Here is a 56599-nt window from a genome sequence, read left to right on the forward strand (position 1 = left end):
AAGAGCTCGTCCTCTGCGAGATTCTGGATTGTGTACTTCAACTCATCGCGCAAAGCCGCAAGGCTCGCCTGTGCATCTTTGAGCACATGCACCGAAAGAGCATCGTCAGGTAGGTCGGCATAAATTTTCCGGATGGCATTAGCAAACGCGTCGCCATCAGCATGCGCAAAATCGACAAGGGGCAACGCGTCGCCATTTGAAGGCTTTCGATAGTTCTCAAGCGCCACGACAAAGGCGGTCACACGAGAAAAACTGCGCTTCGATGGAGCGGCTCCCTCTAACAATTCCGCACCAACACTTACTCGCTTAGCCATCGTTATCCTCATCAATAAATTTACGCTCAAACGGTCAGACTTCGGTGCGTAGGTGCGTAGGCAATCCGTCGTCACATCGACGTTCGAGATGTTGGAGAACTTCCTTAAATCGCCTCACTCACCATCAACAGGTCTCGTAGGGGTCAAGCATTAAGTGATTTAATGTTGTGACTCATCTACGGCCGGAAGATTACATTTATCATTAATTCTAGCTATTCGACGGTCAAATAATCGCCGGGATTATTTTTGACATCGCCCGGACGCGGCCTCCGCCCCAGGTATACAAACTCCATCAACGAGTTGAATTCTTTAACATCCTCAGACTCTCCCTCTACGAAACCGACCTGCCTATAAAGCCCAATAGCACTTTCGAAGTCATAATAAAGCGGGCCGTGTTGGGCGATGGCTTTAGCCACGGTCCTCACTCTTTTCGCGCATAGCTCGTACATATTCGGAGCATTTTCTACTAATTTTTTCGCTATAGCTTGGCCAAATTCCTCGGCCATATCACGCGCACCCTTCTCGGATATCGAGGGCAAGGCACTTAGCTGCTCTTTACGCTCATCAAGCCATGCTAGAGCAGTCTCCTCATCAAATGCTTTCAATGTCGCCAACGACAACTTGTCGATTGCTACCAAATTGGCAGGATCTTGACTGTAAAGTACGTTCAATGACAAATAACGTACCGTTGGAGGCAAAATGGAGAACACGGAAGTAATGCGCTCATTTTCGCCGAAAGCATGGCGTCGGAAATAATCAATAAATAAATACGCATACAGATCAAACAGGGCCAGCACCATTTCATGCACGTCCTGCTCGGATGCATTGCCTAGCGCTTCAGTATGCGTGAATTTACTGCCGACCGTATTAATCCTTTCAACAGATGAAATTAAAAAATTATCGTTATTGCTCTTTGCCGCAAGTGATTTTTTTGTCGTTGGTGAACCTAGATTAAGACGTTGGCCATCGGGCATGTCCAACAGTTTGCGAACAACGATCTCCGCATATTGTCTTATAGTGGATGCTTTTCCTCTAAGCGACCGGTCAGCGACATAGAAGGCATCGTTAAGAAGATCCTGCAACATCGCCTCATAGGCTTGGTTATTGAAATTCGGCATCTATGCCCTTTGAAGTAGTCAGAAAATTTGGGCTACGCAGCAATTTTTTATCCCATGCAGCCCCCCGTGATCCTAATCACCGGTCTCGCTCGACAGCGGTTGGCCGAATCGATCGCCCATTCGATCCGGAAGAATAGCGCTATCCATGGCATTTCTTGTATTTCTGACCGGAACCACAAGGGCAAGGATCATTGCGGCCGACCTTCGCCCGATGATTGCGGCGCTGTTCGACGGCCGGAAAATTTGCTCTAGACGGGAACACACGGCGCTGCTGCGGCCCGTTACCGGCGCGCAGGTCTGCTATGAGCGCCCGCTGACCATCTATCTCCTGCCGCTGCACAGCACTAAAACCACCGGCATAAGCCTCCAATCGCTGAATTTCCTGCTCGGCAGCCGAAAAGTCACGGCAGTAGCCCAGAACGACAGCGTACTGGCTGCGTATCGCGACGATACGGTCGAGCATACGGTAGTGCTCAGCGAACGGAAGCACATGCTGTTCAAGAATCTCACGTGCTCCGATGAAGTCATGTCGTGCAACAAAATCATCGGCGACATCTTGGCCAACTCGCACTGCCGAGTCCACGGCTCCCACGAGAGCATAGAACTTCATTGCGAAAAGGCGCCAAAGACCCGGGTCCACGCCGCGATCCTTCAGCAGAATCGAGCGAAGTTCAAGAGCATCGGCAAGATGCTTAACGTCATCGGTGCTGCTCGCACTGCGATCGAGTAGAGGGCGCAACTGTTGCTGAGACTTGCCGAAAATCCAAGCCTCGCTGATTCCAAGCTCATCGAGGTATCCCTGGATTACCTCTTCCACAAGGCGCTCCGCTTCTGCACCCTCCCCGAGCCGCCACAAGGCTGTGGCCGCGTTGTACTTGAATATGCGCTGATGCTGCTGCGAGTCGGGCAGGCTTTCGCCTAGTTCGGCAATGCTCGCCCGGACGCCCGGGAGGTCACGATGCTGCGCTTTCAACAGCATCCGCTTCATTCCAAGTGCCAGTTGAGTGGAGCGCGGCAATACATGCGCGCCGAGCAATTCCTCCATCCTTGCCAAGCGCTCTGGCAAAGATGTGAGATCGCCCGACTTGAGCTTCGCGAATACCAGTCCGTCCAGCGCCCAAAAACGTTGCTCGGGGTCGACTTCGATAGAGGCGGCTGCCGTTTCCAGGCTCGCAAGGAAGACATCCCCGATTCCCATCTCATGAAACATTTCGTCGCTCGCGAACTCGATGATAGTGTCGATTTCCTTGAGCGAAATCAGAGTTCTCACGTAGAGCGAGAAGCGCGAGGCATCTCTTTCTTTCGTGAGAGAGGCGGACAGCACGTCTCTCAAGGCGCGTCGCGCGCCAAGCGAATGCTCCGGTGACATGAGCTCCAAATGTCGCCTTCCAAGCAGGCTCACGGCGTCATGGATCTTCAGTTGCTTGCCACCGAAAATTTCGACAATCCCAAGGGAGCGAAGCATGCGAACGACTGAAGCAATTGCTGGTTCGCTTAGCCCCAGTGATGCCGATAGCATCTCATTGACCTCCTCCAGCTTCAAAACCACATCGGCCAGACTTAGCACCGCCACGACGTCCCGAGCGCCACTTGGAAGTCCGTCAAAGGTGCGCGAGAGGATGACTTCTTGCGACGTTTCGCCTATGTTCGTCCGGCTATCCAGCGCATCACAAAGTTGGGCCGCGTCGCCAGCGTAGTCCTGCACCGCAATTCGGGCTGCGCTCTGCACGAACAGCGGCATGCCCGCCGTCTGCTGACTGAGCCGCCCCATCGTTTCTGCACTGCCTCTCGCACCGATTGCGACAATCTCACTGGCCAGTGTGTCCATGTCCCAACCGCGAAGCGTTTCTCGGGTGATACCTAGGAGCGCTTCCAATTCCCGTGTCGAACCTGCCGGCTGACACAACAACAGGAAGCGCAAGTTGCCCGTTGCCCCGAGCGCCGCATGAATGTGGTCTGCAGGTACTTGGTGTGCGTTGTCGATCACGATGATGGGTGCGCGCCCCCGCTCTGCGAGATACACGTCCAGGCTGCGTAGTGAGTCAATGCCTGATACGCCTGGCAGTAAGACCTGCCGCAGGACATCAGGAGCTGCCCCCACAAGGCTGGCAGCCAGTTCTCGGACCAGTGAACTGGCCAATGCCGTTCCTGGCGTGTCACCGGCGTTGAAGTAGACGCAACTCTCCCTGGAGTGCGTTGCTGCCTGAGACGCCCACGACGTCTTACCTGCGCCGGAGAAGCCGCAGATGATCCGCAAGCGCGCGCTGTTGTCAATGTCAGGCTCGTCAATCTGGGGCCGATAGGAAACCAGCGGCGCAGGAAAATCTTGGAGCTGCACGAGCAACTGCTCGAACAGTTCCGGCAGTGTCTCCACCGCGAAGGCATGTCCGCCTCGCTGCATCTGACCTGTCGCGGCGGACATCACTAGCCCCGCCAGTTTCCAAACGAGCGAGTCGGGAACCAGCATTGCATGAGGTAGCGATGCTGCTTGGGCCGTACACCATTGAACGGCATCGCCAAGGTTTCGCCATGCCGGAGGCAGTGCGTCAAGATGTGCAGGAACAGGTTGACCTGGGCAGAGGAACTGGATATCGCCTTCGAGCGAGCCACTAGCAATCAATGCAGCCAAGGCGGGTCCGGGCGCCTGGTTGGCGACGATTGCGAAATGGGCAACACCTCCGCGGCGCCCGGCGACATGCTCCGCGCGAAGACGCGAAAACCGTTCAAGAGCGGAATCGATGTCGCTAGGAATGATGGGTTGCGAACGGCTCTTCACCTGCACGTAAATTCGGCGTGACGGCAGAACAATTTCAACGTCCTCATCGCGTTCAACGACCACCGAAGTCGCACCGGCCGCAGCAGCCCGGAATAAACAGCCTACCGTGTACAGATGCTGGTACAAAAAGCCGCGGTGCACGGCAGCTATGCGTACCTCCTGAGCGGGGTCCAGGGTGGGTAGAGGTAGCTCCATCACCATGCTATTCATTTCAAATTTTTCGGAAGTATGTAGATGACTCGCATTGCGGGCGAGCTCGCGGAGCTCCGAGTCTTTGACAATGGAATCGCGACATTCCGCTATCGGTAGCCCCGTGGCCTGATTACGCTCTCGACCACCGGCTCCATGAACCTTCGAGCGGGCGTCTCTTTTGCACCGCCCGAGCTTGCAAACTTGTTCTCTCTTGCCATTCCCCCTCCTACTTAGCCCAATATGGGGCTGGCGCTACACACAACCAGCTTCATCGATCCGCGGGTCATGGCCACATACAAGTGCTGCGCGCTCATGCCCTCCGTATTCAGCACGACCGCCACTTCCGCCTCCAGCCCTTTGAGCAGCAGCGTGCTGCCGACTGCACGCTTGGGCAACGGGCGGCCCAACAATCGGTTCTCGTCGCGCACGCGCCTGGCAGCCTCCGCAAGCGGGACGTTTCCTGCCGAAGCTCCACGCAGCGCCTTGAGCACGCCGTAAAGAATGGCGGGCCGATGCACGCGCACATTCGGCATCTCACGCAGCTCTGATAGCAGTGTTGCGGCTGCGGCGATGGACGGGGCGCGCTGGAACGCCAAGGCACAGCTCTCCGCTACGGACGGCGGATTCCTCGCGGTACCTCGGGCCAACGACTCCAGACGTCGTGTCAGCTCTGCGACACCCACGTTGGTCATGACGCTTTGCGCCAGCGCCAGCAACTGACCCAAGGCCCCCGCAGACGCAACATCGAAACCATTGCCAAAGGCGATGAGGTCTTGCAAATCGACTGCCTCGACGGTCGAGGCCCCTGGCGTCTGGCTTGCAAAGTTCTGCTGGCTCGACCGATTACGGCTGTCCGCGATGATCAGCACACGCCCGTCGGCGGTGGGCGGCAGCGTCCGCGCGGCAGCCAGTCGCTGCGGGTGGTCGTTGGGCGGGATGGTCTGAACCCACGTCACATGTGCCGGTGGCCCTGTGCGCAGATCCACCGACTGACCAGCCACCAACAGGCGGCGAGCCTCCAGCAGCCATTGTCCGAGTGCTTCCGCACCGGCATTGCGCCACCGCCACGGCGTGGCCAGTTCCGCCACGACCGGGAAATGCGCACACACTTGCTGCTCCCAATTGGCCAAGGCGTTGCCACCGAACCCGAAGATGCCCTGCATCGGATCGCCAAGCACGCAGGCCGGCAGAATCAGCGAGAGAAAGTAGACGAGATAGTGCTGAGGCACCGAACAATCTTGGTACTCGTCAACAATGAGGTGCGAGTAGGACGCTTTCAGGACCTCGCTGACGTGCCCGAACCAGGAGACACACCTGGTTTTCGCGCCGGACGAACAGGTGGTCGGCGTCTATCTGTCTGACACGGGAAAACGGTGGCTGAACCATACCGCACTCACCAAACGCGATGTGTTCATCGAAGCACGTTTGCCGGGACTGGACAACGCCGCCACGATCATCACGTCACGTCGCCGTTATGAACTGGAGCTGCGGTCCTCCGATGGCGGCGAGGTCTATCACCGGGTGTCCTGGCATTACTTCGACACCGACGCGCAGATGACCGCCGGGCAGTCTTCGTCATTCGGTGTCGAATACCCGGCAAATGTTCCGTCGACAGACGCCGCCGGGAGCGCCGCCGTCGGCACACCCGACCGATCGCCGGCACCGGGGTCCGTTGGGCGCGCCGGCAGTCCCCGGATCGATCTCGATCATGCGAATTTCGACTATCGCGTCGAGGGCACCGCGCCATTCGCACCCGTCATCGTGTTTGATGACGGGCGCTTCACCTATCTGCAGTTTCCGCATCGTGCGGAACTGCCCGCAATTCTCGTGATGGACGAAAAGGGCGAGGCCGAAATCGCCAGCTTCGTGCCACTTGGCAACGATTTCTTTGAAGTGCAGCAGACCGCCGCATATGGGTTGCTGCTTAAGCGCGGCAAACAGGAAGTGAAGGTTTTTAACGGCAAAGGCAATGGATGCGACCTCTTCGGCTGCGACGCCGCCCGCATGAAAAACGTCTACGGGAAGTCGTGATCATGACCACCCCGGATAGCAACGGCCCATCGCTCACGCCCGAACCGCCGCGCCTGACCCGCATACGCCGTAATCTCGCCAGAACCTTGCTGGTTGCACTGTGCTCCGCACTACTCGCAATCGTGCTGGTTCACGCCCGCTCTCACCCGCATGAGACGGCCGCTGAACGGCGACAACGCGAACAGATCGAGGCCGATGCGCGGCAGCCCAAGGCATCACCAGACGCCCTGCGCAAGCGGCTCGAGGACCAGCGTAACCTTGCGCTCTCCCGTGCGGGCAGCGATGCCTCTCCCGCGAGTGCACCACTCGGCGGGACGCCACTTGACGGCATTCCAAAAGGAATGCCGGGTGACGACGCCGGTCCGTTGCCGTCCGGCTATCGCGTGCCCGGGCGCGATTCCGCAACCAGCGACTCCGACCGCCTCGCGTTGCAGCGGCAGATTGAAGCGATGCAGAGCCAGTCGCTTGTCGCATACGAAGACACGGGCACCGATGCCGGCAGCTCGCCTAGGCACGAATCGAACGGGATGTCGCTTGACACGCTTGCCGGCGGCCTCGCCAGAGTGTCCGCCCAACGCGCCGCCACTCCCTCAGACGCTGCAGACGACCCCGGCACCTCCACGTCCGGACCGGCACCGGTGAGCGCAGCCGGTATCACGGGCCGGCGCAACGCCGACTGGCTCAGACAGCAGGGTCAGGGAAGCGAAGACGAAAAGCCACTCGTTCCAGTGCCTATCGATTCTCCGTTTATGGTGATGGGCGGCACCCCCATTCCGACCGTGATCCTGCAGGGTGCCAAGAGCGACATGCCTGGCACCTTCCGGGCCATGATCGATCGCGACATCTACGACACCATCGATGGCGCCTGCAAACTCATTCCGAAGGGTGCCCGTATCCTGGGACGAACCAGCAACGATGTGGCAGTCGGCCAGGATCTCATGCTGATGGCGGCCACGCGCATGATCTTCCGGCACGCCACGATGCGCCTGGACGGACTGGCGGGCAACGACCCGGATGGGGAGGCCGGCGTAAGCGCCGACGTCAACAACCACTTCTTCAAGATTTTCGGTTCAACGTTCCTGATCGCGGGCGTCGCGGCCTGGATCGGCCATAACCAGAATCAGCAGAGCGGAACAACGATCAATATCAACGGTGGTGTTTCATCCGATCTCTCTGAGGCGGCCGCCCAGTCGCTGTCGCAGACCACCCAGACGATTCTCCAGCGCAACATGAACATCCAGCCCACGCTGATGCTTGAACCGGGTCAACGTATCACGTTCATCACGCAGCGGGACATGATGCTGCCGCCCAATGTCACCGACGGGAGTTGCAACCGATGAAACATTTCACCTCCACCCTGTTGTCTGCCCTACTGCTCGTTGCCGGCTGCATGTTGCAGTCGGCCTGCGCCGAGCCGCCGGCAACCACAGGACCCGTCTATGACTTCGACTGGCATCTGGGCGGCGCCGCCGATGTCCAGCCTTACCAGGTGTTTGACGATGGTCAGAAGCTCTATCTGCAGTTCGACGATCCCAAACACGTGCCCGTCATTTTCGCCGACACAGCGGGCGGCCTTGTGCTCCTGCGCTGGCGTCCCGACCCGCCTTATATTGTCGTCGACCGGATGGAACCCGCGCTGGTATTCCGCACCGGCTCTTCAGAAGCTCGTGCGGTGCGCGCCTCGCCGGGCGAACCGCCACGTAGCGCACATTTTGGCATTGCCGCACCCGCGCGAACAACGCGCACAGGTACGCCCGCACCATAACTTTCGGCGTGGCCGATGCTGTCCAGCACGGAACGCGGTGTCGCTGACTTCACCCTTGCGCGCGCGGCACGCCGCTTAAGTCTCTCCACGAGCGCGCTTTAACTCAAGGTATGTCCTGTTTGCCTCGGCATCGTCCGCCCGGTACGCGATGTTCTCAGCGCTGTCCCTGTCCTCTCCATTCAGACCAGGCAATGACATCAGGTGGTCGCGGAGATCACCCCTGGCAATGGGAGAGACCATCAATGGGAGCAGATACGCGTCCAGGTGCTTGCCCTGTGGATTTTCCAGTTCCCGGGTGAGTGATTCCAGGTAATCGTCTTTCCGGGATGCATTCCAGTTAATGGCGAAACCTGCACGGTGGCAAAGTTCCGCATGGACGAGCAGCATCGTGCGACCGTTGCCGTCCAGAAAAGGATGACCCCAAGCAAAAGCGCCCATGACCATCCCCGGTTTTTCCCGAATCGCCTTTGGACTGTTGCCAGCCGACAGTCCCCATTCAATGGCACGCTGGCATAACTCCGAAGCTTCGAACTGTATTCGCTGTCCTTTCCCGACCAGTCGTCCAACGCCGAGAGCATGGCGATCCTGACCCGCCCACGGGTAAAACTCACTGAACAGGATCCGGTGAACCTCAAGGAAGTGCACGTACGTAATCGAACCCTCGATGGCGTGAAGATACGCCAATGCCGCCTCGAGGTTCGACTCAAAGAATCCGTGTTCTATGTACCTGAGTTCATCCAGATCCTTGATGCCGTCAACGTTACGCAGGTAACCCCTGGTTTCGTAGTCCCCGAACGGGTCGAACACGCTTGATCTCCCTTATGTGGTTCGCCATCAGTCGGGCAAACTGCCGGCCGCTAATCCGATCGTGCTTCTTGAGTGCAACCAGCAGCTTACCTGTGAGATCGAGCTTGACATCGTCACCCGCCGCTCGCGTCACTGCCTCGGCGAAATCATCTAGGCCTGAGCGCCGGTATTGAATGCCGTAGGCTTGCGCGAGCTGCTCAACAAACTTCCCGACGTTTTGGGTTGGCAGCTTGTCGACATCTGCAGCCAGGCTGGCGGCTGCGCCCGTTTGTGGTTTTTCGTGTGGACCGACATACCGCACCCGGATGTTGCCCCAGCCGAGCTTGCGAGAAATCCGGCTCGTCCCTGTGTCGACGAGGCAGACTGAGCGACCGTTTTCGTGCTGGATCGTCACATCAAGGACCGCGACGCCCAGTTTCCCGAGTGCCTCGCGCAACAGCATGTCACAACCAACGGCAAATTGCGCCTTGCCTTCCGGATCCGGACTGGTCTTGGCATAAACACCGGCTCCAAGTCGAACGAGGCGTCCATCGGCAACGAGATGCTGAAGCGCAGTGCTAAGGTGCGACGAACTCCCCAACCCAGCCAATTCACGTCGAAGCACGACATTACCCGACCGCTTCTTCAGCGACATCAAAAGCTTACTGTCCAGGTTCATCGGTCACCTCCAGATCTGGTGTACGAGGTTCCATTATAACCCACCTGAAACTCCTTATCTAACAATGGGTTATCGATACAAACCTTGCCAGAGAGGCAGCATACTTCGTCGGCCGGACGGCGCCTGCAGGGGTTTCGCGCAGAAGGCTTGGCGGTTGCGGTGGCCGACCACCGCAGGTCGCTCAACCCAGCGCCGCACGGTGCAATCCCGAGCGCATTACCGGCTGGTATTGACGGGAGCTCCGACGCCAACGCGTCGCTGTTCCGGGTGAGGATTCTGACAGCCTCGACCGAGGCCGTCCAAATTTACCGTCCTGTCACGTTCCGTGAACAACAGAAACTGTTGTACCGCCATGCGCCGGCCCGACGCCCGCTTCACAAAAACCGTCAAGATCAGTTTCACTCCGGACAACTGTGGGACAGTGACGCGCGCCGGATCTTATACGTGGCACTGGCGGTGAGGCGTACCCCGCCGACCGAAGCCCCCTGGGGGTCACGCGGACGCGTCCCGTGCCGCCCGGGCCTGGAGCCCGGTAAGCTGCGCCAACGCATCGGCCGCACGCTCGAAAGGCACAAAAATGTGATCGTGAAAGGCCGCAGCAACGACGTTGCAACTGATGCTGGCCTTCGTCAGCGCCTCAGCCACCGCGGCAGTGAGTCCCACCGCCTGCAGATCGGAATGAACAGTCAACGTGATCCACGCTGCCCGGTAAAGCACAGGCAACTCCTCGCGCAGTGCAGTCGGCTCATCGATGATGAGGGTCATCCCTTCGCGCTCACGAAACGTCGCCAAAGGCGCGAGCCGCGACACATCCCGGTCCGCCGGAACGGATGAGAAGACATAGGCTCCTTCGTTGAGCTTTGGCTGCATTGACGCGAGCAGCTGTTCGAGATCCGAAACGGGTTGGCTCACTGTGCTCCCTGTACAAGAAGAGGATAAATTGGGCTAGGTATACCGGCCGCGCCATCGCAAGCCGTAGCCACGTTGCATATCGAATCTATAGTGACCGGATCCAGCGAACAAGACGCTATTGAAGGGGCACGTCCCAGACGTCGTTGAGTTGATCGTGTCCCCCAAGGCCCCAACCCTCAGATAATGGGCCACCTTCGCAGGCAAAATCCAATGTTCAAAGGCGAATTGCCCCTCCTCGCCGCCCCGCCATGCGGTCGTAGGATTGCCGGTGCGACGGAACGCAAGACCTGTGCGACAGAACACATGCAAATTGGTCAGAACATAACGTATTACACATATTTTTAAATTTCAAGTCCTTCTTTGCTTTCCACCCTCACCGCACACTTGGCGCATTTGAGGGCGGGAGCAGCGGTGACACGGCAGCAAGACGAGCACGAACATCTGGTACGGGCAATCGGGAAGACCATTGCGCGTCGGCGCAAGGCGCTCGGCCTGACCCAGGAACAGCTATCTGAAACCGCAGGTCTCGCCCAGGCGTCGCTCTCCCACATTGAACGCGGCGTCACCTCGCCCAGCATCGAGCGCCTCGCGCAGCTCGCAGGCATTCTTGAATGCCGTCTTTCAGACTTTCTCGGTGAGACCGGCACAGGTCCGGCCGACCGTGCGAGCCGTATCCATCAGAAGCTCTCGGGCCTCAGCCCGATACAGCAGGATGCGTTGGAACGCCTGATGGATGAGGCCATCGCTCTGGCAACAAACGCACGCCCCGCCGCCAAACGCCGCTTGCGCAAACAGAGCCCCTGACTGCGTGACCGGGCTGCACGGCATTGTCCCCGAATGGCTGCTGACTGCCATTGGGTCTTCTTTCTATATGTGGCGTCAACCGGCCTCCTCTGCCGGTTCGCGGGTACGTAATGCAGTATTCCAATGCAGACCGGGCCATGCCTGAAAGTTGGGCTTGACTGGCTCCCGGTCCGCTTTTAACGCCTGCTATCCGCATTCGCCGGAAATGATCCGGCAGACACGAGGCATTCCCTACCGGATTCCTGACCAACACTCACCAGTCGTGACCGGCCGTGAGATTGAATCGCATGCCGTTATATCACTAAGATGTGCGAATTAAATATCGAGCAGAATTGCTTGAATTTCCCATGTCGCCGGCTATGATTCGCAATTGAAGTTGCCCGCTGGAGCCCATCCAGCATTCTTCGCAGTACCGTCGCTTATGCGACACCTTTCGCGGCTCTGCTTCGTCCCACTGTCTGGACCACCGCGGGTCTTTTGACCAGAAGCTTCCTTGTTTGCCCGTCTGGGGAATTGTCACTTCCCGGCACGGGACATGGCGATTCCCCTTTTTTTGTTCTGGAGAATCGTCATGAATCAGTCTGTCGAACCCCGCAAGTATTTCGACCTTCACCTGCGCGGCCTCGGGTATGTGTCCCGCGTCCGCGATGTTACGACCAAAGGCAATGGCCGCAGCAAGGCCAAACCCTTCCTCGCCTGCGCCATCTCCGCATTTCACGGAGACCCAAACGTCGAGAACGGCATCGTCTATCTTCCTCTCGACCTGATCGTCTCTGGCGAAAAGGCAAAAGAAGCAGTCCGTGCCGTGATGGATGACGCGAACGACCGCGACACGAAGGTGCTCGTCAGCTTCCGTTCCGGCGATCACTACATCCATACTTTCGAACGCACCGGAAACCGCGCTGGCGAAACCGGGGCTGTACTCAAGGGCCGCCTGCTCAAGCTCTTCTGGATCAAGGTCAACGGCGAGGAAGTCTACCGTGATGAAGGCGACGAAAGCGACGACGCCGAAGCTGGCGCCGATCGCTCGCGCGAGATCGTCAACGGCGATGAACCGTCGGCGGAACATCGTGATGACCGTGACGTGCCTCGCGTCGAACAGCCGACCAACGGTCGGGAGACCGAAGTGTCCGGCGAAGAGCCATCAGCAGTCGAACGCGCCGAACCGCGCACCAACCGCTATCCGCCGCTGCGCCGTCAGGCCAGCGGTAATGCCCGCCGGACTTCCGCCGGCGACCGGTAAGCGATCCCCTCCCGGTCCCCCGCTTCGCGCGGGGGACCCACTCACGCGCCCGGCCGTCCGCCGGCTTTCCGGAGCACTACCACGCGTACTGCTCCGGAAAGCCGGCATCGTCCGTCAGGTCGTCACCCGGGTCCACGGTGGCCCCATCACGCCGCGCCGTTTGCGCCGGACTCTACCGGCCCAGACACAGGCCTGGCAGTCACGATCTGCCAGGCGTTATCCGTCATTCGCCCTGCAGGCCAATGACGGATGACCGTTTCACTGCCGGCCCGCCAGTTGCAGGCCCGCCCGCCGCCGCGTCAGGCGACACGTTTGCAGCCATCTTCCGGTGCCATCGTCTGCACGGCTGCCCCAGGGTTCAAGCGACCCATGGTCCGGAATAACTTCCTTCCCCGTCGGGGCGTCAGCACGCCCGACCAGCCCGGATGTTGCTTGCTCTCGAGGGAGCTTCCGATGCTGACCGTGCAATCTCCCTGCCCTTGTACCGCCGTCACTGTTACCTCTCGTGCTTGATGACTGCGGATACACATCTGCGTCGCCGGGCACTGACGTTGTTCAACCCACGCGGGGAATGCGCTTCCCCGCCCGGGAAATCGTCCTCCGCACTTTCTGGAGGATGTCATGAACCATACGACTGAAACGCGCCCCATCGTGGCCACCCCTGTACCCGAGGAGCGGCGCATGGATATCCTGTCGCGCTACTTCGGCCGGCATATGATCCGCGCCGAGGTCACCGTCTACACCGCAATGGAATCGCTGTGCGAGACCTATCGCGGTGGATTCTGGGACTACGTCGAACTCTCGAACGGTGCGTTCTACATGGCGCCTCGCCTCGATGGGCCGTTGCCGGTCAGTTGTGACGGCAACGGCTATTCGGGTGAGATGAGCGCCGACGCCGCCGGTATTGTCGCATGCCTGTTTGCGCTGAATGCGATGGCATGGTCGACAGAAGACCCCCTTTTCGCGCAGCTCTACGACCGCCTGCTCACCTTCGCAGACCAGCACGCGGAAGCGGGTGCGATCTACGCGGCCATCGACTGACGACTTGCCTCTGTACAACCCTTGCGGGACGCGACCCGTGAGGACGCGTCTCCGTATCTCTCCAGGAGACAGCCATGTCACTTTCCATCCAGTCGCCGTCATCGCGCGGGCACCGTGCAATTCCCCCCTCTCATTCGTTTCATGCAATCGACACGCCAGCAAATTCCGGCTCAACCGGCCAGCCAGTATTCACGTGCAACGACGGCCGCGTGCTGCCGCTCTATACCGACCTAACGGCCGGACTTCCCGACGGGCTCTACCTGGGTCTCTTCAACGGTCGCGACAATCCCTTTATGGCAGCGGCCGATCCCGGATTCGACGGCCCACTGATCGGCCGGCTGCATTACTGCCACACGGTCGAGGCGCGCGAGGTCCGGCTGGAATTTGTCGACCCCTTCGAGGGCAGGCGGTTCTTCCCCGACATGGAAATCGTGGCTGGACCGTCCGGCCATGTTCCGCCCGGACGGATCAGTATGCCGGTCCAACTGGGCCTGAACTCCGGTGCGATCGTTTTCGATGGCCGCTATTTCGCCGACTGGACCGCCTTCATCATCTCGTCCGTGCGCACCGTCATCGGTCGCGACCTGACTTCGCAGCGACGTATCTGAAGCGCTCCCACCACGTCTGACTTCCTTCAATCTGTGCTGCGTTTCCAGCACATCCTCCGCAGGGCACCGTTCCCCGCGTCGGGAAATGTGTCCCGCTTCATCCACACTTTATCCGCACATTACCCAGCGAGGACATCATGGGATGGCTCTTTGGACATGGGCAGACCCGTTCACAGCTGATCGAACGCCTGACCCGCGATGAAGAACACAACGGCACGACGCGGCATTGCCTGCGCCACTACGCAAGCGGCAACGTGCTCTGGACGGTTTGGGAAATTCACCGCCCCACCGATCCACCGTTTCGCTATATCGGCTGCGATCTGATGGCATACGACAGAAGCTGTGCCGGGTGGGGTTACAAGGACCTCTGCGAGGAAATGGAGCCGCTCTACTACTCCTGTCCCCTCGCCTACCTCGACATGGTGCCGCCTGCGTCCGCCGCCTGGCGGGAGCAGGTCCGGACCTGGCATGCGGCGCGCTCACGCGTGCTCACCATCGGCGATACGCTCACGTTCAGCGGGCTGTCGATCACGCAGGCCGTGGTCGTCGGCAAACGCAGACGGACCTGGGTCGTCGAATGCAATGGCCACCGCTACGCGTTACCCCCGCGGATGCTGCGGCATATCGTCGAACAGGTTCCGGGAACCGGCCCACAGCATCCAGCATCAGGCTGATACACGCCACCTGTGCGCCTGGCCATCGGTCCAGGCGTCATCCCGAAGCGCCGCTTCCCATGCGCCGCTTCGGGATGGTTTCCCCGCCGGTCTGCCGGATGCAGACCCGACCGTCGCCGCGCAAGTGCGACGCCCCTGCAGCTTCTTTCCGGCGCCTTCGTCTGCGCGGCTGCATGTCCGGCACCGGACATCCGGAATCTGTTCCATTCCCAACCGGCGGGTTGCCATGCCCGTCGGGGCAGGACCTGCCCCCTTCCGTGGAGGCATCATGATCGCGATTCCCGGCACGCTCGACGTGCGCACCATCAAGGGCAGCAACGGTCCGTTCCAGGTCGGTGAGCTGACGACGTCCGTCGGCGACTTCAAGGTCAAGGACAAGCTGCTCGAACAGTTCGAACCGGGCGCCTACACCGGCATCTTCCTGATCGACCGGATCTACCCGCACAGTTACGTCTGGTACGGCAAGGTCACCGTCGAAATCCGCGCCCGCCTGGCGGACGTCCAGCTCGACAACGACGAACCGCTCGGCGACGCCGACACCCCACCGCCTTCGATCGAACCCGATCCGGCTGACGAGGAACGTCGGGCCGCTGTGACACCCGACGCGCTGCCTGCCGAAGAAGTCGCCTCTGAGCCCGCATCAGCAAACTCCGGTGAGCTGTATCTGCCCGATCTCTTCGGCATCGAACTGGCCGACGCCATCCTGGCCGGCGCGCCCGTCAAGCTCGATTCGACCGTCGAGCGCGGCCTGCTGCGCCGCCAGCGTGACGAGCTCGACGCCTTCGGCTACACGTTCCAGGCCTCGACCCAGACGTGGTTCAAGTCCTGATCCGATCCATCACGGGGGATGCACCTGTCGTTACGCACATCCCCCGTTTTTCCAGGAGGCTTCGATGGCCCTGATCTTCCCCCGTCTCGCGAGAAATTTTGTGAAGAACGGATATTTTCCGACTGATGCCGTGACACTTGAACGGATCGCCGGCGCGCTTGCCCCGGCCGACCCTGACAAACCTGCACGGCTCCTCGATCCATGCTGCGGTGAAGGCGCGGCACTGCACGATCTGAAACAGACACTGTGTGTGCACGACGCGTCAGCGGAGACCGTGCGCGCATACGGCGTGGAGTACGACCGTGAACGTGCATGGCATGCGAAGTCGGTGCTCGACACGGTCGCGCACTCCGACGTGCACGACATGTTCATCACTGCCCGCAGCATGGGTCTGCTTTTTCTCAATCCACCCTATGGCGATGTCGTATCGGACAAGGCGCAGACGGGCGAGCGGCAGCTGAACCGTCTCGAGAAGGTCTTTTACCAGAAGACCGTTCCGTGGCTCGCGTTCGGCGGCGTGCTGGTCCTGATCGTGCCGTACTACGTGATCGACCGCGAGTTCGCGACGATGATCGCGCGCAACTTCTCGCGCGTCGAGGCGTTTCTCGCCCCGGACCAGACGTTCAAACAGCTCGTGCTGTTCGGCATCAAACGCCGTGCCGACGGCGTCGACAGCATGGTCGCGGCCCGGCTCGCACGTATCACCGACGGTGAGTTGCCATCGGAACTTCCGCAATCCTGGTCCGACAGCCCCTATGCCATCCCCTGCGCGACGGGCGAATGCGCATTCGTTGCCACACGCATCGACGCCCTGCAGCTCGAGCAGGAACTCGATCGCATGCAGCACTCCACGCTCTGGCCGCAGTTCGCGTCGATGTTTACCGCGGAGCCGGTCGCACCACGCCGGCCGCTGCGCGACCTGTCGGACTGGCATCTCGCGCTCGCACTCGCGGCCGGCCAGATCACCGGTGTGGTGACCGGTCAGGACGGCACGCAGTTGCTCATCCGCGGCGACACGATCAAGCGCAAGGAGCAGGAAGTGCAGATCGAGGAAACGGACAAGGGCGACATCCGCACCACGATCCTGATGCGTGACCGGTTCGTGCCGACCATTGCCGGCATCGACTTTACCCCCGGCCCGAACCTGGGCCGCATCGTGACGATCCGCTAGCGCGACATCGTCTTCCTTCACCCTGCGGGGCTTTGCCCCGCGAGGAGCAGGCTTCGCCTTCCACAGGAGAACAGCATGAGTACGCTGCCTGTCAGTACGCCACCTATCAGTACGCGGCCCGACGGCGCCGGGGCGAACCTGGGTGCATTCATGGTCGGCTATACGCTGGATTACGCCCATCGGGTCGTGGTCGGCGTTCGTGCGGCGAGCGCCGAAGCGGCCTGCGCCATCGTGCGTACAGCATTCGACGCCGGTACGTTGTGGGATGACACGCCCGACATGCCACTGCTTTACGACGACTACGAGGAACTCGACGGACAGGTTCTCGATTTCGATGCCACCGCGGTCCCGGCCTGGGCCGCCGCCCATGCCTCGGTGCGGCAGGTTAGACTGCATGCGGCCGCAGAGCGCCTGCTGGCGTTCGCACGACTCGTCGATAACCGTGCGTTGTCCGCCAGCGTGATCGGGTCGTGGCATCCCGACGTGCTGGTCGGCCTTTCACTCACCGCCGGCCAGCTCCGGGAGCTGCGCACCCTGCTTGCGACGTTGGCCGATCGTTGATGCGAACCTTCTGACAATCCCGCACATGCACCCCCTGACGGGGTGCTTTCCTGGTTCACCGCCCCAGACATGCCGGTGAGACCAGGACAGCGCCTTACCGGAACAGATCGAGGTTTTCCCGCTGGTTTGCCGGCAGCAAACCCGCCGTCGCACGTCACGCGACACTTTTAGCAGTGCATCAGCAGCTTCTTCCGGCGCCTCCGTCCGCGCGGCTGCGGTCCATCCGGACATGGAATTTCATTCACCCTTTCCGGGACAGCGCCCGGCGGGTGCACCCGGATCTCTCCGAGGAGCCCGCCATGCTCTATCCCATCCTGGAACTGCAGGATATCTTCGTCGATGCCTGTGTCCGCGCCCCGACGGGCGAACTCATGTTCCTCTCGACCTACGGTCGCGACGGCTCACTCCAGCAACTCTACGCCGCGCTACACCTGGGCGTACAGGAAGGCGGTATCCGCCAGGTCACGATACTCGATCCGGCAAGCCGCCAGCCCCTCGCTGCTGTTCCTGTCGGGGACCCAAAGCGTTTCGACAAGTTCAGCGGCCGGCTGCCAAAGGACAACCTATTCGGCAGCCTCGTGCATACGTGGATCTTCGACCCATGCCTGATGACACCGGCCAGAGCCACCGCCACCGCGTGGCTGCTCGTCGACCGGCATACGCAGCACGATGACACTGCGTCGATCACCTCACGCGCGTGGTCGCTCATCGTCCAGCTGAGTCCTGTTCCCCTGCTGCCGCACTGGCGCGAGCGCGTCCTCAGCGCACTGGGCAAGGAAATCGTTACCGACCTTGCGGAGACCGCTTCCGCGCCAGTCGGCCGGCTCCACGCGTCGCTGATCGTGCTGCCCGAAGCGTTCCGCGAAACCCTTTCCACGCTCGTGCACGATGGCAAACTCACCCTCGAGGGCGACACCGGTACGCGCTGACACCTTCAGTTCTCTGTTAAGCCACCTGCGCGAGGCACTGATTGCGGGTGACCTTGACACCACCGCGGCCATGCTCGCCACGATGGTGAGACGGACGCTCGCCGGGATCAGCGATCACCGTGCGCGCGACACGCTCGCCATGCAGCTGGCGACGCTGCTTCAGCAGACGGGTGGCGCCTGACTGTCACCTGCACCAGGCCGGACTATCGCCCCTCTTTTTTCCCAACCCACGCGGGGATACATCGTCCCCGTCCCGGGCTTCGGTGTTTTCCCGCGTCTGTCCTTCAGATGAGGAGTACACCATGGAAACACTTCAGTTATCCCAGGAATCGGCCGACGTTGCCGGATCTGACGATGCAGCGACGGATGACGATACATCGGTCATCGCGCTGCCCGAATTCATCGCGAACTTCGGCGCAGGCCTGCTCGAAGCCGTACGGGAGCAGAACCCATCCGTCTACGATGGCCAGCGCGACGCGCGCTGGGACGCCCTGCTCGATAACCTTTCGCGCAAGCCCTTCCCGGCGCAGCGCGAGGTGATTCACGCCATCACCACCCTGCTCACGCAGCACGCGCCGGGTGGCATCATCAATGCGGAAATGGGGACCGGAAAAACGCTGATGGGTATCGGCGTCGCGGTCCTGTTGCACCACTGCGGCTTTCCCCGCACGCTCGTCATTGCCCCACCCCACCTCGTCTACAAGTGGCGGCGGGAGATCAAGACGACAGTTCCCGGTGCACGGGTCTGGATTCTCAATGGTCCCGACACGCTACGCAAGCTGCTGCAGTTGCGCTCGATGCGCACGCGACCCGCGGTACCGGAGTTTTTCATCCTCGGGCGGGTTCGCATGCGCATGGGTTTCGACTGGAAGCCAGCCTTCGCACGGCGGGTTGCTACCCTCGACATGGAGACCGACGCGATCACGCGTGTCTTCGCCTGCTGCCCATCCTGTGGCGAGTTTGTCTGCGACGAGGACGGCAATCCATTCACACCAACCCAGGCCCGCTCAGCACTCAACGAGAAGCGTCGCGCGTGCAGTTGCGGCGAACGGCTATGGACTCTCGCGCCGAGAGCACAAGGCACGCGGTCCATGCGCGAACTGGTGAAATCTGCGCTGCTGCAGATGCCCACCGTCGGCGAGAAGACCGCCGACCGCCTCCTCTCCCGCTTCGGCGAATCGCTGCTCGCCGACATGCTGCAGGACAACCTCTACGAGTTCATCAACCTGATGGACGACAGGGGTGAGCTCGTGTTCTCGGACCGCCAGGCAAAGCGCATGGAGCGTGCCCTGGCACACACCGAAATCTCGTTTGGACAGGGAGGCTATCAGGCATCCGAATTCGTCAAGCGCTACCTTCCCCAAGGCTACTTCGGCCTGCTCATCGCAGACGAGGGCCACGAATACAAGAACGAGAACTCCGCCCAGGGACAGGCCATGGGCGTACTCGCCCGCAAGGCGTCACGTACCCTGTTGCTGACCGGCACGCTGATGGGTGGCTACGCGGACGACCTCTACCATCTGCTCTATCGTCTCAATCCGTCGATGCTGATCGAGGATGGATTCAACTACGGCCCGAAAGGCTCGATGGGTAGTGCGACGATGGCCTTCATGCGCGAGCATGGTGTGCTGATCGACATCCACAAGCAGACCGACGAAGGCTCGCATCGGACAGCCAGGGGTGAGAAGCGGACCGTCTCGACGGTCAAGGGCCCGGGCTTTGGTCCGAAGGGCATTATGCGGTACGTGGTGCCGTATACCGCGTTCCTGAAGCTCTCGCAGATCGGGTAGAGTGTCCTGCCGCCCTACGACGAATCGCTGCTCCCGGTCACGATGTTGGAAGACATGGCGAGTGCCTATCGGACGCTCGAATCCAATCTGACGTCGGAGTTGCGCGCGGCGCTGCACCGTGGCGACAAAAGCCTGCTCGGTGTCGTGCTCAATGCGCTGCTGGCATGGCCGGAGTGCTGTTTCCGTCCGGAGATCGTGCGCCACCCGCGCACGAAGCAGATCCTCGCATCGGTTCCGGCATTGCTGCGGGACGATGAACCCGGCCCGAAGGAGGCGGCCCTGCTCAGTCTGGTCAGCGGCGAACTGCTCAATCGCCGTCGCACCCTCGTCTATACCACGTACACCGGCACGCGCGACACCTCGGTGCGACTTCGCAATCTCTTCGATGCCGTCGGCGTGAAGGCCTCGGTACTGCGCGCTAGTGTCGCCGCCGAAAAGCGGGAAGACTGGGTTGCCGACCAGCTCGAACGGGGGGCGGAAGTCATCATCACGAACCCTGAACTGGTCAAGACCGGCCTCGATCTGCTCGAATTCCCGACGATTGCGTTTCTCCAGTCGGGCTACAACACGTACACGCTCCAGCAGGCCGCTCGCCGAAGCTGGCGCATTGGTCAGACGCTCGACGTCACAGTGCGGTTTTTCGCCTACGAGGCTACAGCCCAGATGCGGTGCCTGAAGCTGATGGGCCAGAAGATCGCCGTCTCCCAGTCGACCTCCGGCGACATGCCGGAGTCCGGTCTCGACATTCTCAATCAGGGCGGCGAAAGCATCGAGGTCGCGCTCGCGCGGCAGTTGGTCAATCAGGAATGAAGTCCTGACAAATCATCCGATTTCAATCCAGGCTACTTTTACTTCTCATGGAGAATTCATCATGATTCACTTTCTTGCCGCAGACCTCCGCCCTGTCATCGATGAGGCCCGCACACAGCACTGCCGCATCGCGCTGGTCAAGGACCACGGCGTCTACATGCTGTCGGAGAAAGGCGAAATGGAAAACGGTCAGCGCAGGATCATCGCGTGGGCCGTTGAATGCAATCCCGACACGGCGCCGTTCGACGACTGGTGGGAACGTGCCAGGACGGAATTCGGCGGCGACGACTTTGTCGAGCACTTCGATCACGACGATGCCGTCTTTGACCGCGTGATTAACGATGGCTTCGATATCCAGATCCAGGCAGATGCCCGCTACCTCTACATCGATGCTGTCGCACCGCGGTCCTGACCGCTTCTGCTACCCGTATCAACCCTCTTGTGTCGAAAACACGCGCCTGGTCCATCACGTGGGCCAGGCGCTTTTTTTTCCTATTGCCGGTAGCGCCCGGACAGAACGTGCCCTATGCTCGGTACAGCAGCGCGTGCAGAGTGGGGAAGCACTGGCCGGCGTGAGCCGGTCCGACGGATCCAGTTTCCCGGTGAACGCCATGTTTTCGCTGCTCCCGTCTCTGCCACCCGCACCGCCGAATTCCCGGCATGTTTCGCCGTGGCCCGCATGCGCGGCATCGATGGCTATCGGGGTACTTGTGGCACTTGCCGCATGGTACCCGGGCCACTGGCAGGCGCTCCTGCTGCTCCAGCCTGCCGGATGGTCACGCGTACGAGGCCGTGCCACGGCGTTCGCGCTCTGGGCCGGCTATTACCTCGCCGGGGCACGGGACATCCCTCTCGTGAGCATGCGCTTCTTTTCTGGTTATGGAGAGTTCACGAAGCCGGAGGCACTCTTGCTCGGCGTCACGTTCTGGATCGGGCAGGCGCTGCTGCTTTCAACGCCGTGGGCCTTGCTCAAACCAGCCGCGCATGCGTCCGCTGCAAGCCATGCTGCACGCGCGGTGATCGCGACGCTGTTTGTGACCGTACCCCCGCTCGGGATCATTGGCTGGCTCTCGCCCGTGTATGTCGCGAGCGCCCTGTTTCCTGGCTGGAAGCTGCCGGGCCTGATACTTGGCGTGGTCGTTCTCGCCTGCGCCGCTTCTGTCTCACGCTGCCGCCTCGCGCGATACGTCACAACCCTACTGTTCACGCTGTCCATCGTCGCCAACAGTTCGGCGACCGTGCCCCCTGCACCCTCCAGATGGGTCTCACTCGACACACGCCTCGGTAGGCTCGACCAGTCGAACTATGCCCAGCTCTACGCGAGAACACAACACGTCCAGCTCCTGGCAGAGCATGCGTTTGCCGCAGGGGCAGCCGTTGTCATCCTTCCGGAAGAAATCGTGGGATTGTGGCGTCCCGCGATGGGCTACTGGTGGCATGACGACGTTCAGGCATTCGCCGCAGCGAGGCAGACATTGATCTTCGGTACAGACCTGACCGTATCCAGCCCACAGTTCCGGTATACCGATAGCGCCGTCATCGTCGGGGGAAACTACGGGCGTGTGGACAGCCGCCAGCCGGTGCCTGCTGCACTATGGCGGCCAGGTGCGGCCGTCAGCGCGATCCGTGGAAGCCTGACGCAGCGGTACGCCGTCGTCTCAGGCAAGAGCGTTGCATTCTCCATGTGCTACGAAGACCTGTTGTGGTGGCCGCACTGGCACCTGCTCCTGCACCCGCCCAATGCGCTCATCAGTCTGTCCAACAGCTGGTTCGATTCCGACCTCGCACTCGCACCCATCCAGCAGCAGGCTATCGCCGCGATCGCCCGACTGTCGGGCGTATCGCTACTGCGTGCGATGAACCGGTAGACACGACGGTCGAAGACCTGCGTGGGATAGTCGGCCATGAGGCGTCATTCGACAAAACTGCGCATGGACATTGGCGCGACTGCTTCGCTCGTAAGCGGCCGGTTGAGCGCCAGTGATGTGCGTCGCATCGGCCATTGCCGACATTGGGGCAGGCTGGGTTCTAGGTCAGCAATGTGACGGATTGCTGACGGTGGGCGGCATTGAGCAGCCGAATGGCGATTTCCTCTTTGATGCCGCCAACGAGCCGCAGGATGAAGCGCTCTTGGTGCCACGACGGACTACCAGCCTCTGCATTGCGGAGCAGTCGTCCGCGGCGTAGCAGCCGCCGCAAGGCTTCGTTGGCATCAGCGGCAGCGTATCCACCATCCAGCCCACCAAAGGCTGAACCGATTTTGTTTTCGGCTGGCTCGCGCTGCGTCACGCGCCGTTGGCTGATGAGATGCATCTCTGGCCACGGTTCAGCTACCCTGCCTTGAAGATGAACACCGGTATCGAACGGAATGGCTCTCGCCACCGCTCAAGCCACAAGCGCCCGAACTCCTGCTTGTGACTCGGGATATAATGTTCGATGACCACACGATACGTGCGCATCGCAAGATTTGTGATCTGCATGATAAGTTCATTGGAACCGTGCAAGCTTCGAAGCTTCTTCAGGCGCAGACCTGATCTCAGAAACTCGATATGGTCGAAATGTGAGCCCGCGTGAATGACGTTCGACCCTTTGGAGTAGAAGATGGCGTACTCATGCGCCCGCCCAACATCGGAAGCAATCTTGGCAATCGGAAATTTTCAAGGTAGTTGTCGCCTCAACGTTTAGATTTCAGGCGGCCTTTCGTTCCTGGTTATCGCACGGCGTAGTGCCTGCCAGGGTGTCGGTTCGATCCGGGTTCAGATGCACAGCACTTACGCGCTGCCAGTTGCGCGTCCGGCCTTTCCATCGGAGCGGATTGCGTTGCCGGGCAGTCTCGTAGAGCGCCGCGCGTCGATCCAGAATGTCCTGGTCGAGGTTGGCATGACGCTGCGCCGGTGTCACGAACCGGATCGCGCCGTGACGATGTTCATCGTTGTACCAGCGCACCAATGCGCCCACCCAGGCGCGCGCGGCGAACAGGGTATCGAACGGCTTGAGCGGATAGGCCGGCCGATACTTCAGTGTCTTGAACAGCGACTCTGAAAACGGGATATGTGATCAATCACATATGGCAGAGGATTTTTTGGTTAGCGATCGCGGCCGCGGAGGCATAACGGAGCCGATCAGGATCAGCCCGCGAGCGGTAACCAAAAAACCATTTGTGCTAAGCCGCTCCGCAGGCGGTGACCGCTATGGGCGTTGAATGACCACCGCGGTAATTTCTGCGGTCCAGTACGGGCGGCCGCAACCGGACTTCCAGCGATCGCGGAAAGCTTCGCACGCGAAAGTCTTTGGAAAGTAAGCGTCAACAGGCCAGTGACCCGCAGTTTTGGCATATTTTGACGCGATCGCGGATCGATGGCGCAAGTCCGGCTGCGTTAGCCTCGTCGGGAAAGGCAAACGTGTGCGGAAACAGGTGCGGTAGCAACTAGCGCGCATGGTCAGGAGCTGGCGGGGCGCGTGGAAGGCTGCCGGGCATATCTTCAATGCGAAGCATGTGGCCCTTGCCGCACACGGGGCATTCCCGCAGCGACCTGCCGGTCAGGCGTTGGTAGCGCTCACGGTAGTCTTCGGCCGGTTGGACCGACGCAGCGGCGGGCGGCTCGACGCCGAGCAGCCGCCGGCAGGTGGCAAGTCGGTCTGCCCGGTGACAGTTGGCGAGCCAGCCGTAGCTGCGGATGCGCTTGAAGCCGTCGGGCAGCACATGCAGCAGGAAGCGGCGGATGAACTCGTCGGCCGTGAGCGTCATGGTGCTGTGCCGGGCGTCGTGCCGGTAGTCCTTCCAGCGGAACTGCACGGCGTGTCCGTCGAAGCCCAGCAGCCGGTTATTGGAAATGGCGACGCGATGGGTATAGCGGCCCAGGTAATCGAGCACGTGTTTCGCACCGCCAAAGGGTGGCTTGGCGTAGACGACCCACTCCGACCTGGCAGCGGGCGCAAGCCAGGCAGCGAACCCGCGGGCATCATGCAGCGGTTCGAGCTGGCCGTGTAGGCGAAGCATGCCGGCGTCGAACGCGCAGCGCAGCTGGTCGAGGAACAGTCGTCGAAAGAGCCGTGAGAGCACCCGCACGGGCAGGAAGAAGCCGGGGCGGCAGGCGATCCAGCGCTCGCCGTCCGGGGAGATGCCACCACCGGGCACGACACAATGCACGTGCGGGTGGTGCAGCAGATTCTGCCCCCACGTGTGCAGGATCATGATGAAACCGATCTCGGCGCCCAGGTGCTTCGGATCGGCGGCGATCGTACGCAGCGTCCCGGCGCTGGCGCGAAACAGCATGTCATAGAGAATGCGTTTGTTCTGGTGCGCGAGAGCCGCGATGGGTTCAGGAAGTGTGAAGACGACATGGAAGTACCCCACCTGTGGAAGCAGCTCGGCCTGCCGGCGCTCGAGCCATTGCGCGCGGGCGAGCGACTGGCACTTTGGGCAATGTCTATTGCGGCACGAGTCGTAGGCGATGCGCTGATGGCCGCACGCGTCGCACCGCTCGACATGTCCTCCGAGCGCGGCGGTACGACACAGTTCGATGGCGCTCATCACACGCCGCTGGACACGACTGAGCCCGTCGGCATGGATTTGCCGGTACTGCGGGCCGCAGCGGCGAAGGATGTCCGCCACCTCGAGCGCCGGACGCATGGGTGCGCTCAGAAATACTCGGGCGCAGGAGGCGGAGATGGAATGGGTTCGGGATGCGGGAGCAGGTCGAAGGGACTGGTGGTAGCGCACACGGTGCTGGTCGCGATTCGTAAGTAGCGCGAGGTAGTCGAAAGGTAAGCCGTCAATTAACGACGCCCTTCCAATGGGAGACGTAGGGGCAGATGCTAGGTGTCCGCGTGGACACATGCACACCTACCTCAATGACAGAGAAACAAGACCTTCGAAACAGACTGGTGGCCGGTCGCAAACGGGATGGCCGGCGGGAATTTAACGAAGATGCGGTGCAGGAACTGGTCGTGATGTGCCTGAGGCCGGGCGTGTCCATCGCACGAGCGGCCATGGACCACGACGTCAATCCGAACCAGTTGCGTCGATGGATCACACGCTATCAGCAGCGTCAAAGTTTGCCGATGTCAGGAGGCGAGGACCCGATGGTCATCGATGATGTTCCCATCGAGGTTCCCGCACCGACGTCCATGAGTCCCATGACTGCTGGCATAACACCGGCGTTTGTGCCGGTTGTTTCTGCGCCATCAACAGTATCGCTGGTGGATCGGCGAGGTTCGTCCCCAGTATCAGCGATGGCGCTTGCGTTACACGTACGGCTACCGAACGGAGTGGAGTTCGACTTCGGCGATGCAAGTCTCGACGAACTGACGACGATCATCCAGATGCTCGGGAGGATGCCGTGTTCCGGTTCGACGAAAGCCTGAAGGTGTATCTGCATCGCGAGCCCGTGGACTTCCGCATGGGGATCAATGGCCTGTCGATTCTCGTCGAGCAGGCGATGTCCCTGAACCCGATGGCCCGGGCTCTTTACGTGTTCGCCAACCGCCGGCGTGACCGGATCAAGATTCTTTGCTGGGACGGCAACGGGTTCTGGCTGTTACTCAAGCGTCTTGAAGCGAACGACCGCTTTGTCTGGCCCGCTGCTGTCGAGATTGCCATGCTCAGCGTTGAGCAGCTTCACTGGTTGCTACAGGGCATCGACGTTACTGCCATCAAGAAACACCCGCAACGACATTACGCGCGCGTGAGTTGAACAGGAAGACGGTGTGCAGGTCTAACCTGGCATGCCGATCAACGTCACGATCACCGCCGAGGAACTCAAGGAGCTACTCGCCGCGCGCGCTGAGCTCGATATCGCCCAGCAAGAACGTGATGAATTGCGCAGCACACTGCGACTCGTGACTGCTGAGCGGGACCTGGCCGAGGAACGGCTGCGGGCTTACAAGCGTGAGCTCTTTGGTGCGTCGAGCGAAGCGCGGGAATCCGGCCAGTTCGGCCTGTTCAACGAAGCCGAAGCGTTGGCGAGTGTCGGCGCCCAGCCTGCGCAAGAGGACACGCCGACAACAACGGTAGCCACCCATGCTCGTAAGAAGCGCGGCCGCAAGCCGCTCGATCCGGCACTGCCGCGCAAGATCGTCCGGCATGAACTGCCTGAGTCGGAGCGCTTCTGCGCTAACGATGGTCACGCACTGGTCGAAATCGGCGCTGAAACCAGCGAGCAGCTCGATGTTATCCCGGAACAGATTCGCGTCGTTCAGCACCAGCGCATCAAATACGCATGCCCGTGTTGTGATCTGGGAATCAAGGTAACGCCGGCGCCACCACGGATTATTCCGCGCGGACTGCTTACCGAATCGGCGCTGGCGTGGGTTATCACCGGCAAGTACCAGTTTGGCATGCCGATCTACCGTCAGGCAGGACTGCTACGTCGCTTCGGCGGCGACATCTCGTCAAACACGATCGCCGTCAGCGTCGTGCGCGCAGGGCTGGCAGTTCAGCCGGTGATCAACCTGATGCGCGATGTACTGCTTGAGTCCGACCTGATCTATGGCGACGAAACCACCTTCCAGGTGCTCAAGGAGCCCGGGCGACGGCCACAAACCAAAAGCTATATCTGGGCTCAGATGAATGGTTCAGGGCCGCCTATGCGGCTGTTCACCTACACGCCTGGGCGCGGGGCGAAACACGCAGCGCAGCTTTATGCCGATATCAAACCCGGCGCCGCATTGATGACCGACGGGTACGAGTTATACAGCGGCATCGCGCGCGATCATCGACTCGTCCATCTTGGATGTTGGGCACACGCGAGGCGCGCGCTCGTCAAGGCCGAGGACACGGTTCCCAAAGCGGCCCGCACGCCAAACCTGTTGGCGACGCGCTTCATCCATCTGATCGGAAGGCTGTTCGCTGCCGAGGCGCGTAGCACAGAGTGGACAGCAGATCGGCGCAAGCGACTACGACGCCGATACAGCGTACGCGTGCTCGCTATCATCAAGCAGATGCTGATCGAGCATCTGCCCACCGTCGTTCCCGGCAGCATGCTGGGCAAAGCATTGCAGTATCTAAATGGGCAATGGCCGAAGCTGAGCCGCTACGTCGAAAACGGCGACTGGCCTATCTCGAACAACCCCTGCGAAAATGAAATCAGGCCGTTCGTCGTCGCGCGCAAGAGCTTCCTGTTTGCCGATACCGTTGCCGGCGCACATGCCAGCGCAAACCTCTATTCTTTGGTCCAAACCTGCAAGGCCGGCGGCATCGATCCATATCGATACCTCACCTGGCTGTTCCAGCGCCTTCCTCTCGCGCAGACCGCCGACGACTACGCCGCGCTAATGCCCTCGAACATGCCCGCTGGACCACGTTAAGTTGGTCGCTTCTCTCTCCACACTCTCTGACCGGCGTCGTTAATTGACGGCTTACGTCGAAAGGGACCTGTGACCCATGAGCAGCTGGATCCTTCGTACGTCAGCACCCGTTTCCAGCAGGTGCGTGGCGAACGCGTGCCTCAAGGAATGCGGCGTGATGGGCTTCTTGATGCCGCTGCGCTCCCGTGCCCTGTTGCATGCCTGCCGGATCGCGTCAGCGGAGATCGGGTGTCCGGGGATGTCACCGGGAAAAAGCCAGTCGCGAGGATGAGCGTCGTGCCAGTACGCTCGCAGGATCTCGAGCAGGCGCGGGGATAGCATTACATAGCGATCCTTACGGTTCTTGCCCTGGTTCACGCGGATGACCATGCGCTGACTGTCGATGTCGATGGCCTTCAGGTGCGCAACTTCTGAAATTCGCAGACCGGCGGCATAAGCGGTCATCAGCATGGCCCGGTGTTTCAGGCCGGGAATGGCATCGAAGAAGGCTTTAACCTCGTCGAAACTGAGGATGACCGGTAGCCTCACCGGCTTCTTCGGCAGGGGAAAGTCCTCGTCACTCCAGTCGCGTTTGAGCGTCACGCGGTACAGAAACCGCAGGGCGCCGATCGTTGCGCCGAGACTGGCGGGTGCCAGCCTGCGCTCTTCGCGCAGGTAGACGAGCCAGGCCCGGATCTCCTCGGGACCCAGCAGTTCGGGCGAGCGGCGGAAGTGCCGGGCGAAACTGCGTACCTGAATCAGATAGGATGTCTGGGTATTATCCGCAAGGTTGCGGATCTGCATGTCATGCAGCATGCGTTGGCGCAGTGGTGTCATGGCGAGCCTCCTGGAAACAGCGGGTGGAATGCCCAACCGGGCGTTCACATACTGCTCCTGGCGACACCGCTCACCACCTCGCTGGGTTTCAGCGTCAGACAACCCTCGTCATCAAACGTCAGCCATAGACCTGTGTCCACCTCCCCCTCCCGCGTCAGCGGGTTAGTACATCCCTTAATATGTTGCGGTCGAAGATATGTAGCGCGAGGCGCAGAACGCCGGGATCCACCGAGGAGATCCCGACGCGCAGACGGCACATATTTTTTGAAGATTCTGGCTATATTTCCCGGAGAAACGTCATCAATGACGGCAAGTCACGTTGTCGCAAGGGTTCCGCCGATTGCCCGGAGACATCAACGCTGGCTAGCGCTTTTGCCTTCATTTCCAAATCAACCTCAGCGTAGATATTCGTTGTGTCCAACGAGACATGCCCCAGCCACGCCCGGATTGTATTGATGTCGACGCCGCTACGCAGCATATGGACGGCAGTCGTGTGCCGACAATGTCTCTAACGACATTGACGTCACTATGTGCCCTTCCTGACTATGTCGGGTAACGTGGATGGGCTTCCTCGATCACCTTTGGTACTGTGGGTTGCGCAGCGATGTACCCGGCTAGTCACCCGACATAGTTTTCCGGTACTACAAGCTATTCAGGAAATCCAGTAGCTGGTCTGCCGGTCGGTAGCGTCCTGGCTTGCCGCGGGGCGGAGATGTCTTCGCAAGAGCTTCCTCCTTCATCGCGAGTGTCGCTTCGACATAGATCTGCGTGGTTTCCACCGATTCATGTCCGAGCCACAGCGCAATCACAGAACGACGAACGCCCGCTTGCAGAAGGTCCATGGCCATCGTGTGTCTCAAACGGTGAACGGTGACCCGTTTCTGCTTCAGCGACGGGCAAACTCTGGACGCCGCTTCGCGATGCCTGTTTAGCAGATATTGCACGCCATGGACAGTGAGGCGTTCTCCCCTTGCGCTGGGAAACAGCAGATCACCGTCACCGCGTTGCGGTTCTCGCAGCCACGCTTTCAATACGGCCAGTGTAGATTTGGCGATCGGTGTACAGCGCTCTTTGCGCCCTTTGCCGATCACGCGTACGTGCGCGCCAACGCCGAGAATAAGGTCATCGCGTTTGAGCCCGGTCATCTCGGAGAGGCGCAGGCCTGTCTGCACGGCGACCAGCATGAAGGCGTGATCACGTCGGCCAGACCAGGAGCGCTGATCCGGCGCAGCCAGCAAGGCATCGACTTCGGGACGTGTCAGGAAGTGCACCAGGGTGCGGGTAAAACGCTTGCTGGGGATGGCGAGTACCCGCTGGATCTGCGCGGAATGCGCTGGTGTCTCGAGCGCCGCGTAACGAAAGAAGGAGTGAATCGCTGTGAGGCGCAGATTACGGCTGCGAACGCTCAAGCCATGACGCTTCTCCAGGTCGTCCAGAAATGCAACGATCAAAGGGGCATCGATTTCCTCGAAATTCATACGTGAGGGCTGCTTGTGCAGCCGTTGTTGCGCGAACTTCAGAAATTGACGAAAGGTATCGCGATAGGAGGCGATCGTGTGAGGACTCGCCTGGCGCTGCTGCATCAGACGCTGTGTAAAGAAGCGCTCCAGCATCGGGGCAAAGGTGGCCGACGCGTTCATGACCGACTCTCCCAGTGCTGCTCGAGTCGGCGCATCGCCTCGCGCATCAGTTCCGGCGAGGCGCTCAGATACCATTGCGTATCAGCGACGTGGACATGACCGAGGTAGGCTGACAGGATGGGTAGGCGGCGCTCGGGGTCCTGTCCTGAACGGTACCAGCGTACAAGCGTATTCGTTGCAAACACGTGCCTCATGTCGTGCAGACGTGGGCCATGACTGTCCGCTGGACCCCGCAAGCCGATCTGCCGGGACAACGCATAGAAGTGGCGATGAATCTCGCCGCCGTCCAGACGATTGCCCTGGTTGGAAACGAACAGATAGGACGACACCGGTCGATTCGCCCAATGGCGTTTGCGGCGAGCAATGTAGTCGGCAATTACCTTGCAGGTCGAGGCGTGCAGGGGGATGAGTCTGTCCTTGCCAAACTTGGCACCGCGAATGGTCAATACTCCCGCTACCAGATCGACGTCCTGAAGCTCAAGATTGCGCGCTTCACCCAGACGCATGCCCGATACGCTCAACAAGCCAAACAGGCAATGGTAGGTCCATGGTTGCAGTTCGTCGCGTTGGTAGCGGCAACGTATTTGGAGCGCGGCATGGAGTAATCTGCGAATCTCGTCGTCCGAGTACAGATAGGGTCGAGCCCGTTTCGGCGCGAACGGCAGCAGGCCAGGTGCAGGAATCTGCGTGCGTGGATCGGTCGCACTATGATGACGTGCGAACTGGCGCACGAAACTTAGTCGTCGCGCCCAGTTTGCAGGTTGGACGTTTGAAGGTTGCTGGGCCCACCTAAGAGCCAATGCCTGGGTGATGCAGGAAGCGCGGTGCCGTTCCATGAACGTGACGAAATCAGGCAAGACCTTGCCAGCCTCTTCAAGCTTGAATCCCAGGCTTCTCCTCAGGCTGAGATACTCCTGAACGGCCTGCCGGAGCGTGTTCACCGTACACCTCCCGGCCACGGCAGGGCCAACGTACGCAGCGCCTTGATGTCGACCTTCGTATAGATCTTCGTGGTTTGGGGATGACGGTGTCCCAACAGTTCGCCTATCTCGCCGAGCGACGCACCGTGACGCAGCATCTCGCTGGCCAGTCCATGGCGAAACTGGTGTGCCCCCATGGTTGGGGAATCGATGCCTGCGCGCTGGAGCGAATGCCGAACGATGGAGCCCACCCCACTTGCATCATGGAAGCCAGTGACAGGCGCCTTGGAACGCAAAAATACACGGCGACTGGCGCTACGCGATCGACCGTAACGAAGGTATGCAGCGATCGCCTTGCCGACATCGGTGGGTAAAGGCAGTCCAGTGTGTTGTCCACTCTTGCCGTGTACGCTTAGATGGCCAGTGTTCCAGTCAATATCTTCGAGCTCGAGAAATGCGACTTCCCCTGAACGCAATCCCAGGCGAGCGAGCAGCAGCAGGATGGCGTAGTCACGACGACCGACGGAGGTCTGTCGATCGATACTAGCCAGCAGTTTCCGTGTCTGCTCTGCTGGAATCGCACGGGGGATTGACGGCATCGACCAGTTGGCCACGACCGGAACGGCAGCGGCCAGATCGAGCGTTATGTCGCCCCGATAACACGCGTAGCGTAGAAAGGATCGCAGCGCGGTGGTCATGAGCTTGGCCCGCTTCAAATGCAGCCGTGCCGCCTGACGTTGCACGAATCTCACTACGTCGCACGCACGCAAATGCGAGAGCCTGACTCGTCCGTCGCCAAAGCAGTCTTCGAGAAAATCCTTGATGAACGGCACGTAGTTGACGATCGTTGCTTCGGCCAGGGCCCGTGCCTCGCGCAGGTACTCCTCGTATGCTTGTACGCAGGACTCGACAGGGGTTGGCCGTCGCGCCGGTATCTTCTGCCTGGAAATCAAACCCTCACGATCAAGAAAGTCAATGAGGTGTCTGAGCGCGGCACGATCCCCCGGACAAGGCCGTACGCGCCGAGCACGATAGCGCAAATATCGCACCGCGTGATCAGGGCAGACGCTGCGCAAATTGATTCCTGTTCGTTCAAGCCAGCGGCTAAAAGCGGCAGCGAGCCGAACCTTGTACTGCAGTGACTGCACACTGTACCCCTGCTCGGCTATCGAATTCGCAAAGGCGACGATATGGACCGCGACCGGCCCCTCTGGCGGGCGAGATAAAACGATATGGTCACGAATCGTGCACTTCATGATGGACTCCTTCCCGGACGCCGGGGGCTGATGGAAGGAATCAAGACTATCTCTATCTCACAACACGTATTTACCCAAAAAATACGGGCTATTGTTCAATTACAAGACATAGTCAGGAAGGGCACATAGTGCCGAATGTTGTGCGGGCTGACCCGCTTGGCCTGCATGGATGGCATTTCATCGCTTGCCATCTCGGCGTAGTGGGTGACGAGACGGTGGATGCCGAATCGCGTCATCGGCCTGTTCGCTCGACCAAGGAAGACGACCTGATCAGTGCCTCGTCCGTTGATCAGCTTTTCAAGCAAAGGCGGCATCATCGGCCAAAGTGGACACATCCGTATCTTGTTGCCTTTCCCACGTATCCGCACCGACGGTGGATCGTTGAGACGAAGATGGTCGATGGTCAGGCGTGCGGCTTCGTCAGCCCGGGCGCCGCTGTTGTACAGAAACAAGAGCAAGCAATAGTCGCGTAAGCCGAGTGCGGTACGCCGGTCTGGCTGGCGCAGCAGTGCATCCATCTCAACCTTTTCAAGGTAGGTGACGAGGGTCTTGTCCGTCTTCTTGAATGGCACCATGCGAACCTCAGTGCACCAGGACAGATGCACAGGTGAGCGCATGCCGATAAAACGGGCCAGCGAATGGATGGTCCCAAGGCGCTGGTTGCGCGTCACGCCGGTACAATGCCGTTCCCGCTCCAGATAGTCTAGGAACTGCCGCACGACCGAAGGCGATAGATCGTCGACAGTCATCTTGTCGATGGCGACGCCGGTACGCTTGCTTGCAAATGGCAAGAGCAGTGTCAGCGTGTCGCGGTAGCTCGCCTGCGTGTTGCGAGACAGATTGCGTTCACCGACCAGATATTCGAGGAGGAAACGGCGAATCCATGTGCCAAGTAGATTCTTGTCAATCATGATGGCCTCCGCAGGCTGCGTACCTGGCGAAGAGCCGGCTGGCTTCTTGAAGCAACTCCGGAGTCATTTGCAGATAATGCTGGGTCGAGCTAATCTCGACGTGTCCGAGGTACGTTGACAGTTGCGGCAACAGACGTTGCACATCCTGGCCGGACCGGTACCAGGCAATCACTCTGTGGACGGCTGCCGTATGACGCAGATCATGCATTCGTGGCGGACGCAGCTCGCCCGGTGGGCATTCAATGCCTGCGACGCGTCGTACGCGCTGAAACAGCGTGATGACGCGCGGATAGTTCCAGAGCGCTCCGGTACGAGACGCAAAGAAACGCGAATCTTCGCCGTCTGGCATGTTAAGTCTACGGCGACGATCGGCAAGCGTTGCCAATGCCACAGTCAGTTTCGGGCCGATCGGCACCAGCCGCGTTTTGCTGAATTTGGTGTCGCGGACAGTAATGATTCTCTGTTCGAGGTCGATATCGCGCATGGTTAGTCCCAGCGCTTCGCTGACTCGCAGCCCGCTGCCATACAACAGTAGGATCAGGGTCCGGAACATCGGCGCTTGTAGCTGACTCTGGGCGCTCTCCAGCACGGACGCAGCGTCGAGCAATCGCTGCAGCTCCGACGTCGAATAGATATAAGGCGTTTGTTGCAAGGGGAACTTGGGCAGTACCGCCGGCAATGGCGATACTGTGACGTGCCCTCGGCTGATGGCGTACCGATAAAGGCCGGCCAGTAATCGGTACTTGGTCCGCCATGTTGAGCTAAGTGGGCCTGCGCCTTGCAGGAACTTCAGGACAGCTCCTGATTGAACGTCGGCAATATGCACATGACCCATCTGACGTTCGAATCGACGTAGCGTGCGCCGGGCAGTCTTTGAGCGCAAGCCGAGTGACTGTTGCAAGACGATATAGGCCTCGATGACAGTGGCGAGTTTCATAGCAGTTCTCCCAGATCGAAGTCGCCCACCTCGCGAAGCGCGGTAAAGTCCACCTTGGCATACGTGCGCGTTGCTTCTGTACTGCGATGTCCGAGGTGATCGCCGATCTCCTTGAGCGTCAAGCCGTCTGCAACAAGCCGCGTCGCGCACGCATGTCGAAGCGCGTGCGGGCCTCGATGGACAACTTTGATGCCGAGCTCCAGAAACTTCGAACTGACGATCTTGTAGATGGCCGCCCGCGTCAATGGACGCCGAGGCGAGTGCAGTCCGATAAATATCTCAGGGTAAGGTGTTGACGGACGCACGATGTCGATATAGCGGGCCAACGCTTCTGCCACGGACGGCAACAACGGATAGACCTGGGGTTGCCGTCGCTTTAGCCGGAATATCCGGATGACATGTTGTTGCCAGTCCACCTGGTCAAGCCGCAGTGTTGCAACCTCGGTAGCACGCATGCCATAGATGGACAACAGCATGAGGATCGCGCGGGCCCGTATATCCTGAGGTGCGTCGAACACGGTGCACGCCAATAGCTTTTGCACATCGCGCCAATCCGGAGCGTAAGGCAACGACCCTTGTGCATATATGCGCGGGCCACGTATTGCATCGGCAAGTTGAGAATGGCACCAGCTCTGCGACGCAGCAAAGCGCAGGAAGTTCTTCAATAACGCTGCGACGGTTGCGACTGTCCGTCGGCCCCAAGGATGAGCGAGGTCATCGATAAAGTAGGCATCGATGTCGCTAGGCTGAAGAAGTTGCAATTCACGATTGCCTGCGTCGCACCAGATCAGGAAATCCCGGACACGGCATCGCCATCCGACAATGGTGGAATTTGTAAATCCGCGCTCGTCACGCATCCATAAGCAGTACAGATCGAGCTTATCCTGAAATTTACATGGAACGGCTGGCTCATTCCACCACCCGAGAAACCGAAGCCATGGACGAGTGATGTTGATAAACCTTCGCCTAGTCGTGCCAGCATTCTGGAAAGCCACTCTCCGGTCGGCAAGCGCCTCAAGACCATCCATGTCGAGGCCGTTTCTAGCATCCCCGTCAAGCAGCCGGGCGGCCCATAGCAATTCATTGCATTTGATCCGCATCGACCAATACGTGGCACCGGTATCAGAGCAGTGCTGGAGATAGCGCTCACGCTCGGCGGCAAGCGGCGCGTCTTGATGGCGGCGCAAAGCCGTCGCGGACGACAGCAGTTTCTCAAACATGGCGAACCTCCAGTTGATGGATGGATCACCAGATCACGCTAATTAATATGTGACGTCAAGATTGCTGAATCCTGCCTACTTACAACTCAACCGTTAAGTGGTACAACATATCTTCGACCGCAACATATTAAGGATTGTCGTTGCTCACGCCCGGGCGACTCAACGACGGCATGACACCTAACTCCTGAAGGGTGGCGAGCATCGTCGCGCCTTTCATTGGGCCGCCGTTATCCGAATGCAGGATCACCTGATCGGGCTGTAACGCTTCACGTGCGCAAAGGTCCCGGAGGACTTCGCTGGCCAGGACGCTGCTTTCCTCGGCATAGACCTGCCATCCGACAATCTTGCGGCTGATATGACTTCCCGTGTCAAGAGAGATCGGTTTTCGGTTTTTCAGGACGCTAAATTTCCTGAGGGCGACGTAGCAGTAAGTCTCGACGGTGGATCACCCTGATATCCGCGGGTTGGTTACCGCATTACAGTGTTCCGCCCAATGAGCCTGCCGCTATCTGAAGCCGCAAATCGGATGACATCCGCTGCATAGCCGGAGCGCGGGTTACTCGTGTGCCGGGCTACGCCGCCTTCAGGAAACTCCTTCAGATTGCTGCTTTTCAGTGGCCGGCAGGATGAAGCTGGTGTGTTGGCTGTGCACGGCCCGGTACAGCCAGGGACATTGACAGCCGGCCAATGTCCCAGAGAAATCCCGCGAGTTCACGGGCCACGGCAACCACAGCGATGTTCGCATTCTTGCCGCGCTCTGCCAGTTTGCGATATCGACGGCACAGCCGCAGCTGTGCGTCCCAGGCTCGATCGGTAATGGGCTTGGGAATGCCTTCTTGCCGTATGCGGCTCGTCGGGGCCGTTCCCCGCTTCACGAAAGACAGCTTCATGATGTGAGCTGATTCGTGAACCAGGAGGGTTTGCCGAGATGTCGGAGAGCGCAGCGAAAGATGGCCACCCCAAGCAGGGGCATCGTGTATATCCGCGGGAATTCAAGCAGCAAGTCATCAAGGAAACGCTGGAGCCCGGCGCATCGGTCTCGATCGTGGCGCGACGCCATGACATGAACGCCAACGTGGTCTTCGAGTGGCGCAAGCAATATCGGGAAGGCAAACTCGTGCTGCCCGACTCGAACGAGGTGCCTCTGCCCCGCGTGGGCGCCGCGCAGTTGTTTGCCGTCGATGTGATTGATATGCCCATGCCGACACCGCGGGCGTTGCCAGGAGCGGCGAGCGCGCCGTCGAAGACGGTGGACAGCGTATCGTCGCCGCCGCCGGTATGCGAGATCGAAATCGAGATTGGCAAGCGCCGCGTCCGGATTCGTGGGCTGTCGGCCGAGCGCGCCGAGATGTTCCTGCGGGAATGTCTGAAGTGATCACGCTGCCGGCGGGCACGCGCATCTGGCTTGCCGCAGGCGTTACCGACATGCGCTGCGGATTCCAGGGGCTGGCTGCGAAAGTGCAAACGGCACTTGAGGAGAATGCGCTGGGCGGCAACCTGTACATCTTTCGTGGCCGCCGCGGCGATCTCGTGAAAATCCTGTGGGCGAGCGACGACGGTGTCTGGCTGCTCGCCAACTAACTGGATTCATACTGCAACTCCTATTCGCGGATCAGAGGGTTTTGGATGCTACGCTCGCTCGCGCCACTTTCGCGCGGTCGGTGAGTCGATCCCATCGACTGCTGTGCTTTATTGGCAGGTCGGAATCCGGGACTTCATAGAGAAACGCGTAGTCGTTATAGGCGTGTCGTTTAACAAGGCCGTATTCGACCCACCTGACGAGGGTTGCTTCGTGAATGCCGAGTCGAGCCGCAGCCTCCAGTTTTGTGAGCATGCCGCGGTCGCGCAGTCTTTCGCGGCGGGATCGAAGTCCGTTTCGCTGTGCGATGTATGAGACGCGCAGAGCGTCGAACCGAATGTTGCTCTTACCTGGACGGACGCAACCGCCGGGACGGATGCCCCGATCATTAAGGAGCTGCGCAATCTGAGAGCATGTATGGTCATCGAGAAGCTTGTCGATGAGCTCGAGGACCTCTGGCTGAGTCTTGACCTGTTGCGCAGACGTTTTTGGATTCTGCGCCGTGAGCGTTTCAGTCTTGCCGGCCTTGAAGCGAACGTGAATCCGGGTTGTTCCTTCGCCTGGCAGTTTGACCAGTGTGACGTCCTCGACGATATAGGCTAGCAGCCGCTTTCGCTCTCGATTCGCCAACGATGAATCACGCCACAGTGTTTTGAAGTCCGCTGTCATTGCGATGAGCCGGTCGCGGATCGCATCGTCGAGTATGAGACGCTCCTGCTGCTGGCTACGGTCCCTTTGTTCTCTCGCGTCGGCCAACATGCGCAGCTTGTCGTTCCATTCTTGCTCGAGTGTGTCGGCGACCAGTCGGTTGCTTGGGTCGACCAGCATGAAGCGTCGTTGCGCAAGATCTGCATCGAACCGGGCGCGTTCGATAGCGCGCAGGCGTAACCGGTCGGCTTCATCGTGACGCGCTTCGATTTCCCTGCGTATCTCCCATGCCAACTCAACGGCAGCCGGAGTCATCGACGCGACGATCAATGCGCCAACTGCTTCATCAATCGGCGCTCCGGCAATTGACTGACAGGTAGGTTCGCCACGAGCGCCCTGTGCTCGGTCGCAGATATACCAGGCTTCCTGTCGTCCGCGTCGCGTAGCATATCGGAGCCGGAGATACCGGCCACAACGTCCGCAAACGGCGCGGCCCTGCAGCAGAGCAGCTCCCTCGCGTGGTGGCGACGATCGCGCAACTTTGTACCCGCGACCATTCGTCTCCAGAACTGTAAGGTTCTGCTGAAACTGCTCCCAGGTAATGTATCCTGGATGGGCGTCCGGAATGCAAGCAAGCCAGTCATTGCGATCACGCTTTCTCGGCACTTTCCGCCCGTCTGCGAGCTTGCGATAGTGCCGCCGACCGTAGGCGTAAGCACCTGCGTAGCGCGGATTGTTCAACATCCGAAGTGCCGTCGATGCGGTTACCACGACGCGCATGGAGCAGTTGCCGGTGGTGCTTTGCATTGCCGATACGACAGAGCTGAACTTTAACGGTCAGGACGTCGATGGGGCCGGCCCGCTCAGTTATGAAGCACAGGTGGGCATGTATCTTCACGCGACCTATGCGGTGACACCGGATCGGGAGCCGCTGGGTGTGATGAACGCATGGACGTGGGCGCGCGAGCCACGCGATGCAAACGGCAGGCGTGGCGGTGTCAGGGAAAGTGTGCGGTGGATCGAAAGCTATGAGATCGTGGCCGAACAGGCACGGGCCCTGCCTGACACGCGACTGGTGTATGTGGCCGATCGTGAAGGTGACATCGCCGCGCTCATGCAGCGTGCGCAGGAACTGGGTGAACCGGCGGACTGGCTGATCCGGTCCCAGCACAATCGTGCCCTGAGGGACGAAGAAAAGCTGTGGGAAAAGGTCCATGCGAGTAACGTGCTCGGCCATATCAGCTTCGTACTGCCCGGGCGCAGTGGCCAGAAGGCGCGTGAAGTGAGGCAGGAACTGCGTAGCCAGCGCGTCACGCTGCCCGGGCGCGCCGGTGTCGCGCTCACCTGCGTCGAGGCGTATGAAGTGGATGCGCCAGCGGGTGTGAAGCCCGTCATCTGGCGTCTTGTGACCAACCGCGAAGCGGGCGATGCGCATGCGCTCATCGAACTCGTTGACTGGTACCGCGCGAGATGGGAAATAGAAATGTTCTTCAATGTCCTGAAGAACGCCTGCCGGGTTGAGGCGCTGCAACTCTCACAGATGGAGCGCGTGGAGAAGGCGCTCGCGCTGTACATGGTCGTATCGTGGCGTATCGCGCGGCTCATGCGTGTCGGCAGGACGTGTCCGGAGCTGGACGCGTCGCTATTCTTCGCGGCTGACGAGATACACGGCGCTCACGTGCTCTGTAAGAAGGCGCGTCCGAAAAAACCACCGACGCTCAACCAGGTGATACGGATGGTCGCGTCACTGGGCGGATTCCTCGGGCGCAAGAGCGACGGCGAACCGGGCGCGAAGACGCTGTGGATTGGCATGCAGCGAGTCATGGATGCTGTGATCACCATTCAGATCTTGCGCGACGGCTACGACACTTCTGTATAACGAAATGCCCTAAGCGGCCTCACCAACGGCGACCCGTGAACGTCAGCAATGGCCGACATGCCGCCCTATGGGCTAGAAAAATAAATGGCCGTAGTACCTTGCGGCACCGGCGCCCTGCCATCTGCCGACTCCACCCCTCCCGATGCCGCAGACCGACCGGAGACACAAGCGACCCGTGTGCCCGTCGATCGGTGCGCTGATGCGCTACCGAGACCGGATGGTACGCTTGGTTGCCGAGGCCAGCGGCCGGCGCGCCATCAAGTCCGTCCTTGAAGACGGCAGCCCGTTGAGAAGCACGGTGAAGTGGGTTAACCTCGTGAGTCCTGCGACCAGCTCTTCTGAGTCCAACCCATGCAACTCGATATTTTTGACGACAGCCGTGATGTGATGCTGCGCAACGATGTCCTGTCGGCATTGCAGCGACACGATGCACCCGGCGCCCGCAGCGCGCTGCAGATCCTTACGCAAGAATATCCTGACGACGAGGCTTTAATGGCATTCGACACACTCGTGACTGCCCTCGAAGCGCGTTGTCGCGTACCGTTCGCGACTCAAGACACCGCATTTGAGGTACGGGAGACGGTACTGGCCAGCGTCCGGCCATCGGCGATCCGCCTGATGGGCGAGCGGACTGCCCTTATTTGGCTCGCGCCGTTCTGGGACGAGCTCGCACAGCGCGCCACCAGTCTGCCATTCCGTGCAGCCCAACCCAACGCCCATGCCGCTTCGCTCTATCTGCAAGCGGGCAACTGGAAAGCGGCTGAATCTGCCGTCACGCGCATCGAATCCTGGCGACGTATTCCGGCGCCGCTGATGTGGATGGCCGAATGCCGGTACCGGCTCGATGGTCTTGAGGCCGCCTTGCCGCTCCTTGCCGAACTCGCATGGCTTTCTCCCACCCGGCTCGATGACCTACTTCGGCAGCTCGAAGACAATTCGCTGAACGCGCTGCGCCGGGCATTCGATGCTTCGTTTGAAGGAACGGGCGATATCGCAGATCTCGCCTGGTTTCCCGCCTGGGCGCTGATCCAGAAAACCGGACTGGCACCACTGCTGAAGCAGACGGAACCCTGTCGTGACACCGGGCCTGAGCGCGCAGCAAGACTGGTACTGCGACTGCTCGCGCTCGAGCGCGAAGGCCGTCACCACGAACTGATGGACAGCCGCCGCGACCTGCGTGACCTTCACGAGTCGCTCTACCGGCAGTACATGAAGACGCGCTGAACGTTGATGAAAGCCGACAACCGGAATGTCACCTACGAACTCGCATCGATGGATCTTCGCCACGCGCTTCCGGCGTAACGCCTTCGGCTGGAAATCCGCGCTGCCAATCCAGCGCCTGAAGGAAGCGCTCGCCGAGATCCGGCAGAGGGCGCGCTCCGATGCGGTCCTTGCCGCCGAAGGCGCTGCGCTCCTGCTCGAAAAACTTTCTCCGGCGCTGGAACAGGTTGACAGTTCGTCTGGAGCAATGGGCACCGCGGTCAACCGGACCATCGATACGCTGGTTCCCGTGATTGCCGGTGCAAAAGTTGACGCTGCAACCAGACAGGCTTGGCTGGAAAGGCTCTTCGAAGCGCTGCAGGAGGACCAGATGCCGTACATCGAACGCCTTGCCGGTGCATGGGGAGAACTTTGCGCGACGTCCGACATCGCATCCGGCTGGGCGGACAGGCTGCTACCCATCACCGCGCATGCGATTGGCCCAGATGGACAAGGTGGATTTTTCGTCGGCACAACCGCGTGCATGAGCGCGTTGCATACGGCACAGCGTTTCGAAGAACTGCTCGCACTCGTGGACTCGGCGCGCATGAAGTCGTGGGGATACCGGCAATGGGGCGTCAAGGCACTGGTCGCGCTCGGCCGGCCCGCAGACGCGCTGCGTTACGCCGAGCAGTCGCGTGGTGCATACACGCCGGAAAGTGCGATCGCCCTCGCCTGCGAGACAATCTTGCTCGCCTCCGGCAGGAAGGATGAGGCCTATCGGCGGTATGCGCTCGTGGCGAACCGCTCAGGGACATACCTCGCGACCTTCCGTGCGATCACGAACAAATATCCGGAATGCTCGCAGGCGGCAATCCTGCAGGATCTCATCGCCAGCGAACCCGGTTCGGAAGGTAAATGGTTTGCCGCCGCGAAGGACGCTGGGCTCTTCGATCTCGCGGTGTCGCTCATCCAAACCAGCCCGGCCGATCCGCGCACGCTGATAAGGGCTGCAAAGGAGTTCGCGCAGCGGCAGCCGGCGTTCGCCATGGTCTGCGGCATGGCCGCGCTCCACTGGATCGACGCTGGCGCCGGTTACGAGATCACGGCCGCAGAGGTGCTCGATGCCCATGCGGCGCTCACCGGTACTGCGTCCATGAACGGCACTTCCCTTGACGCGCTCAACGCGCGACTTCGGCGACAGTTCGGAGAGCACACCGCATCCTCATTCGTCGGCAAGGTGCTTGCGCCGCATATCCGGTAATGGCGCTCGCGGGGCAAGTCCCGAAGAGGTAGCCGGTGATGGGACGGGCGACCTAACGCTTGCCGGCGTTGACCGCATCCTTGAACGCCTTGCCGGCAGTGAATTTGACCGTCTTTGCCGCAGCGATCTGGATCTCTTCACCCGTCGCCGGATTGCGGCCCGTGCGGGCAGCGCGGGCGCCCTGGCTGAACGAACCAAAGCCAACCAGCTGCACGCTGTCGCCCTTCGTAACGGCCTTCGTGATGGCGCCGATCACCGCATCGATCGCTTCGCCGGTCACGCCCTTGCCTGCACCCGTAGACGCCGCCACGGCGTCAATCAGCTCCTGCTTGTTCATCAGACATTCTCCCTATGAAGTTCAGGTAAATTTATCCTTCCCGCCAACGTGGGACGGGAAGCGGACAGCACGACCGCATACCCTAACCTGGCCGGTGTGCCGGGCACAAGTGCCGGCATCCGATAATCATCGGGCGATCGCCAGATCACCGTGACGGAACGGTCCCCAACGGTGTTGTAAAATACAGCCGATTCCCGAATGGGGCCGCCCTTTTTAACGCCCGCTGCCGCGCATCCTGTACGTCGCATCCGCATGCCCCGTTCCCATCGCGCCGCCTCGCGCAAGCCCCGTAAGGTACATCGTTCACGTGCCATGCTGCTGCCACTGCCTGACTCAGCCGTGCGCACGCAATCGCTCAAATTCCACGCGTGCCTGGCCACTGTGTGCTGCGGATTCGGCAGCGCCGACCACCTGGTCGAACTGGCGAGCGTCATGTATATCGCCTATTTCCTCCAGCGCGCTGGATATGGCGCGCTGCCCCTCGAACGTTTCCACGAAGCCGAGGACGTGATGGAAACAGCAAACCGGCGCGGCGCGCAAACCGATACCTGGTTGCTCGATGACGATGGCTATCCTGTCTTCGGGGCGCTCCTCACCCTGCACGACCGCCAGCTTGCCACTGCCCCCGCGCACGCCGTCGTCGCAGCCGAAGGCGAACTGATGCGCTTCATCGATGGCGCGGCGCCTTCACCCCTGCCACCCCGCCCGGTTGAATCGCAGGCTACGCCAGCATAGACAACGCTCAGTGCGTATTGCGCCTGCCCGCCCCGAGCTCGCTCCCTGGCACGATGGACCGCTGGTTCCCCGGCGTGCCGTCGACGTCGGGCAGTGTGCTCCTGCAGCCATCACGCCAGGCTGTGCAACCCCAGAACCAGCCCCGTGAACCCTTGATCCGGCGCATCGGGGCCCCGCATGATGGACACGCCACCATCCGCGCTGAGGGTCCGGACGCGGGCTCCCTTGCGCGCTGCTCACTTATACGCTCCACCAGCGCCGTGATCCAGACGCCCAGATCCGTCTCGAACTGGCTCAATGCCAGCTGTTCCGACTCGATCCGCAAAAGGCGTTCCTCCCATTCGGCGGTGAGCACCGGATCGGCCAGTTCAGGCAGCACGCGTTCGAGCAGCGTGACCAGCGCCTCGCCACGCGACAGCGGCACAATCTGCTTTTTCCGCTTCGCATCGTTGCCGATATAGTCGCGGCGGAACAGGCTCTCGATGATGCCGGCGCGCGTCGCATCGGTGCCGATCCCCGCCTTCTCCTTCGTGCGGATGATCTTCTTCAACCGCCCGTCATCGATCTCACGGTCGATGGATTCCATTGCGGCAAGCAGCGTACCCTCCGTATAGCGCGCCGGCGGACGGGTCTGCCTGCGTTCGACATCACAGGAGAGATTCCGCGCGGTGCCATCCACACTGACCGCCGGCAATGACGATACCTCCGTCACAGCCGCATCGCCCGTTTTGGGCGATTCAACCGGCTGTTCCGTCGCAATCGCGTCACACCACCCGTTGACCTGAGGTGTTTTCCCCGTCACCCGAAAAAGCTCACCTTCGCACATAACCTCAATGATCGTGCGCAGGTACCCGAAGTCGCCGAGAAACTGCGCGAGATAGCGGCGGCGAATGAGGTCATAGACGAGACGTTCGGGTTTCGTCAGTGCCGCGAGCTTCACAGCACTGTTCGCCGTCGGAATGATCGCGTGGTGCGCCGTCACCTTCGCGTCGTTGAACGCGCGCCCCGGCGTGTTGAGGTTACACCGGGAAGCCAGCGCGGCAAGCCCGGGATCGATCGCAGCCAGTGCTGCCACGACCTCCGGCGCATCATCAAACATCGATACCGGCAGGTGTTGGCAGTCGGTGCGAGGATAAGTCGTCGCTTTGTGGGTTTCATACAGCGCCTGGCAGGCATCGAGCACCACCGCAGCCTTCAGCCCGTGCCGCGCCGACGCTTCACGCTGCAAACTGCCGAGACTGAACGGCAGCGGCGCAGCCTCACGCTCCGGTGTCGTTTCCACGGTGACGACCTTGCCCATACGGCCCTGTACGCGGCCGGCCACGGCTTTCACCTTCGCGGCGTCGATGGCATGGCCAGCCTGGTCGAGGAGTGCCGCGGGCGCGATCCATTGCATCGATACAGTCTTGCCCGCCAGATCAAACGTCGATGCCAGGTCGAAGTATGGCTTCGGGACGAACGTGCGGATCGCGCGCTCGCGGCGAACGATCAGCGCGAGGACCGGCGTCTGCACGCGACCCACATGCAGCGTCCCGTCCTTGCCGCCCGTCCCGAATGCCGCGGTCAGCGCCATCGTGAGGTTCATGCCGGCAAGCCAGTCGGCATGTGCGCGACCGAGACCGGAGTAGTACAGCGGCAGGGTCTTCTGGCCGGGAAGCAGTTGCGCCAGTGCGCGGCGGATCGATGCGGCATCCATCGCGGACAGCCACAGGCGCGACACCGGTCCGCGATAGCCTGCGATCTGCATCACCTCGCGCGCAATCACCTCGCCCTCGCGATCGGCGTCCGTGGCAATGACCACCTCATCCGCCTGCTTCACGAGCCGCACCACCACATCGAACTGCTTCTTCACGGACGGCCTGACCTGTACCGCCCACCGCTGCGGCAATACCGGCAGCAGGTCGAGCTTCCAGGCGGTGAGCGCCGGAACATACTGCTCTGGTTTCGCCTGTTCGAGCAGGTGCCCGATGCACCAGGTCACCGTCACGCTGTCACCGGTAAAGGCGCCAATGGCGCGCCCGCGCGCGCCAGCGTGCGGCGCCAGATCTTTCGCCTGCGACGGCTTCTCACAGATGTACAGCTTCTTGCCGACCTCCATCGGGGATGGGGTCCGCTTCCCTGGCAACGCGCGTGAGTCCAGTGGTCGTTTAGCGGCAGTATCCGTAGTACGGCGGACTGGTGACCACGGTCTGCACCGTCACGCCGTCGGCCGCCATCGCACGCATCAGTGGCCGGCAATCGCCGAACTTGCACGCATTGCCCCCCGTCTTCAGCGGCATAGCAACCCTCCGTTGCACAGGCCATCCTGGGAACCGATATGCACCCGCTGCCAGAGGCCGTGATCCGGGGCGTGGACAGATACGACTCGCGATACGCCGCAGAGGCCTGTGCGTGATTGCACGGTCACCTGCCATCCGTGAAATTGCGCGACAAACCGGACAAACGGCGGCGCGACGTACGGCGCCGTGCTGCGAATACCTTCGTCCACCAGCGCGCGCAGCATCCTGTGCTCGCTGGCATCGGGCGAAACGGGACAGGGCTTCTCCCTCATGACCCGACCTCCTTCTCAGGAACACCGGCGCACGCAGGCGCGGCCTTCGCGTGCATGATGACGGGTTAACGGGCAGCCGCGTTCGACGTGCGGCGTGAACGGCGGCTGGCAGACTGGCCGGACGTGGCGTCTTCCGGCTCATCACTGGCCGGTGAAGTGCCCTCGCGCGGCACCTCGCCCGGCTCGCCGGCTTCGCGGGTATCCGTGGTGCCGTCTCCAGCATCCCCTGGCAGGTCGCCGGGCGACTCAGGCCCGGACTCGCGCAGCTGGCGCGGACGGTACACCACCTGGTCGATGCGTACGAGGTTCAGGGCAATGGATTCGGCGTCGATGTGGGCGCCCGCGTCGGCCTCGTTCTCGCGATTGATCCACGGACTCACGTAGAAGTCGCCGCGCACGACAATGCTCGCCCCCGTGCGGATGTGCTGCATCACGCGCTCGGTCAGGCGCTCGTTCCACACCGTCACGTCGACAGGGAAGGTCCGGCCGTCGCGCTGCTCCAGTGTGCCGTCGTCAAGACGCCGGTAGCTGGCAGACATCACGCGCAGCTCGACGATGCGGCGCATGCCGCTGGCGGTGTTGACCTGTTTCATCGTCGGCGACGCCAGCACGTTGCCGACCAGTTCTGCGTAGATACCCATTGCGGACTCCGTTCATGGACAAGGGATGCCCCTTTGCTACGAACGCGCTGTCCATTGCATGACGCTGTTGTGAGCGGCTGTTCTGCGACAGCCTGTACTGCCTGACACTTCCACATCAGTCTTCGTGGTCAGTCCTCCTGACGCCGGATCTTGACGGTGCCGTGCTGCAGATACATCGCAAGCTGGCTCGCAGCGTACCGGAACACCGATTCCAGCGCGTTGAGATCGCGGGCCCGTGCGTCGCACTGCTGCAGGTATGCGCGCAGTGGCGCAGGCACCCTGCCGAAGCCGGACTGCACCCGCGCATACAGCACCGCATGCGGTTCACCACGCAGGAACCAGTCGAGCCGGTGGCGCGTTGCGCCGCTCGCGAGCGCGATACGCACGCATCGCAGCGACGCATCTAGCCCGGCGTCACCGCTTTCGTGCGCGAGCGCCTGCATCTGCGCGACGGTGTCGTCGAGCCAGCTCTCATACGAGCGCAACAGCACGCGAAAGGCACTGCGCCCGGCCACCTGGGCAACAGGTAGCGAAACGGGCAGCAACGCGGTCGTCGCCCCCTTACCCTTAAAGGCCTTTGAACGTCGATCCAGAGGTGGAAACCGGTTCGTCATTGCCGCAGTCCTCGCTTCATTCGACCAGCGTCGTTGCCGCAACCGCCGCCACCGGGTCATCGCCCGCCAGCGGCACGCTGTCGAGCAGGCGCAGCTCGGCATCCGACAGCCGGTTCACGCGCCGCCGGCTGTGCCGCGACTGCCGCTCGCCCGTGAAGATGTCGCGCGGGATAACACCGAGCAGTGCACGCGCTGCCTCGACACGCCGGGATGCGGCAGTGTCCGCGCCGGGCAGGAAGTCGTGGCGCGCAAGCGGCAGCAGCTCGGGTCGGGTCAGCACGCGCTGGCAGTGTACGGCGAAATGGAACACCGACAGGCACCGGTGTTTCGCCGAGCCGATCCGCCGCTGCCCCTCGCCTGACGCAAGCAGATCACGCAGCACGGCGGAGCGGATCACCCGCACCAGGTAATCGAGTTCGACGAGCAGCATGACGACCATGTAGCCGTAGGGAGAGGTGAAGCCGAGCGACACGTTCGCCGGTTCGCGCGACCGGAGAATCGTGTAGTCGAGCCCCTTCTGCCGGGCCGCATCGAGCAGGCCGGTGGCATGCTGCAGTTCCAGTTCGCCGGCCCGCCGGATGCCGGCGATGCGCTCCGCAATCTCGATGAGCTTCCAGTCCGCGTAGGGGTTGTCGTTGCCCGAGAGCGACCAGAGCGCGCGCAGTGCCGCAGCCACGCGCCGGCCGCCCGCCATCGGGTGCCCTGCTTCGCCAGGCGCAACCGTGCGCCCGAGAAACAGCCGCATCGCGTCGCGCGTATGCAGATGCATGCGGTCGCCGCCCTCGCTCGTGAGCTGCCCGATGCGCGTGATCTCCAGCGCCTGGGCGGTCGACACGAGCGGATCAGCCGACTGTCGCACCGCATCGCGTGCCTGCGCATCGCGTAACGCTTCCTCGCGCTCGAGAAAGAGCTGGTAGCGACCGAACAGCGGATCGGCCGGGTCCGGGTCGCCGTTCCCGATGAGCAGTGCCACGATGCGGCGTTCTGCTTCGAGGTCGTAGCCGTCCGGGAAGGGCGACGTGGCCGAGCGCGCAAAGGCGTCAAGGGACATGTCAAGCGGAGTCGCTTCGCTGCTCATGATCAGTTCCTCCTCACAGGAATGACGCGCTCGTGCGCGGCGGTCCGGGTATCCGTCCGTCGTGTTAGCCGGGGTAACAGCCCGTCCCGCTTCGGACACTGCATGCGCGCGAAACCCGGTCGCGCGTTACCCCGGGTAACACGCCGCTGTGGGCGTCGACGATAGGCGCGAGAGATTTGCCGTGTTATCCGGGGTAACACGGCACACGGCTCGACGATCTGTCGCGTGGCCACTGTTCGCGCCATGGTTTGCCCGCTGTTACCCCGGGTAACAGCCCATGTGCCAGGTACTGGATCGGGCAGCTCAAGCATGACAGGCTCCGGTGCCATGGCGGCAGAGCTGCGCGCGCAGGCTCGCGAGATGCGCACGTGCGATTTCTGGAGGCGTCACCGGCGCGTCGCTGACGAGGGTGGCGGCACCGCGGCGTCTGCCTTGCCGACGGGCATCGGCTTCGCGATGCGCCCGTGCCGGCACGAAATCGCCCGCCAGGTAGCGGCGCACCAGTTCGCCGATGTAGGCAACCGGGAACCGGACCGTCTGGTGGCGGTGGGCCGCCGCCATCTCGTCGAGCAGCAACTGCCGCTCATGCTGGGGAATCCGCGCCAGATAGCGGATGACCGGTCCCCGCTCGGCTTCACGCAGCATCGACGGCCACACCAGCGCAGGGACACTGGGCGTTGCCGCACTCTCATCGCTGCCGGTCGTGAAACCCACCACCACTCCGGGCGGGTCACCGCGCAGCAGCCGCAACCATCCCGCCACGATCGCACCGGTGGTGGTTGTAGTCGAATATGTAATCCTCTTATACCCGCGCGCGTTGGGACCGTACGTTTGCTGCCAACGGTAACGGATCAAACCTGCCGACGGTAACAGCGATTCACGAACCGGCTGAGGCTGGCGGATTCTGGTTGGCGCGATTCCGATGAAAGCGGGAGCCTGTATCGCGGCGCAGGCTGGCACCGCGGTCACTGTATCGGTCATGTTACCCGGGGCGACAGCGGAGAAGGCATCCGGGGCCAGTGGTGGACGACCGGCGGGACCACCGACGGCCCCGCTGGTCGTCCTTATCGACGGCTGAGGCGCATGGGCCGCGAACTCGTCGAGCAAACCATACAGCCGCACCGGATCGATCTGGCTCCAGATGCGCGACCCACGCCCGCCCTGTCTGATCTCCCGCAACACGCCCATCTGTTTGAGCCGTCGTTTTGCATTCTCGAGCTGACGACGGTTGATGCCGGTCGTGCGGTTCCATTCCCACGCTGTCAGTGAGAACCAGATGCCCTGCCGGTCAGCTGTCTGCCGTTGCACCTGGACCATGCGCGAGAGAACGAGGCCGGCGTTGAAGCTGCAGGTCAGGTCCACGAACGCCCGCCTGAACGGCACCACGGGCCCAAGCAGTTCCCTCGCTGCGGCTTCGTCCTCGCGCATCGCCTCGATGCTTATCGGCAGGCGTCGCACGAACGTACAGCACCCGTCGATCATCGCGGACATGAGCGGCACGTTGATGCGGTAATGCAGACACGCGGCGCGGCCGCCGCGCCACTCAGAAACGAGGTTCAGGCTGCGCAACCGCGCACGCGCGCCCTCCTGCTCATCGCGCGTGAGGCCCGTCTCGATACGCCAGTGCTCGCGCGTCTTGTGGATCCAGCCACCGTTGTCGCCAACGTCCCGGCCGCGCTTCGTCCAGTAGACCATCTGTGAGAGCAGCATCGCATCCTTCGGATGCCCGGTGATGCGTGCCAGACGCGTGCCAAAGGCGATTGGGCGGAACGGCTTGAGTCGCAGCCACAGGTCCTCGAAGTGCTCCAGGTATTCAGCCGCGCTCATGGCCGGTCTCCCGACGCCACAGCGGCTCCAGGCCGCGACGGATCGTCTGGCCGCTTCGGCGGCCACGGAATGCCAGCAGTGCGCTCCTGCGAGCGACGCTTGATCAGCGCCAGCAGTTCCGGCCAGCGAATCCGGAACTCATCCGGTTGTGCGTCGCGGCGGCTGTGTTCAATGAGCCCCTGGTCGACAAGTACACGAAGTGCGGCAACCTGCTGCGCGTCCGGCAATGAAATGCGCCGCTCGATATCTTCGGGTGAGACTGCGACCCAGGCGCCGGGCGCGGTCGTTTCGCTTTCGATCGCCGAGAGTTCGGTCAGCAATGCACCGGCGACGAAATCCTCGCACGCCTCGACAAAGCACCGGTCGATCGCAATCGGTGCGTCGAGCATCGAAAGCAGCATATGGGTCTGCGCCGGCGGCAGGCCGGGTGAATCGTCCCACGTCTTACCGGGTAGCAGATTTCCTTCGGGGTCAACACGCATGTCAAACATCGCACGGCTCCTTGCTGGTTGTTGAAGACGGACAGTCAGAAGCGCGCTGTTCCGGCCCGGTATCGAGCGCGGAGAAAATCGTGGCCAGTGTGTACCGGCCATCGTAATAATCGTGGACAGAGAGATAACGTTCGCGGATGTCGGGCGTGCCGGCACAGGCACGCCACGTTTCCAGCATCGCATCGAGTTCCCTGCCGGTAAGGACGCGTGGCTTGGCCGGTGCCGTGACGGCAAGTTGCCTGCGCAACTGCGTCACCTTCGAACGGGTGGCCGTACGGAAGAACCGGCGGATCATCGGCAGGCTCGCCTGCGCACGAACGAAGCCGGCGAACAGTGACTCATCACGCCACTGCCGCTCGATTAGTTCACACCGTCGAACCAGGATATCCGCGTCCAGGAAAAGCCGTATCGCACCTGAAGTGATCAGGTCATCGATCTGTTGTGTCAGGCGTGGATTGCCCAGCACTCGGGCAACAACCGGTGGAACATCGATGGTGAGGTCGCAGCCGCCCTTCTTCAATGTTTCACATGAAACTTTGCTATCCTTAGTGTTCAGGGCGGTCCAACAGGCTCCATTGCGCGTGACAGTTGCCACGAGGAGCAGCAACGTCATGTGCTGTAGCGGGGTATACGACAGTGGCACGAGAGGGTCGCTCATCGACGCTCTCCCCTGCGCAGCAGTTCGTCGGCATCCAGCTCGGTCCACTGTGGTGGCTGAAAGCGGTCCGGATGACGCGCGCGGAATCCGCGTGCGATGCGGACAAGCTCCAGGTACCGGCCACCGATTTCGCTCGCAGGATTCAAGGCCGTGTCGAAAAAAAGATCGAACCGGTCCGCGAGCAGCGGCTCGCCGATGTGCGTGTCGCAGGCATGCGCCCACGGTTCCTCGCCCCCGGTAATCTCGCCGAAGCGCGTGCCGGCCGGAAGATGTGTGAGACCACACGGCGTGTTCTGGCGTGACAGGTTCACGAGCCACCACCAGCCGACGTAGTGCCGGAACCCTGCCTCGTGCTGTCTGGCCTGGGTGTCGAGAGGCGGGTCCGTTTGCGCGGGATCCGGCAGGTCCACCATAAAGCCATACGGCAGGTCCGGCGCATCGCGTAACGTGCTTTCGAGACCGCACAGGACGGCGAACGAGCGGATGTCCTGATGCAGGTTTGCAAGATCATCGCTGGAACGATCTACGGCAGGGGTTCCACCCGGGTCTACCACCGCGGACTCATCGGCGGCATCGCCGTCGGGAACGTCCGTGCCGTGCGGACCGGAAGCCTCGGGCAGAGGATCCGTATGCTGTGGCAAATTTGACGCGGGCAGCGGATGCCGTATGTGGCTGTCCGATCGAGGTTGCGCCGTCTGTTCAGGAGGCAATGCAGCGATCGGCGGCGTCCCTTCACCCGAAGATCGGGTCTTTCGCGTCACCAGGCCAGTGGCACCAAGTGTTCCCGCTGCCGCCTCACGCAGCCGTTCCGGTGAAATCTCAGGTTCACCCGCTACCAGCGCAAGCATGGGCCTGATCGCCGCCAGTGGCACGTCCAGCACCTCCGCACAGCGCCGCTGCATACCCGCGACGAGCGCGGCGGCGTCCAGTACGCGCTCCTGGGCGAGACCCGATTCAGGTGTGGGGTTCAGCACGAGGCTGAACTGCCCCAGCGCAACGTCGATCACCTCGTGCTGCAGCCAGTCGTCGTCACGCCCGAACCGGCGGACCAGCCGCGTCAACGCGCCGACCGCCGGCTGGATCACATCGACCACGTTGCGGCGGCTGAGCAGTGCCGTTGCGGGACCAAGCCCGACAAGCCGCTGCGTCGCAAACTGGAACAGCGACAAGAGCACGTGACTGACTGGCGCACCGTCCTGCGCAAGCAGGCGCGCGAATTCGCGCAACGACAGCGCGCCGCCCCGCTCATGCTCCAGATCAGCCTTCAGCGCAAGGTAGCCCGCAGCCTTGTCCCAGAAGCACAGGTCCGCGCGCTGCTCATTCTCCCGCAGGTGCGCGGCCAGCAGCTTAGCCTCGCCAGGATAGGGAATGTAGAGGAAGTCGCGGTGCAGGAACTGCGGATCCTGTGTCTCCGCGTAAAGCAGGTGGGCGGCGGTCAGACGCGAATTCCCGCCTTTCGCCACCACATACCGGGTCTCCGACGGTCGCCGTGTCACGGTCACGATCTGCTCGATGCCGTTGACGCGGATCGACTCCTTCAGCTCGGCGATGCGGTCCGGCGACGCCCGCCGGGGATTGCGTTCGTAGGTCACGACCTCAATGACCTTCAGGCGGATGGTCGAGACCAGCGCCACCTCTGCAGTGCGTGGTCCAGGCGATTCGACACCCAGCCTCTGCATCGCCAGACCAACCGGACCTCCGCCCGGTTCGCCGGCCTGCCCGTCATGCCCGGGATCAACCTGCGTGAGCCTGTTCATGCCACGCGCTCCAGCGGCACATGATCCTGCGGTGCGCGACGCCCTGCTCTGATGCCGCTACCAACATACTGCCCGCGCAGCGACGGAAACAGTTCCCATGCGAGCCCGTGCATCACGTTCCATGCAGAACGTATGAACAGGCGTCGCCGGTCATAGTCGTGCACGGGGATGCGCGACATCGCCGCCCCGGCGTAGGCGGCGGCAGACGGGATCACCGTGTCGAGTACACGGACGCCTGGATATGCGGCAAAGCGCTCACGAACAGCCTGCGTCAGCACCCGGGCATTGACAGTCCGCTCATGCGCGTTGATCAATACGTGCAGATCACCGGAGCGGAACGACTCACCAAAGTCCGCAAGACGGTTCAGCTCGTCGAGCATTGCCAATGTGCCGGATACAAATTCACCCGCACTCAGCGCGTCAGGCTTGACTGGCGACACCATGTAGTCCGCGGCCATCGCGGCGGACTTCTGCAGCTCACCCACCGCGCCCTGCGTGTCGATCAGCACCACATCGTACGGCTCAATCACGGGACTGCGCATTGCGCGGCGCATGATCATCAGGCGGTCCTCGCGGCGGTTGATCCATGACTGCAACCCGGCATCTGCGGTGTCCGAATGGATCAGATCGAGGTTGGAAAAAATCGTCCGGCTGATGCAGTCCGCGGACGGGTTGCCGCCGGAGGTGACCACCGCAGTCAGACCCCGCGGTGAACGGTAATGGACGGGAAAATACCGGCTTAGACTCGGCTGGACATCTGCATCGATCGCGAGAACCTTCATGCCGAAGGCTGCGAGCAGGCCGCCCAGGTTGGCGGCGACGGTCGTCTTACCGACGCCGCCCTTGGTGGAAACGAAGGAGATAACGACCGGCATGGTGGTAAATCCAGTACAACATCATCGCGTGAACCCGGAATTCAGTTACAGAAGCACAGTACGCTCGACTACGGCAAGTCGTGAGATTGCCTTATGAGCCACTGCCCGTTTCATCGAAATCATCGGAGCGCGTCAATTGTGACGCGATCCACTTTTCATACTCATCCGAAGGGAAAAGGCGGCGCCGGCCAATGCGGATCGATGGGGGCATCGGCTGCCCGAGCGTCAACCGGTTACGTGCGGTAGCAGGCGCGATGTGCAGCTCGCGCGCGATCTCTTCCAGCGTGTAGAACCGCATACTCGTCACTACCTCCGCGAACATCAAACCGTCACCCGTCCAGCGCATTCTCATTCCGTCCAGGCACGTCCGGTTTTGTCCAACACTCAATGGTGCCTATAATCAAGGCACAAAATTACTCTAGGGACGCGAGACGAACATGTCAAGCATCACTGATCACGTGGACTATCATCAACGCGTTGCGCAGGTTCGCGGACACTTCGACCTGTCGCAGGACAAGATGGCCCGGCAGCTAGGACTGTCTCTGCGCGCCTATGCGAACTACGAGCGCGGGGAGCGTGCGATTCCGGTCGAACTGCTGCGCACGCTGTACGGGCAGTTTTCGGTCGATCCCGTCTGGCTGCTGACGGGTGACGGCAACATGATTCTCGAGCGCGATGTGCGGTACCGGCTCGACCAGAAGACGCTCGACAGCGTGCTGGTCTCCGTCGAGCGGATCGAGCAGCGTCTTGAGGCGCCGCTCGATGCGAAGAAAAAGGCGCGACTCATTGGCCTGCTCTACGAGCAGTGCCAGTTGCTGGGCGAAAGTGCCGAGCAGATCCTGCAGGATTCACGCATCAGTCGCCTGACACGATGATTGCGCTCAAGTCAGCAGCGAGAACAATTCCGCAAGCTGCCCGTCAACCACCGGCCGAACATTAATCTTCCGACGTAGCGCCTTTTAGCGCATGCGTGAAAACGCCTGCGATATCGCCATCGGTCGGGAGAATGTAATGGGACGCCAGGAAGAAATCAGCAAGGAACTCGATCAGCTGGCAAGCGAGATCGAGAAGGATGCTCTGCTTGCGCGTGGCGAGCACGCCGCAAAAATCCCGTCGACGCCCGACATACACATCCGTCTCGAACTCGTCATTGCACAGCAGATGCCCATCAGGTTTCAGATCCGCCTCTCGACGGAACCGGTCGATGACGGCGGACCATCATAGCAGCGTACGTTCCGTTCCTGGCCCCGGCCAGCACGCTGATTCGTGAAAATCCTGCGGCCCATTGATCAATTCTCCGCGCAGGATACGGCATCACCCCGTGATGGAGCCTTGATTCGCGAAGTCCACGACGGAATCCTGTTGACACCATTACAGCGGTTGCCAGTAACAACGCCTACGACCATCGTCACCGGGAAGCATCGCGTCACCGCGGATTCCATACGGGGCACGTGACGACACAGCACGCAAATGGACGCTACAACGTCACCCGATCGCCTGTCTGTTCAGTTCTCCTTCAAAGCTCGATGCGTCATATCGCGTGACATTACGCAGTTTTACCAGGCATTAACCCACGCGCCCAATATCGCGGAGGCATAACGCACACGTGTCTGTCCGTCCACACTAGCGCCGTTCATTTCGTTGCCGCTGGAAACAACCGGCAAGGAAGGAGACCCATCGCGCATGCCGCTGCCGAAAATGCAACTGCATGAATATTTGCGCAACGCGTGATCGACAGCCTGCTCCTTTCGTAAGATCAAAACTCAGTTGTGTCATCGCCCGGCCGCCTGCCGCGCAATTCGCATCCGCTGTGGGCGACGTGATTGTCTTGCTTGCGAACTGACCCATACGAGGTATCCATGAATAGTCGCGCCGTGATCCAGGACCAGGATCTGATCCGCTCTGCGTTTCCAGAATGGAACACGATTCACCGTGCCATGACGTCGCCCGACGTAATCCATGTCGTCGTCGATATCGTATTCGACTGGATGAGCATCACCGCCGCCATGCTGATCCTGCATCGCCTTGGATGGTGGTCGGTGCCCGCGATCGTTGGATGGGTCGGTAACCGGCAGCGTGCGCTCGGCAACCTGCTGCACGACGCCGCGCATCGCAATCTTGCCCGCTCATGTCGCCTCAATGATGCCCTCGCGCGCCTCTTCATCGAACCGGCGCTCTTCAACAGTCTTGCGCTCTATCGTGAGCTCCACGCCCGCCATCATGCGTGGCTGGGCGACCCGGTGCGCGATCCTGACTACATCGCCGTTCGTCCGAATCCGGGCGACCGCTGGTGGCAGCCGTTTTTCAAGGTTCTGCTCGCGCCGGCGGCCTGGTTGAGCTCGACGTTCGGACACCTGCATCTGTCGAGACTCAGCTGGATGCAGCGATTCGGCATGGCCGGATGGTGGGCCGCCGTACTGGGTG

The 56599-nt window shown here is 61.2% G+C and carries 56 protein-coding genes and 5 pseudogenes (1 of these 61 cut by a window edge); 27 read left to right on the forward strand and 34 right to left on the reverse strand.

Annotation, left to right across the window (positions count from 1 at the left end; all coding sequences use genetic code 11):
• The 4 genes from B0G83_RS35640 to B0G83_RS35655 form a co-directional block, all read right to left on the reverse strand.
• Positions 1 to 314 (reverse strand): hypothetical protein (locus B0G83_RS35640; RefSeq protein WP_219849065.1); only part of this gene is annotated, 314 nt, incomplete at its 3' end.
• A gap of 212 nt (positions 315 to 526) precedes the next feature.
• Complete coding sequence (locus tag B0G83_RS35645) at positions 527 to 1432, reverse strand: hypothetical protein (RefSeq protein WP_105511994.1); 906 nt, start codon at positions 1430 to 1432, stop codon at positions 527 to 529.
• A 139-nt stretch (positions 1433 to 1571) separates the two neighbouring features.
• Entirely contained in the window at positions 1572 to 4418 is a 2847-nt protein-coding gene (locus B0G83_RS35650; RefSeq protein ID WP_105511995.1) for an SEC-C metal-binding domain-containing protein, read from the reverse strand.
• 212 nt (positions 4419 to 4630) lie between these two features.
• Positions 4631 to 5680 (reverse strand): ATP-dependent helicase, encoded by a 1050-nt coding sequence (locus tag B0G83_RS35655; RefSeq protein WP_258168484.1) that lies wholly within the window; start codon positions 5678 to 5680, stop codon positions 4631 to 4633.
• Between the two features lie 58 nt (positions 5681 to 5738).
• On the opposite strand from B0G83_RS35655, the gene B0G83_RS35660 reads away from it, so the two are divergent.
• The 3 genes from B0G83_RS35660 to B0G83_RS35670 are packed head-to-tail and all read left to right on the forward strand — an operon-like array spanning position 5739 to position 8196.
• The gene (locus tag B0G83_RS35660) at positions 5739 to 6431 is read left to right on the forward strand and encodes a TrbG/VirB9 family P-type conjugative transfer protein (RefSeq protein WP_258168477.1); all 693 of its coding nucleotides are present in this window, start codon (positions 5739 to 5741) and stop codon (positions 6429 to 6431) included.
• Between the two features lie 2 nt (positions 6432 to 6433).
• Positions 6434 to 7771: a TrbI/VirB10 family protein gene (locus B0G83_RS35665; RefSeq protein WP_105511997.1), complete on the forward strand. Its 1338-nt coding sequence runs from the start codon at positions 6434 to 6436 to the stop codon at positions 7769 to 7771.
• Entirely contained in the window at positions 7768 to 8196 is a 429-nt protein-coding gene (locus B0G83_RS35670; protein WP_105511998.1) for a TrbG/VirB9 family P-type conjugative transfer protein, read from the forward strand. Before B0G83_RS35665 ends, B0G83_RS35670 begins: the two co-directional genes overlap by 4 nt.
• A 75-nt stretch (positions 8197 to 8271) precedes the next feature.
• On the opposite strand, the gene B0G83_RS35675 is transcribed toward B0G83_RS35670, so the two are convergent.
• The 3 genes from B0G83_RS35675 to B0G83_RS35685 all read right to left on the reverse strand — a co-directional run bounded on the left by B0G83_RS35675 (position 8272) and on the right by B0G83_RS35685 (position 10573).
• Entirely contained in the window at positions 8272 to 9003 is a 732-nt protein-coding gene (locus B0G83_RS35675) for a Fic family protein (RefSeq protein ID WP_105511999.1), read from the reverse strand.
• Positions 8957 to 9661 (reverse strand): hypothetical protein, encoded by a 705-nt coding sequence (locus B0G83_RS35680; protein ID WP_105512000.1) that lies wholly within the window; start codon positions 9659 to 9661, stop codon positions 8957 to 8959. The genes B0G83_RS35675 and B0G83_RS35680 overlap by 47 nt, the downstream gene beginning before the upstream one ends.
• A 492-nt stretch (positions 9662 to 10153) precedes the next feature.
• Positions 10154 to 10573 carry an ACT domain-containing protein gene (locus tag B0G83_RS35685; RefSeq protein ID WP_105512001.1) on the reverse strand — a complete coding sequence of 140 codons (420 nt, stop codon included), beginning with the start codon at positions 10571 to 10573 and terminating at the stop codon, positions 10154 to 10156.
• Positions 10574 to 10984: 411 nt separating this feature from the next.
• Here B0G83_RS35685 and B0G83_RS35690 point away from each other — a divergent pair, with 411 nt between their 5' ends.
• The 12 genes and pseudogenes from B0G83_RS35690 to B0G83_RS35745 all read left to right on the forward strand — a co-directional run bounded on the left by B0G83_RS35690 (position 10985) and on the right by B0G83_RS35745 (position 22901).
• Complete coding sequence (locus tag B0G83_RS35690) at positions 10985 to 11377, forward strand: helix-turn-helix domain-containing protein (protein ID WP_105512002.1); 393 nt, start codon at positions 10985 to 10987, stop codon at positions 11375 to 11377.
• 571 nt (positions 11378 to 11948) lie between these two features.
• Positions 11949 to 12620 (forward strand): DUF3577 domain-containing protein, encoded by a 672-nt coding sequence (locus B0G83_RS35695; protein WP_105512044.1) that lies wholly within the window; start codon positions 11949 to 11951, stop codon positions 12618 to 12620.
• Between the two features lie 621 nt (positions 12621 to 13241).
• Positions 13242 to 13661: an antirestriction protein gene (locus B0G83_RS35700; RefSeq protein WP_105512003.1), complete on the forward strand. Its 420-nt coding sequence runs from the start codon at positions 13242 to 13244 to the stop codon at positions 13659 to 13661.
• A 74-nt stretch (positions 13662 to 13735) separates the two neighbouring features.
• A complete protein-coding gene (locus B0G83_RS35705) occupies positions 13736 to 14269 on the forward strand; it encodes a hypothetical protein (RefSeq protein ID WP_181157174.1) in 534 nt (177 codons plus the stop codon).
• Between the two features lie 137 nt (positions 14270 to 14406).
• Complete coding sequence (locus B0G83_RS35710) at positions 14407 to 14943, forward strand: hypothetical protein (RefSeq protein WP_105512004.1); 537 nt, start codon at positions 14407 to 14409, stop codon at positions 14941 to 14943.
• 268 nt (positions 14944 to 15211) lie between these two features.
• A complete protein-coding gene (locus B0G83_RS35715) occupies positions 15212 to 15772 on the forward strand; it encodes a DUF3275 family protein (RefSeq protein ID WP_105512005.1) in 561 nt (186 codons plus the stop codon).
• 64 nt (positions 15773 to 15836) lie between these two features.
• A complete protein-coding gene (locus B0G83_RS35720) occupies positions 15837 to 16943 on the forward strand; it encodes a DUF6094 domain-containing protein (RefSeq protein WP_105512006.1) in 1107 nt (368 codons plus the stop codon).
• Between the two features lie 75 nt (positions 16944 to 17018).
• Positions 17019 to 17504 (forward strand): hypothetical protein, encoded by a 486-nt coding sequence (locus B0G83_RS35725; protein WP_258168478.1) that lies wholly within the window; start codon positions 17019 to 17021, stop codon positions 17502 to 17504.
• 299 nt (positions 17505 to 17803) lie between these two features.
• Positions 17804 to 18433 carry a hypothetical protein gene (locus B0G83_RS35730; protein WP_105512046.1) on the forward strand — a complete coding sequence of 210 codons (630 nt, stop codon included), beginning with the start codon at positions 17804 to 17806 and terminating at the stop codon, positions 18431 to 18433.
• Positions 18434 to 18735: 302 nt separating this feature from the next.
• Positions 18736 to 21033: pseudogene (locus B0G83_RS35735) on the forward strand (SNF2-related protein).
• A gap of 61 nt (positions 21034 to 21094) precedes the next feature.
• Positions 21095 to 21445, forward strand: a complete 351-nt coding sequence (locus B0G83_RS35740) for a DUF3085 domain-containing protein (protein WP_105512007.1) — start codon at positions 21095 to 21097, stop codon at positions 21443 to 21445.
• 199 nt (positions 21446 to 21644) lie between these two features.
• Positions 21645 to 22901: a conjugal transfer protein TraB gene (locus B0G83_RS35745; protein ID WP_258168479.1), complete on the forward strand. Its 1257-nt coding sequence runs from the start codon at positions 21645 to 21647 to the stop codon at positions 22899 to 22901.
• A 160-nt stretch (positions 22902 to 23061) separates the two neighbouring features.
• Here B0G83_RS35745 and B0G83_RS35750 read toward each other — a convergent pair whose 3' ends face one another.
• The 3 genes and pseudogenes from B0G83_RS35750 to B0G83_RS35760 form a co-directional block, all read right to left on the reverse strand.
• Positions 23062 to 23346 carry a hypothetical protein gene (locus B0G83_RS35750; protein ID WP_105512009.1) on the reverse strand — a complete coding sequence of 95 codons (285 nt, stop codon included), beginning with the start codon at positions 23344 to 23346 and terminating at the stop codon, positions 23062 to 23064.
• A 375-nt stretch (positions 23347 to 23721) separates the two neighbouring features.
• Positions 23722 to 24081, reverse strand: a pseudogene (locus B0G83_RS35755) (integrase core domain-containing protein); the annotation flags it as partial.
• Positions 24082 to 24460: 379 nt separating this feature from the next.
• A complete protein-coding gene (locus tag B0G83_RS35760) occupies positions 24461 to 25666 on the reverse strand; it encodes an IS91 family transposase (protein ID WP_105512011.1) in 1206 nt (401 codons plus the stop codon).
• Positions 25667 to 25887: 221 nt separating this feature from the next.
• On the opposite strand from B0G83_RS35760, the gene B0G83_RS35770 reads away from it, so the two are divergent.
• Genes B0G83_RS35770 through B0G83_RS35780 form a run of 3 tightly spaced genes read left to right on the forward strand, consistent with a single transcriptional unit; the run spans position 25888 to position 28341 of the window.
• The gene (locus B0G83_RS35770; RefSeq protein WP_258168480.1) at positions 25888 to 26400 is read left to right on the forward strand and encodes a transposase; all 513 of its coding nucleotides are present in this window, start codon (positions 25888 to 25890) and stop codon (positions 26398 to 26400) included.
• Entirely contained in the window at positions 26376 to 26729 is a 354-nt protein-coding gene (tnpB, locus tag B0G83_RS35775; protein WP_146120354.1) for an IS66 family insertion sequence element accessory protein TnpB, read from the forward strand. Before B0G83_RS35770 ends, tnpB (B0G83_RS35775) begins: the two co-directional genes overlap by 25 nt.
• A gap of 31 nt (positions 26730 to 26760) precedes the next feature.
• Positions 26761 to 28341 (forward strand): IS66 family transposase, encoded by a 1581-nt coding sequence (locus B0G83_RS35780; protein ID WP_105512014.1) that lies wholly within the window; start codon positions 26761 to 26763, stop codon positions 28339 to 28341.
• A 51-nt stretch (positions 28342 to 28392) separates the two neighbouring features.
• On the opposite strand, the gene B0G83_RS35785 is transcribed toward B0G83_RS35780, so the two are convergent.
• From B0G83_RS35785 to B0G83_RS35830, 10 genes and pseudogenes are all read right to left on the reverse strand, one after another.
• Positions 28393 to 29157 carry a site-specific integrase gene (locus tag B0G83_RS35785; RefSeq protein WP_105512015.1) on the reverse strand — a complete coding sequence of 255 codons (765 nt, stop codon included), beginning with the start codon at positions 29155 to 29157 and terminating at the stop codon, positions 28393 to 28395.
• Between the two features lie 277 nt (positions 29158 to 29434).
• On the reverse strand, positions 29435 to 29635 hold the full coding sequence (locus B0G83_RS35790) for a hypothetical protein (protein ID WP_374954975.1): 201 nt from the start codon (positions 29633 to 29635) through the stop codon (positions 29435 to 29437).
• 163 nt (positions 29636 to 29798) lie between these two features.
• Positions 29799 to 30797: a site-specific integrase gene (locus tag B0G83_RS35795; protein ID WP_105512016.1), complete on the reverse strand. Its 999-nt coding sequence runs from the start codon at positions 30795 to 30797 to the stop codon at positions 29799 to 29801.
• Complete coding sequence (locus B0G83_RS35800) at positions 30794 to 31738, reverse strand: tyrosine-type recombinase/integrase (protein WP_105512047.1); 945 nt, start codon at positions 31736 to 31738, stop codon at positions 30794 to 30796. Before B0G83_RS35800 ends, B0G83_RS35795 begins: the two co-directional genes overlap by 4 nt.
• Positions 31735 to 32973, reverse strand: coding sequence for a site-specific integrase (locus tag B0G83_RS35805; RefSeq protein ID WP_105512017.1), 1239 nt, complete (start codon positions 32971 to 32973; stop codon positions 31735 to 31737). Before B0G83_RS35805 ends, B0G83_RS35800 begins: the two co-directional genes overlap by 4 nt.
• A 95-nt stretch (positions 32974 to 33068) precedes the next feature.
• A complete protein-coding gene (locus B0G83_RS35810) occupies positions 33069 to 33884 on the reverse strand; it encodes a tyrosine-type recombinase/integrase (RefSeq protein WP_105512018.1) in 816 nt (271 codons plus the stop codon).
• Positions 33877 to 34821 carry a tyrosine-type recombinase/integrase gene (locus B0G83_RS35815; protein WP_105512019.1) on the reverse strand — a complete coding sequence of 315 codons (945 nt, stop codon included), beginning with the start codon at positions 34819 to 34821 and terminating at the stop codon, positions 33877 to 33879. Before B0G83_RS35815 ends, B0G83_RS35810 begins: the two co-directional genes overlap by 8 nt.
• A complete protein-coding gene (locus B0G83_RS35820; RefSeq protein WP_105512020.1) occupies positions 34818 to 36041 on the reverse strand; it encodes a tyrosine-type recombinase/integrase in 1224 nt (407 codons plus the stop codon). Before B0G83_RS35820 ends, B0G83_RS35815 begins: the two co-directional genes overlap by 4 nt.
• 130 nt (positions 36042 to 36171) lie before the next feature.
• Positions 36172 to 36393 (reverse strand): annotated as a pseudogene (locus B0G83_RS35825) (DDE-type integrase/transposase/recombinase); the annotation flags it as partial.
• A gap of 259 nt (positions 36394 to 36652) precedes the next feature.
• Positions 36653 to 36889: pseudogene (locus B0G83_RS35830) on the reverse strand (hypothetical protein); the annotation flags it as partial.
• An 80-nt stretch (positions 36890 to 36969) separates the two neighbouring features.
• Here B0G83_RS35830 and B0G83_RS35835 point away from each other — a divergent pair.
• Together B0G83_RS35835 and tnpB (B0G83_RS35840) are read left to right on the forward strand one after the other, a co-directional pair.
• Positions 36970 to 37416 carry a transposase gene (locus tag B0G83_RS35835; RefSeq protein WP_105512021.1) on the forward strand — a complete coding sequence of 149 codons (447 nt, stop codon included), beginning with the start codon at positions 36970 to 36972 and terminating at the stop codon, positions 37414 to 37416.
• Positions 37413 to 37622, forward strand: a complete 210-nt coding sequence (gene tnpB / locus B0G83_RS35840) for an IS66 family insertion sequence element accessory protein TnpB (RefSeq protein ID WP_105512022.1) — start codon at positions 37413 to 37415, stop codon at positions 37620 to 37622. Before B0G83_RS35835 ends, tnpB (B0G83_RS35840) begins: the two co-directional genes overlap by 4 nt.
• Before the next feature lie 31 nt (positions 37623 to 37653).
• Here tnpB (B0G83_RS35840) and B0G83_RS35845 read toward each other — a convergent pair whose 3' ends face one another.
• Positions 37654 to 39012: a recombinase family protein gene (locus B0G83_RS35845; RefSeq protein WP_258168481.1), complete on the reverse strand. Its 1359-nt coding sequence runs from the start codon at positions 39010 to 39012 to the stop codon at positions 37654 to 37656.
• 22 nt (positions 39013 to 39034) lie between these two features.
• On the opposite strand from B0G83_RS35845, the pseudogene B0G83_RS35850 reads away from it, so the two are divergent.
• The 3 genes and pseudogenes from B0G83_RS35850 to B0G83_RS35865 all read left to right on the forward strand — a co-directional run.
• Positions 39035 to 40147: pseudogene (locus B0G83_RS35850) on the forward strand (IS4 family transposase); the annotation flags it as partial.
• Positions 40148 to 40498: 351 nt separating this feature from the next.
• Complete coding sequence (locus B0G83_RS35860) at positions 40499 to 41371, forward strand: hypothetical protein (RefSeq protein WP_105512024.1); 873 nt, start codon at positions 40499 to 40501, stop codon at positions 41369 to 41371.
• A 25-nt stretch (positions 41372 to 41396) separates the two neighbouring features.
• On the forward strand, positions 41397 to 42611 hold the full coding sequence (locus B0G83_RS35865) for a hypothetical protein (protein WP_105512025.1): 1215 nt from the start codon (positions 41397 to 41399) through the stop codon (positions 42609 to 42611).
• Between the two features lie 52 nt (positions 42612 to 42663).
• Here the strand turns inward: B0G83_RS35865 and B0G83_RS35870 are convergent, their stop codons facing one another.
• Positions 42664 to 42948 (reverse strand): HU family DNA-binding protein, encoded by a 285-nt coding sequence (locus B0G83_RS35870; RefSeq protein ID WP_105512026.1) that lies wholly within the window; start codon positions 42946 to 42948, stop codon positions 42664 to 42666.
• Between the two features lie 312 nt (positions 42949 to 43260).
• Between B0G83_RS35870 and B0G83_RS35875 the strand changes: the two genes are divergently transcribed.
• Positions 43261 to 43683 (forward strand): hypothetical protein, encoded by a 423-nt coding sequence (locus B0G83_RS35875; protein WP_105512027.1) that lies wholly within the window; start codon positions 43261 to 43263, stop codon positions 43681 to 43683.
• Positions 43684 to 43690: 7 nt separating this feature from the next.
• Here the strand turns inward: B0G83_RS35875 and B0G83_RS35880 are convergent, their stop codons facing one another.
• The 12 genes from B0G83_RS35880 to B0G83_RS35930 form a co-directional block, all read right to left on the reverse strand.
• Positions 43691 to 45781, reverse strand: coding sequence for a DNA topoisomerase 3 (locus tag B0G83_RS35880; RefSeq protein WP_105512028.1), 2091 nt, complete (start codon positions 45779 to 45781; stop codon positions 43691 to 43693).
• A gap of 49 nt (positions 45782 to 45830) precedes the next feature.
• Complete coding sequence (locus B0G83_RS39330) at positions 45831 to 45962, reverse strand: hypothetical protein (protein WP_258168486.1); 132 nt, start codon at positions 45960 to 45962, stop codon at positions 45831 to 45833.
• The gene (locus B0G83_RS35885) at positions 45953 to 46234 is read right to left on the reverse strand and encodes a hypothetical protein (protein WP_146120356.1); all 282 of its coding nucleotides are present in this window, start codon (positions 46232 to 46234) and stop codon (positions 45953 to 45955) included. The genes B0G83_RS39330 and B0G83_RS35885 overlap by 10 nt, the downstream gene beginning before the upstream one ends.
• Positions 46235 to 46299: 65 nt before the next feature.
• Positions 46300 to 46875 carry a single-stranded DNA-binding protein gene (locus B0G83_RS35890; RefSeq protein WP_105512030.1) on the reverse strand — a complete coding sequence of 192 codons (576 nt, stop codon included), beginning with the start codon at positions 46873 to 46875 and terminating at the stop codon, positions 46300 to 46302.
• Positions 46876 to 47003: 128 nt separating this feature from the next.
• The gene (locus B0G83_RS35895; RefSeq protein ID WP_105512031.1) at positions 47004 to 47489 is read right to left on the reverse strand and encodes a hypothetical protein; all 486 of its coding nucleotides are present in this window, start codon (positions 47487 to 47489) and stop codon (positions 47004 to 47006) included.
• Between the two features lie 16 nt (positions 47490 to 47505).
• The gene (locus tag B0G83_RS35900; RefSeq protein ID WP_105512032.1) at positions 47506 to 48567 is read right to left on the reverse strand and encodes a PFL_4669 family integrating conjugative element protein; all 1062 of its coding nucleotides are present in this window, start codon (positions 48565 to 48567) and stop codon (positions 47506 to 47508) included.
• 303 nt (positions 48568 to 48870) lie between these two features.
• Positions 48871 to 50394 (reverse strand): hypothetical protein, encoded by a 1524-nt coding sequence (locus tag B0G83_RS35905; RefSeq protein ID WP_105512033.1) that lies wholly within the window; start codon positions 50392 to 50394, stop codon positions 48871 to 48873.
• A complete protein-coding gene (locus B0G83_RS35910; protein WP_105512034.1) occupies positions 50391 to 50885 on the reverse strand; it encodes a hypothetical protein in 495 nt (164 codons plus the stop codon). The genes B0G83_RS35905 and B0G83_RS35910 overlap by 4 nt, the downstream gene beginning before the upstream one ends.
• Complete coding sequence (locus tag B0G83_RS35915; protein WP_146120357.1) at positions 50878 to 51543, reverse strand: hypothetical protein; 666 nt, start codon at positions 51541 to 51543, stop codon at positions 50878 to 50880. The genes B0G83_RS35910 and B0G83_RS35915 overlap by 8 nt, the downstream gene beginning before the upstream one ends.
• The gene (locus B0G83_RS35920) at positions 51540 to 53300 is read right to left on the reverse strand and encodes a ParB N-terminal domain-containing protein (protein ID WP_105512036.1); all 1761 of its coding nucleotides are present in this window, start codon (positions 53298 to 53300) and stop codon (positions 51540 to 51542) included. Before B0G83_RS35920 ends, B0G83_RS35915 begins: the two co-directional genes overlap by 4 nt.
• Entirely contained in the window at positions 53297 to 54175 is an 879-nt protein-coding gene (locus B0G83_RS35925; protein ID WP_105512037.1) for a ParA family protein, read from the reverse strand. The genes B0G83_RS35920 and B0G83_RS35925 overlap by 4 nt, the downstream gene beginning before the upstream one ends.
• A 91-nt stretch (positions 54176 to 54266) precedes the next feature.
• Positions 54267 to 54521 carry an AlpA family transcriptional regulator gene (locus B0G83_RS35930; RefSeq protein WP_258168482.1) on the reverse strand — a complete coding sequence of 85 codons (255 nt, stop codon included), beginning with the start codon at positions 54519 to 54521 and terminating at the stop codon, positions 54267 to 54269.
• A gap of 91 nt (positions 54522 to 54612) precedes the next feature.
• On the opposite strand from B0G83_RS35930, the gene B0G83_RS35935 reads away from it, so the two are divergent.
• The 3 genes from B0G83_RS35935 to B0G83_RS35945 form a co-directional block, all read left to right on the forward strand.
• Positions 54613 to 55050 carry a helix-turn-helix domain-containing protein gene (locus B0G83_RS35935; protein WP_105512038.1) on the forward strand — a complete coding sequence of 146 codons (438 nt, stop codon included), beginning with the start codon at positions 54613 to 54615 and terminating at the stop codon, positions 55048 to 55050.
• Positions 55051 to 55186: 136 nt separating this feature from the next.
• Positions 55187 to 55399, forward strand: coding sequence for a hypothetical protein (locus B0G83_RS35940; RefSeq protein ID WP_105512049.1), 213 nt, complete (start codon positions 55187 to 55189; stop codon positions 55397 to 55399).
• A 635-nt stretch (positions 55400 to 56034) separates the two neighbouring features.
• On the forward strand, positions 56035 to 56599 hold the 5' portion of the coding sequence (locus B0G83_RS35945; protein ID WP_105512039.1) for a fatty acid desaturase. It continues 389 nt past the right edge of the window; only the first 565 of its 954 coding nucleotides appear in the window; the start codon lies at positions 56035 to 56037; its stop codon lies off the right edge, out of view.

Origin of the sequence: Paraburkholderia sp. BL21I4N1, from assembly GCF_002973525.1 — a bacterium.
GTDB lineage: Bacteria > Pseudomonadota > Gammaproteobacteria > Burkholderiales > Burkholderiaceae > Paraburkholderia.

Bases quoted from the DNA above. Each gene is read 5' to 3' on its own strand.
- B0G83_RS35705 (WP_181157174.1), top strand. From the start codon at position 13,736: ATGTCACTTTCCATCCAGTCGCCGTCATCGCGCGGGCACCGTGCAATT.
- B0G83_RS35915 (WP_146120357.1), bottom strand. From the start codon at position 51,543: ATGAGCGACCCTCTCGTGCCACTGTCGTATACCCCGCTACAGCACATG.
- B0G83_RS35750 (WP_105512009.1), bottom strand. From the start codon at position 23,346: ATGCATCTCATCAGCCAACGGCGCGTGACGCAGCGCGAGCCAGCCGAA.
- B0G83_RS35820 (WP_105512020.1), bottom strand. From the start codon at position 36,041: ATGTTTGAGAAACTGCTGTCGTCCGCGACGGCTTTGCGCCGCCATCAA.
- B0G83_RS35665 (WP_105511997.1), top strand. From the start codon at position 6,434: ATGACCACCCCGGATAGCAACGGCCCATCGCTCACGCCCGAACCGCCG.
- B0G83_RS35715 (WP_105512005.1), top strand. From the start codon at position 15,212: ATGATCGCGATTCCCGGCACGCTCGACGTGCGCACCATCAAGGGCAGC.
- B0G83_RS35880 (WP_105512028.1), bottom strand. From the start codon at position 45,781: ATGGAGGTCGGCAAGAAGCTGTACATCTGTGAGAAGCCGTCGCAGGCG.
- B0G83_RS35645 (WP_105511994.1), bottom strand. From the start codon at position 1,432: ATGCCGAATTTCAATAACCAAGCCTATGAGGCGATGTTGCAGGATCTT.
- B0G83_RS35910 (WP_105512034.1), bottom strand. From the start codon at position 50,885: ATGTTTGACATGCGTGTTGACCCCGAAGGAAATCTGCTACCCGGTAAG.
- B0G83_RS35670 (WP_105511998.1), top strand. From the start codon at position 7,768: ATGAAACATTTCACCTCCACCCTGTTGTCTGCCCTACTGCTCGTTGCC.
- B0G83_RS35860 (WP_105512024.1), top strand. From the start codon at position 40,499: ATGCAACTCGATATTTTTGACGACAGCCGTGATGTGATGCTGCGCAAC.
- B0G83_RS35900 (WP_105512032.1), bottom strand. From the start codon at position 48,567: ATGAGCAGCGAAGCGACTCCGCTTGACATGTCCCTTGACGCCTTTGCG.
- B0G83_RS35925 (WP_105512037.1), bottom strand. From the start codon at position 54,175: ATGCCGGTCGTTATCTCCTTCGTTTCCACCAAGGGCGGCGTCGGTAAG.
- B0G83_RS35785 (WP_105512015.1), bottom strand. From the start codon at position 29,157: ATGACACCACTGCGCCAACGCATGCTGCATGACATGCAGATCCGCAAC.
- B0G83_RS35725 (WP_258168478.1), top strand. From the start codon at position 17,019: ATGAGTACGCTGCCTGTCAGTACGCCACCTATCAGTACGCGGCCCGAC.
- B0G83_RS35890 (WP_105512030.1), bottom strand. From the start codon at position 46,875: ATGGGTATCTACGCAGAACTGGTCGGCAACGTGCTGGCGTCGCCGACG.
- B0G83_RS35745 (WP_258168479.1), top strand. From the start codon at position 21,645: ATGTTTTCGCTGCTCCCGTCTCTGCCACCCGCACCGCCGAATTCCCGG.
- B0G83_RS35650 (WP_105511995.1), bottom strand. From the start codon at position 4,418: ATGAATAGCATGGTGATGGAGCTACCTCTACCCACCCTGGACCCCGCT.
- B0G83_RS35895 (WP_105512031.1), bottom strand. From the start codon at position 47,489: ATGACGAACCGGTTTCCACCTCTGGATCGACGTTCAAAGGCCTTTAAG.
- B0G83_RS35875 (WP_105512027.1), top strand. From the start codon at position 43,261: ATGCTGCTGCCACTGCCTGACTCAGCCGTGCGCACGCAATCGCTCAAA.
- B0G83_RS39330 (WP_258168486.1), bottom strand. From the start codon at position 45,962: ATGCCGCTGAAGACGGGGGGCAATGCGTGCAAGTTCGGCGATTGCCGG.
- B0G83_RS35935 (WP_105512038.1), top strand. From the start codon at position 54,613: ATGTCAAGCATCACTGATCACGTGGACTATCATCAACGCGTTGCGCAG.
- B0G83_RS35710 (WP_105512004.1), top strand. From the start codon at position 14,407: ATGGGATGGCTCTTTGGACATGGGCAGACCCGTTCACAGCTGATCGAA.
- B0G83_RS35700 (WP_105512003.1), top strand. From the start codon at position 13,242: ATGAACCATACGACTGAAACGCGCCCCATCGTGGCCACCCCTGTACCC.
- B0G83_RS35940 (WP_105512049.1), top strand. From the start codon at position 55,187: ATGGGACGCCAGGAAGAAATCAGCAAGGAACTCGATCAGCTGGCAAGC.
- B0G83_RS35835 (WP_105512021.1), top strand. From the start codon at position 36,970: ATGTCGGAGAGCGCAGCGAAAGATGGCCACCCCAAGCAGGGGCATCGT.
- B0G83_RS35815 (WP_105512019.1), bottom strand. From the start codon at position 34,821: ATGAAACTCGCCACTGTCATCGAGGCCTATATCGTCTTGCAACAGTCA.
- B0G83_RS35790 (WP_374954975.1), bottom strand. From the start codon at position 29,635: ATGCTGCGTAGCGGCGTCGACATCAATACAATCCGGGCGTGGCTGGGG.
- B0G83_RS35795 (WP_105512016.1), bottom strand. From the start codon at position 30,797: ATGAACGCGTCGGCCACCTTTGCCCCGATGCTGGAGCGCTTCTTTACA.
- B0G83_RS35720 (WP_105512006.1), top strand. From the start codon at position 15,837: ATGGCCCTGATCTTCCCCCGTCTCGCGAGAAATTTTGTGAAGAACGGA.
- B0G83_RS35770 (WP_258168480.1), top strand. From the start codon at position 25,888: ATGACAGAGAAACAAGACCTTCGAAACAGACTGGTGGCCGGTCGCAAA.
- B0G83_RS35730 (WP_105512046.1), top strand. From the start codon at position 17,804: ATGCTCTATCCCATCCTGGAACTGCAGGATATCTTCGTCGATGCCTGT.
- B0G83_RS35905 (WP_105512033.1), bottom strand. From the start codon at position 50,394: ATGAGCGCGGCTGAATACCTGGAGCACTTCGAGGACCTGTGGCTGCGA.
- B0G83_RS35870 (WP_105512026.1), bottom strand. From the start codon at position 42,948: ATGAACAAGCAGGAGCTGATTGACGCCGTGGCGGCGTCTACGGGTGCA.
- B0G83_RS35810 (WP_105512018.1), bottom strand. From the start codon at position 33,884: ATGATTGACAAGAATCTACTTGGCACATGGATTCGCCGTTTCCTCCTC.
- B0G83_RS35695 (WP_105512044.1), top strand. From the start codon at position 11,949: ATGAATCAGTCTGTCGAACCCCGCAAGTATTTCGACCTTCACCTGCGC.
- B0G83_RS35885 (WP_146120356.1), bottom strand. From the start codon at position 46,234: ATGAGGGAGAAGCCCTGTCCCGTTTCGCCCGATGCCAGCGAGCACAGG.
- B0G83_RS35865 (WP_105512025.1), top strand. From the start codon at position 41,397: ATGTCACCTACGAACTCGCATCGATGGATCTTCGCCACGCGCTTCCGG.
- B0G83_RS35780 (WP_105512014.1), top strand. From the start codon at position 26,761: ATGCCGATCAACGTCACGATCACCGCCGAGGAACTCAAGGAGCTACTC.
- B0G83_RS35930 (WP_258168482.1), bottom strand. From the start codon at position 54,521: ATGCGCTGGACGGGTGACGGTTTGATGTTCGCGGAGGTAGTGACGAGT.
- B0G83_RS35740 (WP_105512007.1), top strand. From the start codon at position 21,095: ATGATTCACTTTCTTGCCGCAGACCTCCGCCCTGTCATCGATGAGGCC.
- B0G83_RS35920 (WP_105512036.1), bottom strand. From the start codon at position 53,300: ATGAACAGGCTCACGCAGGTTGATCCCGGGCATGACGGGCAGGCCGGC.
- B0G83_RS35760 (WP_105512011.1), bottom strand. From the start codon at position 25,666: ATGCGTCCGGCGCTCGAGGTGGCGGACATCCTTCGCCGCTGCGGCCCG.
- B0G83_RS35680 (WP_105512000.1), bottom strand. From the start codon at position 9,661: ATGAACCTGGACAGTAAGCTTTTGATGTCGCTGAAGAAGCGGTCGGGT.
- B0G83_RS35805 (WP_105512017.1), bottom strand. From the start codon at position 32,973: ATGAAGTGCACGATTCGTGACCATATCGTTTTATCTCGCCCGCCAGAG.
- B0G83_RS35845 (WP_258168481.1), bottom strand. From the start codon at position 39,012: ATGTTGAACAATCCGCGCTACGCAGGTGCTTACGCCTACGGTCGGCGG.